48 protein-coding genes, 1 tRNA gene and 1 pseudogene (2 of these 50 running past the window's edge) are annotated in these 57,671 nt (G+C 45.1%); 17 read left to right on the top strand and 33 right to left on the bottom strand.

Annotated elements, in window-relative coordinates; all coding sequences use genetic code 11:
• Window positions 1-859, top strand: partial view of a citrate synthase gene (locus JK130_RS04695; RefSeq protein ID WP_218353058.1) — the 3' portion only. Its footprint begins 419 nt before the window's first position; 859 of the gene's 1,278 nt are visible here — the last part of the coding sequence; its start codon lies beyond the left edge, outside the window; the stop codon is at window positions 857-859.
• Window positions 860-989: 130 nt separating this feature from the next.
• Entirely contained in the window at window positions 990-1,412 is a 423-nt protein-coding gene (locus JK130_RS04690; RefSeq protein ID WP_218353057.1) for a DUF3429 domain-containing protein, read from the top strand.
• A gap of 69 nt (window positions 1,413-1,481) precedes the next feature.
• Here JK130_RS04690 and JK130_RS04685 read toward each other — a convergent pair whose 3' ends face one another.
• The 3 genes from JK130_RS04685 to JK130_RS04675 form a co-directional block, all read right to left on the bottom strand.
• On the bottom strand, window positions 1,482-2,942 hold the full coding sequence (locus JK130_RS04685) for a phosphohexomutase domain-containing protein (RefSeq protein WP_218353056.1): 1,461 nt from the start codon (window positions 2,940-2,942) through the stop codon (window positions 1,482-1,484).
• Between the two features lie 9 nt (window positions 2,943-2,951).
• Entirely contained in the window at window positions 2,952-4,358 is a 1,407-nt protein-coding gene (locus JK130_RS04680; RefSeq protein WP_218353055.1) for a mannose-1-phosphate guanylyltransferase/mannose-6-phosphate isomerase, read from the bottom strand.
• A gap of 550 nt (window positions 4,359-4,908) precedes the next feature.
• Entirely contained in the window at window positions 4,909-5,874 is a 966-nt protein-coding gene (locus JK130_RS04675; RefSeq protein WP_218353054.1) for a glutathione S-transferase family protein, read from the bottom strand.
• A gap of 219 nt (window positions 5,875-6,093) precedes the next feature.
• On the opposite strand from JK130_RS04675, the gene tcdA reads away from it, so the two are divergent.
• Both tcdA and JK130_RS04665 read left to right on the top strand, forming a co-directional pair.
• Complete coding sequence (gene tcdA, locus JK130_RS04670; protein ID WP_218353053.1) at window positions 6,094-6,867, top strand: tRNA cyclic N6-threonylcarbamoyladenosine(37) synthase TcdA; 774 nt, start codon at window positions 6,094-6,096, stop codon at window positions 6,865-6,867.
• Window positions 6,868-6,896: 29 nt separating this feature from the next.
• On the top strand, window positions 6,897-7,304 hold the full coding sequence (locus JK130_RS04665) for a hypothetical protein (protein WP_425514585.1): 408 nt from the start codon (window positions 6,897-6,899) through the stop codon (window positions 7,302-7,304).
• A gap of 16 nt (window positions 7,305-7,320) precedes the next feature.
• Here the strand turns inward: JK130_RS04665 and JK130_RS04660 are convergent, their stop codons facing one another.
• The 8 genes from JK130_RS04660 to JK130_RS04625 all read right to left on the bottom strand — a co-directional run bounded on the left by JK130_RS04660 (window position 7,321) and on the right by JK130_RS04625 (window position 15,874).
• Complete coding sequence (locus JK130_RS04660) at window positions 7,321-7,800, bottom strand: DUF2919 family protein (RefSeq protein WP_218353051.1); 480 nt, start codon at window positions 7,798-7,800, stop codon at window positions 7,321-7,323.
• Between the two features lie 177 nt (window positions 7,801-7,977).
• Window positions 7,978-8,976, bottom strand: coding sequence for a Kelch repeat-containing protein (locus JK130_RS04655; protein WP_218353050.1), 999 nt, complete (start codon window positions 8,974-8,976; stop codon window positions 7,978-7,980).
• Window positions 8,970-9,629 carry an SDR family oxidoreductase gene (locus tag JK130_RS04650; protein ID WP_218353049.1) on the bottom strand — a complete coding sequence of 220 codons (660 nt, stop codon included), beginning with the start codon at window positions 9,627-9,629 and terminating at the stop codon, window positions 8,970-8,972. The genes JK130_RS04655 and JK130_RS04650 overlap by 7 nt, the downstream gene beginning before the upstream one ends.
• A 24-nt stretch (window positions 9,630-9,653) precedes the next feature.
• Window positions 9,654-10,412, bottom strand: a complete 759-nt coding sequence (kdsB, locus tag JK130_RS04645; protein ID WP_218353048.1) for a 3-deoxy-manno-octulosonate cytidylyltransferase — start codon at window positions 10,410-10,412, stop codon at window positions 9,654-9,656.
• The gene (locus JK130_RS04640; RefSeq protein WP_218353047.1) at window positions 10,409-10,603 is read right to left on the bottom strand and encodes a Trm112 family protein; all 195 of its coding nucleotides are present in this window, start codon (window positions 10,601-10,603) and stop codon (window positions 10,409-10,411) included. Before JK130_RS04640 ends, kdsB begins: the two co-directional genes overlap by 4 nt.
• A gap of 4 nt (window positions 10,604-10,607) precedes the next feature.
• Complete coding sequence (gene lpxK, locus JK130_RS04635; RefSeq protein WP_218353046.1) at window positions 10,608-11,627, bottom strand: tetraacyldisaccharide 4'-kinase; 1,020 nt, start codon at window positions 11,625-11,627, stop codon at window positions 10,608-10,610.
• A 9-nt stretch (window positions 11,628-11,636) separates the two neighbouring features.
• Entirely contained in the window at window positions 11,637-13,385 is a 1,749-nt protein-coding gene (msbA, locus tag JK130_RS04630) for a lipid A export permease/ATP-binding protein MsbA (RefSeq protein ID WP_218353045.1), read from the bottom strand.
• Between the two features lie 113 nt (window positions 13,386-13,498).
• Window positions 13,499-15,874, bottom strand: a complete 2,376-nt coding sequence (locus tag JK130_RS04625) for a DNA internalization-related competence protein ComEC/Rec2 (RefSeq protein ID WP_218353044.1) — start codon at window positions 15,872-15,874, stop codon at window positions 13,499-13,501.
• Between the two features lie 40 nt (window positions 15,875-15,914).
• Between JK130_RS04625 and JK130_RS04620 the strand changes: the two genes are divergently transcribed.
• Window positions 15,915-16,445 carry a DUF2062 domain-containing protein gene (locus tag JK130_RS04620; protein WP_218353095.1) on the top strand — a complete coding sequence of 177 codons (531 nt, stop codon included), beginning with the start codon at window positions 15,915-15,917 and terminating at the stop codon, window positions 16,443-16,445.
• A gap of 14 nt (window positions 16,446-16,459) precedes the next feature.
• Here the strand turns inward: JK130_RS04620 and ligA are convergent, their stop codons facing one another.
• From ligA to smc, 3 genes are all read right to left on the bottom strand, one after another.
• Window positions 16,460-18,499, bottom strand: a complete 2,040-nt coding sequence (gene ligA / locus JK130_RS04615) for an NAD-dependent DNA ligase LigA (RefSeq protein WP_218353043.1) — start codon at window positions 18,497-18,499, stop codon at window positions 16,460-16,462.
• A 52-nt stretch (window positions 18,500-18,551) separates the two neighbouring features.
• Window positions 18,552-19,352: a cell division protein ZipA gene (gene zipA, locus JK130_RS04610; RefSeq protein ID WP_425514588.1), complete on the bottom strand. Its 801-nt coding sequence runs from the start codon at window positions 19,350-19,352 to the stop codon at window positions 18,552-18,554.
• Between the two features lie 398 nt (window positions 19,353-19,750).
• Window positions 19,751-23,215 (bottom strand): chromosome segregation protein SMC, encoded by a 3,465-nt coding sequence (gene smc / locus JK130_RS04605; protein ID WP_218353041.1) that lies wholly within the window; start codon window positions 23,213-23,215, stop codon window positions 19,751-19,753.
• A gap of 217 nt (window positions 23,216-23,432) precedes the next feature.
• Between smc and cysZ the strand changes: the two genes are divergently transcribed.
• Entirely contained in the window at window positions 23,433-24,182 is a 750-nt protein-coding gene (gene cysZ / locus JK130_RS04600; protein WP_218353094.1) for a sulfate transporter CysZ, read from the top strand.
• Here cysZ and JK130_RS04595 read toward each other — a convergent pair whose 3' ends face one another.
• Window positions 24,183-25,652, bottom strand: a complete 1,470-nt coding sequence (locus tag JK130_RS04595; protein ID WP_218353040.1) for a tetratricopeptide repeat protein — start codon at window positions 25,650-25,652, stop codon at window positions 24,183-24,185. It lies immediately after the preceding gene.
• A 9-nt stretch (window positions 25,653-25,661) separates the two neighbouring features.
• Window positions 25,662-26,549 carry a lipoprotein NlpI gene (gene nlpI, locus JK130_RS04590; protein ID WP_218353039.1) on the bottom strand — a complete coding sequence of 296 codons (888 nt, stop codon included), beginning with the start codon at window positions 26,547-26,549 and terminating at the stop codon, window positions 25,662-25,664.
• A gap of 129 nt (window positions 26,550-26,678) precedes the next feature.
• Here nlpI and JK130_RS04585 point away from each other — a divergent pair.
• Window positions 26,679-27,125 (top strand): annotated as a pseudogene (locus JK130_RS04585) (cytidine deaminase); the annotation flags it as partial.
• Between the two features lie 22 nt (window positions 27,126-27,147).
• Here the strand turns inward: JK130_RS04585 and JK130_RS04580 are convergent.
• Entirely contained in the window at window positions 27,148-27,441 is a 294-nt protein-coding gene (locus JK130_RS04580) for a DUF1244 domain-containing protein (protein WP_218353037.1), read from the bottom strand.
• An 81-nt stretch (window positions 27,442-27,522) separates the two neighbouring features.
• Window positions 27,523-29,643 (bottom strand): polyribonucleotide nucleotidyltransferase, encoded by a 2,121-nt coding sequence (gene pnp, locus JK130_RS04575; protein WP_218353036.1) that lies wholly within the window; start codon window positions 29,641-29,643, stop codon window positions 27,523-27,525.
• A 355-nt stretch (window positions 29,644-29,998) separates the two neighbouring features.
• On the opposite strand from pnp, the gene JK130_RS04570 reads away from it, so the two are divergent.
• On the top strand, window positions 29,999-30,544 hold the full coding sequence (locus tag JK130_RS04570; RefSeq protein WP_218353035.1) for an HNH endonuclease: 546 nt from the start codon (window positions 29,999-30,001) through the stop codon (window positions 30,542-30,544).
• Between the two features lie 5 nt (window positions 30,545-30,549).
• Here the strand turns inward: JK130_RS04570 and JK130_RS04565 are convergent, their stop codons facing one another.
• The 4 genes from JK130_RS04565 to JK130_RS04550 form a co-directional block, all read right to left on the bottom strand.
• Entirely contained in the window at window positions 30,550-31,398 is an 849-nt protein-coding gene (locus JK130_RS04565) for a mechanosensitive ion channel family protein (protein ID WP_218353093.1), read from the bottom strand.
• Between the two features lie 144 nt (window positions 31,399-31,542).
• Window positions 31,543-32,790, bottom strand: coding sequence for a glutamate-5-semialdehyde dehydrogenase (locus JK130_RS04560; RefSeq protein WP_218353034.1), 1,248 nt, complete (start codon window positions 32,788-32,790; stop codon window positions 31,543-31,545).
• Window positions 32,787-33,896 (bottom strand): glutamate 5-kinase, encoded by a 1,110-nt coding sequence (gene proB / locus JK130_RS04555; RefSeq protein WP_218353033.1) that lies wholly within the window; start codon window positions 33,894-33,896, stop codon window positions 32,787-32,789. Before proB ends, JK130_RS04560 begins: the two co-directional genes overlap by 4 nt.
• Window positions 33,897-34,885: 989 nt before the next feature.
• Entirely contained in the window at window positions 34,886-35,884 is a 999-nt protein-coding gene (locus tag JK130_RS04550) for a DNA topoisomerase IB (RefSeq protein ID WP_218353032.1), read from the bottom strand.
• Between the two features lie 460 nt (window positions 35,885-36,344).
• On the opposite strand from JK130_RS04550, the gene JK130_RS04545 reads away from it, so the two are divergent.
• Window positions 36,345-36,899: a hypothetical protein gene (locus tag JK130_RS04545; protein ID WP_218353031.1), complete on the top strand. Its 555-nt coding sequence runs from the start codon at window positions 36,345-36,347 to the stop codon at window positions 36,897-36,899.
• A 117-nt stretch (window positions 36,900-37,016) separates the two neighbouring features.
• Here the strand turns inward: JK130_RS04545 and JK130_RS04540 are convergent, their stop codons facing one another.
• The gene (locus JK130_RS04540; protein ID WP_218353030.1) at window positions 37,017-37,706 is read right to left on the bottom strand and encodes an SDR family NAD(P)-dependent oxidoreductase; all 690 of its coding nucleotides are present in this window, start codon (window positions 37,704-37,706) and stop codon (window positions 37,017-37,019) included.
• A 17-nt stretch (window positions 37,707-37,723) separates the two neighbouring features.
• Window positions 37,724-38,260: a DUF2878 domain-containing protein gene (locus JK130_RS04535; protein ID WP_218353029.1), complete on the bottom strand. Its 537-nt coding sequence runs from the start codon at window positions 38,258-38,260 to the stop codon at window positions 37,724-37,726.
• A gap of 134 nt (window positions 38,261-38,394) precedes the next feature.
• Here JK130_RS04535 and JK130_RS04530 point away from each other — a divergent pair, with 134 nt between their 5' ends.
• The 4 genes from JK130_RS04530 (at window position 38,395) to JK130_RS04515 (ending at window position 43,557) form a co-directional block, all read left to right on the top strand.
• Window positions 38,395-40,038 (top strand): diacylglycerol kinase family protein, encoded by a 1,644-nt coding sequence (locus JK130_RS04530; RefSeq protein ID WP_218353028.1) that lies wholly within the window; start codon window positions 38,395-38,397, stop codon window positions 40,036-40,038.
• A 60-nt stretch (window positions 40,039-40,098) separates the two neighbouring features.
• Window positions 40,099-41,430, top strand: coding sequence for an NADP-specific glutamate dehydrogenase (gene gdhA / locus JK130_RS04525; RefSeq protein ID WP_218353027.1), 1,332 nt, complete (start codon window positions 40,099-40,101; stop codon window positions 41,428-41,430).
• Window positions 41,431-41,596: 166 nt separating this feature from the next.
• Window positions 41,597-42,040 carry a hemerythrin domain-containing protein gene (locus JK130_RS04520; RefSeq protein WP_218353026.1) on the top strand — a complete coding sequence of 148 codons (444 nt, stop codon included), beginning with the start codon at window positions 41,597-41,599 and terminating at the stop codon, window positions 42,038-42,040.
• A 194-nt stretch (window positions 42,041-42,234) separates the two neighbouring features.
• Window positions 42,235-43,557, top strand: coding sequence for a DUF2254 domain-containing protein (locus tag JK130_RS04515; protein WP_218353025.1), 1,323 nt, complete (start codon window positions 42,235-42,237; stop codon window positions 43,555-43,557).
• Between the two features lie 105 nt (window positions 43,558-43,662).
• Here the strand turns inward: JK130_RS04515 and JK130_RS04510 are convergent, their stop codons facing one another.
• The 8 genes from JK130_RS04510 to rlmE all read right to left on the bottom strand — a co-directional run bounded on the left by JK130_RS04510 (window position 43,663) and on the right by rlmE (window position 50,838).
• A complete protein-coding gene (locus JK130_RS04510) occupies window positions 43,663-43,821 on the bottom strand; it encodes a YqaE/Pmp3 family membrane protein (protein WP_218353024.1) in 159 nt (52 codons plus the stop codon).
• Window positions 43,822-44,422: 601 nt separating this feature from the next.
• Window positions 44,423-44,508: transfer RNA gene (locus tag JK130_RS04505), tRNA-Leu, on the bottom strand.
• A gap of 6 nt (window positions 44,509-44,514) precedes the next feature.
• A complete protein-coding gene (secG, locus tag JK130_RS04500) occupies window positions 44,515-44,988 on the bottom strand; it encodes a preprotein translocase subunit SecG (protein ID WP_218353023.1) in 474 nt (157 codons plus the stop codon).
• A 10-nt stretch (window positions 44,989-44,998) separates the two neighbouring features.
• Window positions 44,999-45,739 (bottom strand): triose-phosphate isomerase, encoded by a 741-nt coding sequence (gene tpiA / locus JK130_RS04495; protein ID WP_218353022.1) that lies wholly within the window; start codon window positions 45,737-45,739, stop codon window positions 44,999-45,001.
• Between the two features lie 96 nt (window positions 45,740-45,835).
• On the bottom strand, window positions 45,836-47,182 hold the full coding sequence (gene glmM / locus JK130_RS04490) for a phosphoglucosamine mutase (RefSeq protein WP_218353021.1): 1,347 nt from the start codon (window positions 47,180-47,182) through the stop codon (window positions 45,836-45,838).
• Window positions 47,169-48,023: a dihydropteroate synthase gene (gene folP / locus JK130_RS04485; protein WP_218353020.1), complete on the bottom strand. Its 855-nt coding sequence runs from the start codon at window positions 48,021-48,023 to the stop codon at window positions 47,169-47,171. The genes glmM and folP overlap by 14 nt, the downstream gene beginning before the upstream one ends.
• 102 nt (window positions 48,024-48,125) lie before the next feature.
• Window positions 48,126-50,075 carry an ATP-dependent zinc metalloprotease FtsH gene (gene ftsH / locus JK130_RS04480; protein ID WP_218353019.1) on the bottom strand — a complete coding sequence of 650 codons (1,950 nt, stop codon included), beginning with the start codon at window positions 50,073-50,075 and terminating at the stop codon, window positions 48,126-48,128.
• A gap of 133 nt (window positions 50,076-50,208) precedes the next feature.
• Complete coding sequence (gene rlmE / locus JK130_RS04475) at window positions 50,209-50,838, bottom strand: 23S rRNA (uridine(2552)-2'-O)-methyltransferase RlmE (RefSeq protein WP_218353018.1); 630 nt, start codon at window positions 50,836-50,838, stop codon at window positions 50,209-50,211.
• 92 nt (window positions 50,839-50,930) lie between these two features.
• Between rlmE and yhbY the strand changes: the two genes are divergently transcribed.
• Both yhbY and JK130_RS04465 read left to right on the top strand, forming a co-directional pair.
• On the top strand, window positions 50,931-51,227 hold the full coding sequence (gene yhbY, locus JK130_RS04470; protein WP_218353092.1) for a ribosome assembly RNA-binding protein YhbY: 297 nt from the start codon (window positions 50,931-50,933) through the stop codon (window positions 51,225-51,227).
• 95 nt (window positions 51,228-51,322) lie between these two features.
• Window positions 51,323-52,099: an SDR family oxidoreductase gene (locus JK130_RS04465; protein WP_218353017.1), complete on the top strand. Its 777-nt coding sequence runs from the start codon at window positions 51,323-51,325 to the stop codon at window positions 52,097-52,099.
• 69 nt (window positions 52,100-52,168) lie between these two features.
• Here JK130_RS04465 and JK130_RS04460 read toward each other — a convergent pair whose 3' ends face one another.
• Complete coding sequence (locus JK130_RS04460) at window positions 52,169-54,562, bottom strand: Lon protease family protein (protein WP_218353016.1); 2,394 nt, start codon at window positions 54,560-54,562, stop codon at window positions 52,169-52,171.
• Window positions 54,563-54,886: 324 nt separating this feature from the next.
• Here JK130_RS04460 and leuS point away from each other — a divergent pair, with 324 nt between their 5' ends.
• Both leuS and JK130_RS04450 read left to right on the top strand, forming a co-directional pair.
• Window positions 54,887-57,490, top strand: coding sequence for a leucine--tRNA ligase (leuS, locus tag JK130_RS04455; RefSeq protein ID WP_218353015.1), 2,604 nt, complete (start codon window positions 54,887-54,889; stop codon window positions 57,488-57,490).
• Window positions 57,490-57,671, top strand: partial view of an LPS-assembly lipoprotein LptE gene (locus JK130_RS04450; protein WP_218353014.1) — the beginning only. 325 nt of this gene lie beyond the right edge of the window; 182 of the gene's 507 nt are visible here — the first part of the coding sequence; its start codon is at window positions 57,490-57,492; the stop codon falls past the right edge of the window. Before leuS ends, JK130_RS04450 begins: the two co-directional genes overlap by 1 nt.

Raw genomic sequence — 57,671 nt, 5'->3', positions numbered from 1 at the left:
AATGTCGTCGTTTTATCATAGCGATCTGGATGTTTCTAATTCAGATGAACGTATGCGCAGTGCGTATCGCCTGATTGCGAAGATGCCGACTTTGGTTGCTATGTGCTACAAGTACAATGTAGGCCAGCCGTTTGTTTATCCAAGAAACGACTTAAGCTATGCGGCAAACTTTTTGAACATGATGTTCTCTGTTCCAGCTGAAGATTACGAGATTAGCCCGGCCGTTGAACGCGCGATGGATCGTATATTTACGTTACATGCTGATCACGAGCAAAATGCATCTACTTCTACGGTTCGTCTTGCGGGTTCTTCAGGCGCTAACCCTTATGCGTGTATCGCAGCGGGCGTGGCTTCGTTATGGGGTCCGGCGCATGGTGGTGCCAATGAGGCCTGTCTGAACATGCTTCAGGAAATTGGTACGGTAGATCGCATTCCAGAGTTTATTGAGCGTGCTAAAGACAAAAATGACCCATTCCGCCTAATGGGCTTTGGCCATCGGGTTTACAAAAACCACGATCCTCGTGCCACGGTAATGCGTGAGAGCTGTCATGAAGTTCTTAAGGAACTGGATGTTCAGGACCCACTATTAGATGTTGCGATGGAATTAGAGCGTATTGCGTTAAGCGATGACTATTTTACCGAGAAAAAACTCTTCCCTAACGTTGATTTTTACTCAGGTATTGTGCTTAAAGCCATTGGTATTCCTACCAACATGTTCACGTGTATTTTTGCCTTGTCGCGCACAGTAGGCTGGATTTCACATTGGCATGAAATGATGAGCGAAGAAAAACAAAAGATTGGTCGTCCTCGTCAGTTGTATACCGGTTACAGCAAACGTAGCTTTACTCCAATTAAGTAATTTGCTGATTACGATGTAAAAATAGCGCCTTGAGGCGCTATTTTTGTTTTAAATTTATTGGTTCAGTGATTTCACTGGCTGCGTAAAAAATTGTTTCTTAACCTTTAACCCACGCACCTCAGGAGGCTGAATGCCTTACCCGGCCTTAATACTCGCGTTTGCAGGTTTGTTGCCTTTTATCGCCCTACCCGTGTTTGTTTTGACGGGAACGGTAGGCGAACTTGCTGCAATGCATTATTTTACTCAGTATTCAGCCGTACTGTTATCATTTTTTGGCGGAGTTCACTGGTTTGATGCCATATCTTCGCAAAAAAAAAATCATCAGCTGTATGTTGCAATGCTTCCTACAATAGTTGGTTGGGGCGCTTTGATTATGGGCGCTGATGTCAGAGTATTGGGCATGTTGTCTATCGCCTATCTGCTGGTTTTATTCTACGACAAATTTACCCTGGCGTTACCTAAAGCTCTAATCATGAGTTACATATCTATGCGAGTGATATTAACGACAGTCGTCGTGCTTGCCCACGCGGCGATGATTTTTTTAATGCGTTAATATTCACAGCGCCAATAAAAAAAGCCAGAGTTAAAGAAACTCTGGCTTTTTTTGTATTGATTGGCGGTTTTATTCAGCGCGAATAAGCTCCAGAAGCTCTTTTGTTTTTTGTTCCATTAATGCTATATCGCCTTTCGATTCTACATTTAACCGAATAACCGGTTCAGTATTAGACTTTCTTAAGTTAAAACGCCAGTTACCAAACTCCAGACCGATTCCGTCCGTTTCATCAATTGCTTCGGCCTGCGGGCGGTATTTATCAAGGACCCGCGCTAAAGCCGCATCTGCATCTTTAAGTTTGCTATTAATCTCACCCGATGAAGGGTAAGCCGCAATGCGCTGCTCAACCATAGAGGCAAGCGACTGGTTCTTTGTACACAACAGTTCTGCCACCAATAACCATGGGATCATACCGGTATCACAATATGCAAAATCGCGAAAATAATGATGTGCGCTCATCTCGCCACCATACACCGCATCTTCTTTACGCATACGCTCTTTAATAAACGCATGACCGGTTTTACTTTTAACAGGGATGCCACCAGCGGCGGTGACAATATCTTCGGTATTCCAATACAATCGAGGATCGTAGATAATTTTCGCGCCCGGATCTTTATCAAGGAATGCCTGAGCCAACAAACCTACAATGTAATAACCTTCTATGAATTCGCCGTTGGCATCAAACAAAAAACAGCGGTCGAAATCGCCATCCCAGGCTATACCAAAATCAGCATTATGCTCGCGTACTGCCTGCGCCGTATCTGCGCGATTTTCAGGTAACAGGGGGTTGGGGATACCGTTAGGAAAAGTTGGATCGGGGTCGTGATGAACTTTTACAAATTCTATAGGAATATTATGCTTCTCAAAGGCACTTTCTATGGCGTCGATCACTTTTCCGGCGGCGCCATTACCGGCGTTAGCCACCAGCTTCAAAGGACGAAGATTATTTTTATCGACATACGTAAGGATGTGCTCAACATACTCTTCCAGCGCGCTACCATGTTTGTACATATTGGTATCTTGCAATAAAGATTCGATGATATGCGCTTTGCCATGATAAAAAGCATCAGCGTCAATGGGCTGATTATTTGTATAATGAGCCATTCGCTGCTCTACATAATCGGTGTCTAATGCTTCAGCAGCCTGCTGAATAGCATTTAGCCCTGTATCTCCGCTAATAGGAATGGCTTCTGCTTTAACCAACTTCATTCCATTATAGTCAATTGGATTATGACTGGCTGTGACCTCAATCCCGCCGTCCATTTTTAACGCTTTGGTCGCAAAGTAAATTTCTTCAGTACCCGCCTGGCCAATATCGGTAACTTTCGACCCACCATCTATAAGGCCGGCTGCCAGGGCAAGTTTAAGCGGGGCCGAAGTTAAACGCATATCGCCCCCTACCACTACGTTACTGGTGGTCAGAACGGTAGCAAATGCATAGCCAATACGATAAGCCACTTCTTCGGTAAGTTGTTCGTTAAGCTCACCCCGAATATCATAGGCTTTAAAGCACGTGATTTGTTTTGTCATTACTATGCCTTATTTTGCGGTGCGTCCGTAGCGGTCAGAAAAGCGCACAATATCATCTTCACCTAAATAGGCGCCAGATTGTACTTCTATCAGCTCCAAAGGAATTTTACCCGGATTTTCAAGCGCATGAACCTCGCCTATGGGAATATAAGTAGATTCGTTTTCAGTCACCATCGTGGTTTTTTCACCAACAGTGACACTGGCCGTTCCGGATACGACAATCCAATGCTCAGCCCGATGATGATGCATTTGTACAGATAGTTTCTCTCCCGGTTTAACCGTGATGCGCTTAACCTGAAACCGTGCACCGCTATCAATAGAATCGTAGCTGCCCCAGGGTCTGAACACTTCACGATGAAACTGGTATTCAGGACGTTGTTCACGTTTGAGCTTGTTAACCACGTTTTTTATATCCTGGGCTTTGTCTTTGTGGGCAACCATAATGGCATCTTTGGTTTCAACAACCACCACATTATCTAAGCCAATAACTGAAATTAAACGACCTTCCGCGTTCACATAACTGTTTTTTACATTCTCGAGAATCGCGTCACCAATAACGGCGTTGCCATTTTCGTCTTTTTCAGCCGTTTCCCACAATGAGGACCAACTTCCTACATCTGACCAGCCGGCATCAAGAGGCACCATTGCGGCCTTTGACGTTTTTTCCATTACCGCATAATCAATAGAATCGTCGGGACAGGTGGCAAATATATCTGCGTCTATGCGTATAAAGTCTAAATCTTGTGATTCGCTTTCAATAGCTTTTTTGCAAATGGCCAGCATCTCGGGATTGTGTTTTTCAAGCTCTTCTAAAAAGCGAGAGGCCTTGAACATAAACATGCCGCTATTCCACAGATAATTTCCAGAATCGACGTACTTTTGAGCCGTCTCGGCATCTGGTTTTTCTACAAATTCAGCTACTATCATACCGGTCTCAAGTTCTTGTCCGGCTTTTATATAACCATAACCTGTGTTCGGTCCGTCAGGCACAATGCCAAACGTCACCAAATAGCCAGCATTGGCCAGTTTCTGAGCTTTTTCGATGGCAATGTGAAATGCCTGGCTATCTTTAATCAAATGGTCAGCGGCTAATACCAGCAAGGTTTCATCAGCATCACTTTGCAAAGCATGTAGGGCCGCCAATGCAATTGCCGGCGCTGTATTTCGGCCTACGGGTTCCAGTAAAATACCACCATGAGTGACATTTTGTTGCCGTAGTTGCTCTGCAACCAGAAAACGGTGCGCCTCGTTACAAATAACGATGGGATGAGAAGCATCGACACCATGCAAGCGACTCAGGGTTTCCTGCAACATGGTTTGTTCTGATGTTAGTGCAAGAAATTGTTTTGGAAGCGCTGCGCGTGATTTTGGCCACAGACGACTGCCTGTACCGCCTGCCAAGATAACTGGTTTCATTCTCTTTCCTATGATTTTTGGCTAAAGCCTGTATTGTCCTCAAGCTATGGTAATCAAGCTCTTAGGCTCAATCAATGAACTTGTTGTTTAAGTGTTATTGTTTACAGATTTAATTAAAAAAAAGTTGTCTGTAACTCACACTTTTTTACTAAACGGCGAATAATTAGCCTTTTCGGGTTTGCTAACTAAATCTGACCTTCATTCCCGAGTTTAATTTTGTGTGGCTTTTTATCTCGTTTTTATTTCAATTTTTATTTAAAGATAAGGTAGCAAAGTTCAGGCCATTTCATATTGGCCTGAAACTAAAAGTTGGCGGTGATTTTCATAACAGGTTATAAGCAGAAACTCCGCTACGCTGTAATAACTTAGAGAACAAAAACCATGTGTAAACCGGGAAGCGTAGCGCTTGTAGAATAAAAAAACTGTCTGTTTTCGGTGACTGAAAAATTAATTTAAAGAACCCAAAGTAAACCTGGTGTCTGAGCACTGTGGCGTTTAACGTTCATGGTACAGATACGCGTCACAGTGCTGCAGCCAAATTTTGTCGACTTTATTTAAAAAGTGAGTCGCGGCCATGGGGAGAGTTCAGGTCTAATTCTGGTCCGATTGGTACCACCTGACTAGGGTTTATCATGGTGTGGCTGAAATAATAATGATGCTTAATGTGATCAAAGTTAACGGTTTCAAGCACCCCATCATACTGATAAAGTTCACGCAAATAGCCGCTGATGGCCGGATAATCGCTTATGCGTCGCAGATTACATTTAAAATGCCCGTGATATACCGCGTCAAAACGAATCAGGGTAGTAAACAAACGCCAGTCGGCCTCGGTAAGAGTATCACCACATAAATAGCGCTTAATCGCCAGACGCTGTTCAATGGTATCTAGTGCTTTAAATAACGCACTTACCGCTTCTTCATAAGCATGTTGGGTGGTTGCAAAACCCGCCTTGTACACTCCATTATTAATGTTGTGATAAACCAGCGCGTTTACCTGTTCTATTTCTTGCTGTAAGCCTTGCGGATAATAATCATCATGGTTTTGGGTAAGACGATTAAACGCACTATTAAACATTCGCACAATATCGGCTGACTCATTGCTAACGATTGTTTCCTGTTTTTTATCCCAAAGCAGGGGCACCGTAACCCGCGTTGTAATGTGCGAGTCAGCCATGGTGTAAAGCTCGTGCAGGTATTGCTTGCGATAAAGTGTATCCCCGGTAGCGCCGGGATAACCGGCAAATGTCCAGCCCTGATCTAGCATTTCAGGAGACACTACTGACAGCCCGATATAGTCTTCAAGATTTTTAAGCTTTCGCATTATCAATGTGCGATGCGCCCAGGGGCACGCTAGCGAGACATACATATGATAGCGGTCTTTTTCGGCAGGAAAACGTGCTTCGGCATCGTCTTCTATCTGATAACGAAACGTTGCTTCCTGGCGCTCAAATTTTCCGCCCGTACTCTTTGTGTCATACCATTTGTCCTGCCATTTTCCGTCTACCAGTAAACCCATCAATGTCTCCTGTTATATTTTTGCGATTAAACTGCTTTTTTTGTTGAACGTCTCGGGCGGGGTTTCGGATTGATTACAAAATGTATTCGTCCGCTACCGGTGACATTATTTGTGCACACCCATGACGCAATGACTTAATAGCCTGGTAAAATTTCGATACAATAGACGTGCAACGTTTATCTTAAGCCCATTCATATTACAACGAGCAAATACATCCACATGACTGACACCCAAAGATTTGGCGGCACAGCTCGCTTATATGGTCAAACCGAACTGGCCTCGCTCAATACAAGTAATGTTTGTGTGGTCGGTATTGGCGGCGTAGGCTCATGGAGCGCCGAGGCCCTGGCACGCTCCGGGGTCGGTCACATTACCCTCATCGATTTGGACGATGTGTGTCTGACGAATACTAATCGCCAGATTCATGCGCTTACCGATACCGTAGGCCAGTCGAAAGTAGCGGTGATGGGCCACCGAATCAGACAGATTAACCCGGGATGTACCGTTACTGAGGTAGAAGATTTTGTTACTGCAGATAATGTCAGACAGTACATTACCGGCGAGTTTGATGCTGTTATCGAAGCAACAGACAGTATCAGGGCTAAGGCATCTATTATTTACTGCTGTAAGCGTAATAAAATTCCTGTGGTAACGGTAGGAGGCGCCGGTGGTCAGATAGATCCGGGTCAGATAACCCGGGGCGATTTGGCAAAAACCATTCAGGATCCGCTCGCGGCTAAGCTACGCAACGAATTACGCCGCAATTACGGATTTTCAAAGAACACCTCCCGGCGCTTTGGTGTAGAGTGTATCTATTCAACCGAACAATTACGTTATCCGCAGCCCGATGGCAGTGTATGCTTTAACAAATCAGCAATGGAAAACGGCACCCGTCTGGATTGCGCAGGGGGTTTTGGCGCTAGCGTAATGGTAACCGCAACCTTTGGCATGATGGCGGCTGCCAGTGTGGTGAATAAGCTTACAAAGTCATAAAACAATAACAATATTATCGGGAGATGCTTATGGAACAACAGAATCTGAATACCTTAATGAGCGAATCAGCCAATGACGCTGCCGTGGTTGCTAACGAAGAGTTTAATATTGAGCTTGATTATAGCCAGCAAAGCATCGGCGTAGTCGATGATTTATTGTTGTCTTTTGTAGAAAAATATCAGGATAAGGCATTAGAAGACTCGGCCGTGTTTACTCTGTGTAATATTTTTGGTGCATACGTTGGCGAAACTTATAAAAAATATGCTGGCGGAACATGGCGCTATGACGATACCGACCCTAAAGCTCCGTTTGTCGTACTTGATTGTAAAGACCGTTCTTATGCCTTCGCCGGAATATGCTACGAACGTTTAGTAAACAATAGTCAGGTTAGTGTTAAGTCTTATTTTGACAAAGCACTGAGCGCGAATACTCAGTAGAAACCATCGAGCGGATTTATGCTGGCGTATCTTTGCGCCAGTCCGTTAACATCCATTTTATATGGCGGCTTTTCAGGCCCATCCAGAAAAATAAAAACAAACTAATTAACTGTGTAGCCAGCATAAAGTGAAACTGCCAGTGGCTTAATGCTAATTGCTGAATAACCAAGGCGCTGCTTAAAAAAATACCTACCGCAACCAACGGTTTTAAAACCCATAACCAGCCATAGTACTGTTTTTTCCAGAGTCTTTGTCGATTGCCTATTAATAATAAAACTATAATAAAAGGTACACTGCCTATTAGTTTCAACCCCAACAAGTGTGATTGCGGATAAAACAGACTAAGTAGCAAAGTAGTGTGTTGCATACTAAGCAGTGAAAAAAGTAACACTATCCAGTCTACACTGTTGATAAGCAACATAACATACAGCCACAGTGGGGGCTTTATAACACCGGTGTCGTCGTAACACTTTAATGGTAAAAGTAATGAAGCCATGAATTCCAGAGATGTAGATGGCTGTCCTTGCGAACAAGTCGAACCGTATAGTGACATTTAGTGTTTTTTGGAGTATTGGTACCAAAAATCCGAGGCCTGGTTAACTCTGCTTCGTGCCTGAGCTCTCACACTTTCATCGGGGCTCTGCCTGTGCACCATGAGTCAGACCAGTTTAGGTTATTTCATACTGGTAAGCTGGCTAACGACGGTGCTGGTTTTGTTGGCCCCCGCTGCGCTTGCTCCACCAATAAGCCAGATTTTATTATGGTAGGTTACCGCGCCAAGACCATGCCTGGGTACAGGCATAACAGAGACCTGCTGCCAGTTTTTCTTTTGTAAATCGTATCGCCACACTTGCGCAAAAACGCCGCCTTCATCGATAAAATGTTCTCCGCCGAAAACAAAAATACTGTGCCGATAAACCACACACGCCAAACCCGCCTGAGCTTGTGGAAGAGGTTCTGCGCTTGACCACGAATCAGTTGCAACATCAAAAACGCTGTGGGTATCAAGATTATCCCCATTTACCTGACGTCCGCCGATAACATGGATGTTTTGTTTATAGGTAACGGCGCACGCGCTATTACGCGGTATCGGAAGCGAGGCCGCTGTCTTCCATATGTCAGACTCTGGGTTGTACACACCGTGCCAACCAACATCTTTGTGATCGTGCCACAGACCGTTTTGTTCGCCTGCCGGACTACGCCCGCCTATCACATGGATTTTATTATTCAGGCTAACCGCAGCGGTTTCAGATATCGGATTTGGCATCGGTGTTTTACTGATCCACTGACCTTTTTTCTGATCTAACATCATCACTGAATCGCTGTTGGTCCACTGGCCTCGCTTTGAGTTTACAAAGCCACCGAACAACCACAGTTTATTGTGCGCCGATGCTAATATGCCGTGATGCCGGGGTTCAGGTAATTTTGTAGTAGACTGCCAGACGTCGTCTTTTAAAACAAAAACATTATCCAACACTTTAATATTCTGGTCTGTCCGGGCTAAACCACCGGCCACAAATATTTCGTCATTTAACACCGCCGGATAAATTTCCTGGGCCGCTTCAGGCAGCGATGGACCCGCGGACCAATAATAATCCGGTTTGTTGTCAGCTGCCGCTTCGACACCCAACGCCAGGACAAACGCGCACAATGCTAATCGTGGTATTACCATGGTAAGGCTTCTCCGTTGGCATGAACAAAACACCCTGTTGTCTCAATCGTAAGTTCATCTAACCGCTGCACCAACCCCTTAGCACTTGTAGCCGTGTCAACATCTCCGGCGTTGTTGACCATTTCTGTCTGCACAAAGCCAGGATGCAATAACGCAACAGCAATACCTTCAGATTTAAGGTCGTTGGCCATCGAAACCCCCAATGCATTAAGCGCAGCTTTTGACATTCGGTATCCGTAAAAGCCGCCTGAGCCATTATCGGTCATAGAGCCCATACGGCTGGTGATAAAACCGATTTTGCTGCCGCGATGACAGTAGCGTAATAAACACTGGGTCACCAGCAAAGGACCGAGTGCGTTAATCCGATATTGATAGTCAATCGTGTTCGGGTCCCAGTCATGCAGCGACTCTTTGGCTAATACACCCGCATTATTGATCAACACATCAATGTTGCTGATATTGAGTCGTGTTAGAGATTCTTTAAGGAGTTCCGGGCTGGCCAAATCAATACCGCTATAAACCTGGGCACCTGTTTGTCTGAGCTCGTCGCTGCTATTGCGGCATAGTGCAATGACAGTATCGCCGCGCGCCAGATAGGCTTTGGTTAATGCCAGCCCAATACCACGATTTGCCCCTGTAATCACAATATTCATCTGCATTCTCCTTGCGTTTTACCACTACAGAACTTTAAGTAACCGTTCTAGATCTTCTGGTGTATCGATACCTGCTTCAGGTTTTTCTTGCGCGATATCAACATGAATTTTGTCGCCGTACCATAATGCCCGAAGTTGCTCTAACGACTCGTATTCTTCAAGTTTACTTGCTTCATAGCTAATGTATTGACCTATATACTGAGCTCTATAGGCATAGATTCCAATATGACGTAAATAATATTGCGCATTCACCTGTTCGGTATTTTCAAGCATAGCAGCACGATGAAACGGTATCGCCGAACGCGAGAAATACAATGCTTCGTTGCGGACATTGCGAACGACCTTAACCATATTCGGATTAAGTACTTCTTCTTTATGTATAAAAGGGGTGGCAAGCGTAGCCATTGCAATATCGGCCTGGTTAATCAGATTTTCGGCCACTTGCCTGATATTAAGGGCAGGCACAAACGGCTCATCACCCTGGACATTCACTACGGGGGTCGACCCTTCTATTTTTAACGTTTGTACTACTTCGGCTAAGCGCTCAGTCCCAGAATTATGTTGTGTGTTGGTCATACACACCTGGCAGTGTTGCTCGGCTATTGTTGCAATACGTTTATCATCAGTAGCAACAATAATTTGCGCAGCACCAGCTTCTTTTGCTCTGCTAATCACATGGGCAATCATTGGCTGCCCCTTGATATCGGCCAAAGGTTTGCCAAGAAACCGGGTCGAGCCATAACGGGCTGGAATAATAACCGTAAACGGAACCGATGAGCTCATCGGCTATTATCCTGAGATTCCTGAGAAAGTGTCTGAGCTTCGGCTTCAATTAATACCGGAATACCATCACGTACGGGATACGCCAGTCTGTCAAAGCGGCAGACCAGGGTGTGCTTATTATCGCCCATTGATAACTTACCTTTACACACAGGACACGCCAGAATATCCAGCAACTTTATATCGAAAACCATATTATCACCTCTTTGCATGTAGTCCGTAGCTGACTAACTTTGCATTTAATTGTTGATAGAATTTCGCGGGTAGCCGCGCTGACACTTTTAGATACCAGCACTCACTGTGCGCAAACGAGGCTACCTTCACCGCGTCTTTTTCAGTCATAATGACCGGCCCATCCGGAAGATCCTGCCTATCGAACTGATAATGATCAGAAAGCGCGGTTTGCCCGCTTAACTGAATACCTAAACTTTTTATCTGACCAAAAAATCGAGCTGGGTTACCTATACCCGCCAAAGCATGCAACGTATGCTCTTGGTCTATAAATTCCTGCACGGTATAACTTTGCTCAGCATTTTGAACATTGACAACGTATTGAGGGTGTAACTGCATAGGATACTGAGCAGTAGCGACGCCAAGTAACCGCGCTGGTTCAAACGCGTTTACATTGTGTAATATCATGTCAACTGAATCTAAACGCCACACCCCTTCGCGTAACGGCCCCATAGGTAACAAATGGCCATTACCAAAACGACGCTCATCCATCACCACCAGCTCCATATCACGCTTTAAAGCATAATGCTGTAACCCGTCATCGCAAATAATAACATTGCATTTATGTTCACTTTTAAGCCTTTGAGCCCCTCGGGTTCGCACCGGATCAATCACTACCGGTAAGTGGGTGCGCGCGGCCATAAGCCGGGGTTCGTCACCGACAAAACGGGCACTGTCTTGTGTGGAAACCGTGTGCGGAAACTGTTTAGCCTCTCCGCCATAGCCCCGACTTAAAATTCCGGGACGTAAGCCCTTACTGCGCAGGTATTCGGCTAGCTCAATCACCACGGGCGTTTTACCATTACCGCCAACGCTGATATTACCGACCACGATAACCATAGTATCAGCAGGCTTTTCACTGTGTTTAAAACCTGCTTTGTATAAATAACGGCGAGTTGCACTAAATACGGTAAACAATAGGGTCAACGGCCATAGTAGCCATAGCCACCATCGTTTTTTATACCAAGCCCGCTCAAGCGCATTCATAGCGGCACCCTAAGACTTTTCGCCAAACTGCAGCGCGTGCAGCTGATAATAAGGCCCTTTGTTTTCAAGTAGTTCATGATGGCGGCCACGCTCTATTATTTCGCCTTGTTCTACCACCATAATTTGGTCGGCAGACTCGATCGTGGATAGCCGGTGCGCCACCACCAGACTGGTGCATGATTTCTGGAGTTTTTCTAATGCATCCTGAATCAGTCGTTCTGACTCAGTATCCAGCGCTGACGTTGCCTCGTCTAATATCAAAATAGGCGCACGTGCCAAAATTGCCCGGGCTATTGCTATTCGCTGGCGTTGCCCCCCTGAAAGCATCAGGCCGTTTTCTCCAACTATCGTGTCCATACCTTCAGGCAGAGCATCAACAAACTCTGATACATGGGCCATACGGGCCGCTTCATTGATATCGCTTTGTGAAACTGACTCATTGGCACCGTAGGCAATATTGTTGGCAACGGTGTCATTAAATAGCACAACATGCTGAGAAACCAAGGCAAACTGGCGTCGCAACGATTTCAGCTCAATCTTTTCCAGGGGTATGCCATCAATCATTACACTGCCCTGCTGAGCGGTATAAAAGCGTGTCATCAGGGCCGATATGGTCGATTTTCCGCCGCCTGAACGCCCCACCAGTGCCACTGTCTCGCCGGGGCTTGCGCTAAACGAGACATTGGTCAGCGCCGGCGTAGATTTGCCCGGGTAGGTAAAGGTAACGTTTTTAAATTCAATCTTACCCTGCGCGCGCTCTAATGAGGTTGTACCCGAATTATCTTCATTGTGAGTATCGAGCAATTCAAAGATACTGCTGCACGCTGCCATTCCTTTTTGAAACTGATTATTAACGGTGGTTAGCTGTTTTAAGGGTTTGAGTAACATCACCATATAGAACACCACACTCACAAATGTACCGGCGGTGAGATCTTCCATCATCGACGGCATACTGGCCAGGTACAACACAAAGGCCAGTGCGATTGATGCAATAACCTGAATCGAGGAAACGCTCAGAATCTGCGTTACATTCAGTTTCATATTTTGCTGACGGTTATGGTTGTTCTTAGCTTCAAATCGGTCTTGTTCAATCTTTTGACCGCCGAACATCAAAATGACTTTATGCCCTTTTACCGCTTGTTCCACCGCCGCAGTCACGCTGCCCATCGACTGTTGAATACTACGACTGACTTTACGAAAACGCTTACTAACTATCGTAACAATGACCGCAACAACCGGCCCGATTAACAGAAAAATCAGTGACAACTGCCATGAGTAATAAAACATCACTCCTAACAGTCCTATGACTAAGGCGCCCTCTCGTACCAACGTAAGAAATGCTTTACCGGCAGCGGCGGCTACCTGTTCGGTATCGTAGGTCACTTTACTGATTAAACTACCAACCGATTGTGTATCATGGAAGGAAACTGGCAAATGCAGGTATTTTTCAAAGAGTTGCTGACGCATTCGCATCACCACCTTGGCACCAATCCAGTTAATGGTATAAGTACCCATAAAATTAAAAATACCGCGCAGGATAAACAGTGGCACAATGGCATAGGCTGCCATGCGCAAAAAGGCGCTGTCGTTATTCGACAAGGACTCATCAATAAGGGTCTTAAGGTGAGCGACAACATAGGTATCTAAGGCGGAATACCCCACCATCCCTACAATAGCAATGGCAAATTCGAGTTTATAATGGCTCAGATAGCCTAAAAAACGTTTGACCTGGCTTCTCGAATAATCTATTTGTTGCATGTAATTCATTCACCTCAGAAAATATCCGCAATAGTGTACCTGTTCAGGCTCAAATTCCATAATCTGTGACCTCATTTTTGAGATTTTATAGTCTGAAAAGTTTGGGGCACGCATTAAAACACTGGCCACACTCTTGCTGAAGCGCCTGCATGGTACCAGCGGGCAGACAATGTTTGGGCGTTCACAACGCGAACGGGCTTATTTGCTTCAAAAGTAAAGCGAATATAACCAGAGTCTGCGGTATTATGCATTGTGCTATTAGCTTGCTGATAACGCTTAACTACCGCCCGGTGAGGAAATTGCCACCGGTTATCGCGCGCCGTAGTAAACACGACATGATCCGGAGAAACCGCATCAACAAACGCCTGGCCTGACGAAGTCGCACTCCCATGGTGCGGGGCAATCAAAACATCAACATCAAATAACGTATTGGTATACAGCAAAGCATATTCTGCCGTGCGTTCAATATCACCCGCAATCAAAACGGAATGGCTGCCATCGGTAATATTTAATACGCACGAATGATTGTTGTTATCCAGCATATTGCCTTTCTTCGGCCACAATGCAGTTATAACAAGGCCCTGCCATTGTTTCAAATAACCTTGCTGACACCGATTTTGCGCGGTTATTATTTCAGAATTAAAGCGATATCGCTCACGGTGCATCTCAATATCACCAATACCACCAGCATGATCATTGTCTGAATGGCTGATAAATACCTCGTCAAGTTTTTGCAAGCCTAAGTAATTTAGCAATGGCTTTGTTTGGCGGGTAAACACACTGGCACCATAAGGACTTGCCGGCCCTGTATCAATCAGTATTGCGTGCTCGGCGCGGCTCAATAAAAGACTACTACCTTGCCCGACATCAACCACATGCAGATACCAGTTTTTGTTGTTAAAACTCAAACTGCTCAGTAATAGAGGTGTCATTAATACAACAAAGGCACGTTTTTTATAAAGAAAAGGCGGGCAGAGCAAAATAATCAATCCCAGTAGGGTGGCAATTACGACGCTAGGCGTTAAGCTGACATTAACTACTGCGGGGGCGTGTTCGATGCAAAACGTTAATAGGCTAACCAACCAGCCCAAAGCATGATCGAACCAAAAAACAGGACCTGTAAAATAACCTGCGGAAAACCACAAAATCAGTAGCGCCAGTAAGCCCATGGGCAATAGCAGTGCGATAACGGGCAATAACAATAAATTAAAAACGATGGCAAGCATGGGGATAACGTCAAAAAAGCCAATAGTTACCGGAACCAGGCCTACCGATAATGCCACCTGCAGTGTAGCGGCCCATAGTAACTTCTGCTTTATCGTGATTACCGGCGCAGCGATACGCCAGTGCAATAACCATAGCCATAGTACCGCGCCCAAACTAAGGTACAGGCTCATTCCGAAAATTGCATAAGGAAAAATAAGCACACAGCAAAATAACATTAATACCGCCAGGCGCGTATTGTGAAGATGTACTTTACACTGCAGGCTTAACACAAAAACGACAATAAGCAACAGGGCGCGGGTCACTGGCAATTGCCAGTTTGCCAGTGCGGTATAGGCCACACAACTTAACAGCATAAATACCGTAACCCATCGTTTTATATTTGGCTGAGAGCCAGCCCGGTTTGCCGCCCATATAATAGGTAAGCCCCCCACCCTGACAAACAGCGCCGCCCATACAGCAACTAGGCCCAGGTGCATACCCGAGATGCTGAATACATGTGCTGTTCCGGTTTTTTGCAAAATTTGCCAGTCTTGTGCACTCAGACCTTGACGGTATCCGGTAAGCAATGCCAGGGTCCATTTTTCATTAGGCAAAGACAGGTCAAGTAACATGCGTGAAACCCGGGTATGTAAGTTTACCGAGGTGGACGGGTTATAGCTGAGCACGGCCTTTATCTGGCCGGTATACACAATTCGCTGACTTAACAGCTGCCGGGCTTTATCGCTGCTGCCGGGGTTTCGCAGGAAAGTTACCGGCTTAAGACGTGCCTGGATGCGAAAAGTGTCTCCCTGCTGTGGACAGGGCTGATTAAGTTGCCAGTAAAGTCTGACCCGCGGCTTAAAAAATGAGAACAACTCGTTTTGACTGTGCAGTTGTGCCTTAACTTTGCAGCCAGGGTCTGCAGATGCCAATGGCGAGCTTTGTATCACTGTAATGGTTATCACCTTATCTTGTTTAAAATTAATAGACGGCTGTTGCCAACTGATATACCAATAACCTAAACTCGCCATCCATAAAGCACCCAATAACAAACCATTAAAACCGGTGGCAAGAATAACCAGAGAGCGGCTCGGCAAACTTTTTTGTTTATTTGTCGGTACAAAGAGAACGTGGCGGGTGTGATGTCGGTATATAAGCTGACCGCAGGCTGACAATAGCCAGCACCCAGTTAATAAAAACGGATGAGGTAAAACAGGCCAGATAACCGCTGAGAGCGAAGCGATGCAAAAACATGTCATCCAAAGCGTGATATGCTTAATCATCGAATAGCCCTAAGGCGCGAACGTGGTGTTTAATCCAGTTATGCCAAGAAAATTTATTAAACGATTTTTGCCGGATCACCAGTCAATCAAACACAATCGTGCGTTGAAGATTTTTGGTTCGGTGCTTCACGAACCAAATCTATGGCATCTGAACCGGCGTTCAGCCCGAGGCGCTTTTGGTATAGGTTTGTTTTTTGCATTCTGGCCTGTCCCTTTTCAAATGTGGCTGTCAGCAGCGACTGCGATTCCTTTTCGTGCAAACTTACCGTTGTCTGTCGCCACGGTCTGGATCACGAATCCTTTTACTATACCGCCTATATTCTACGCAGCTTATAAGGTTGGCACGACTGTACTTGGGACCGAACCGACCCATTTTGAATTTCAGTTCAGCTGGCAATGGGTGGTTGAAAGCTTAAGTACCGTGGGTCCGGCATTTTTGGTGGGGTGCGCAATATGCTCGATTGTGGCAGGGCTTATGGGCTTTTTTGGATTGAATATGATTTGGCGCTTTTCGGTACAAAAAGCGTGGGATGCACGCCGACAGGCCCGGGCCAGAAACAGCGCCCGGTAACCTTGTTTCAGTTACTATGAATAAACATTATGGTTTTGTAGAAAATCAATAAGTTGGGCTTCGCTCCAAATGTCTATATTCAAATCTTGTGCTTTAGTTAATTTGGATCCGGCTTTGTCGCCTGCGACTAAAAACTGGGTATTCGCCGAAACCGACCCCGCCACTTTTGCACCAAGTTGCTGCAACAGCGCTTTAGCATCGGTGCGACTCATTTGACTCAAGCTGCCCGTTAACACACAGGTTTGCCCCTCTAAAGGCAGCTCGCCACCCGCCTGCTCTATCTCTGGCCAGTTTATACCGGCTTTTAGCAAAGCTTTTACTATATCGTTATTGTGGGGCTCCTGGAAAAACAGATAGATATGCTGAGCCACAATATGACCAATGTCATTAACCTCTTGTAACGCATCGACTGTGGCTTGCATCACCGCATCCAGAGATTTAAAATGCATAGCCAGATTGTTCGCCGTAGCCTCGCCTACCTCTCGAATGCCTAAAGCATATAAAAACTTCGCCAATGTCGTTTGCTTTGATGCGTCCAGCGCACCAATAAGCTTACTGGCTGATTTTTCAGCCATGCGCTCCAGACTAATCAGTTGCGACACACTTAAATCAAAAAAGTCAGCCGGACTCTTTACCAATTCAGCGTCGACTAACTGATCAATTAGCTTGTCGCCCAGACCGTCTATATCCATCGCCTTGCGAGAGGCAAAATGTTTAAGTGCCTGTTTGCGTTGCGCTGCGCAAATTAACCCCCCGGTGCACCGCGCCACCGCTTCATCTTCGAGCTTTTCGACTTGCGATGAACATACCGGGCAGTGTACCGGAAACTCAATAGCATAAGCGCCATCCGGGCGTTCATTCAAAACAACGGAGACCACCTGAGGAATAACATCTCCGGCCCGGCGAATCACGACCGTGTCACCCACTTTCACGCCAAGCCGGTCTATTTCATCCTGATTGTGAAGGGTTGCATTAGAAACGGTAACCCCGCCGACAAACACCGGTTCAAGCCGGGCTACCGGCGTGATTGCCCCGGTCCGCCCCACCTGAAATTCAACCGCAGTTAATCGGGTCATTTCTTCCTGGGCCGGAAATTTTTGAGCAATGGCCCAGCGCGGCGCTTTAGCCACAAACCCCAGGGTATTTTGGAGCGCACTAGAATCCACTTTAAATACCACACCGTCAATGTCATAGGGCAGCTGATCGCGAGACTGCAATATATGTCGGTAATACTCTAAACACCCCTCGCCACCCTGGGCGGTTGAAATGTCAGGGCAAAGCGGCATGCCCCACTTTTCGACCAACCTCAAGCGCTGACTGTGTGTTTCAGGCAGCACAAATGACTCAGGGGTAACAACCCCCAGCGAGTAGGTGTAAAACATAAGAGGGCGTTTTGCAGTAATTCTTGAATCAAGTTGTCGCAAACTTCCTGCCGCAGCATTGCGCGGGTTCGCAAACACTTTTGCATCCTTTGCTTTTTGCCGCTTATTCAATTTTTCAAAACCCGCTTTTGGCATAAATACCTCTCCGCGTATTTCTACCCGTTCAGGAATCTGGTCACCTTTTAGCGTGTGTGGAATATTTTGAATGGTGCGTACATTTTGGGTGATATTTTCGCCTACCTGGCCGTCGCCACGGGTCGCTGCCCGCACCAACTCACCCTTTTCGTACAACAAACTGACCGCCAACCCATCTAATTTTGGTTCGCAGCTAAATGTAATGGTTTGCGTTGATTTCAGACGATCGCGCAGACGTTTTTCAAAAGCCAGTAAGGAAGCGTCGTCAAAAGCGTTGTCTAATGACAGCATCGGAACATCATGAACCACTTGTTCAAAAGCGCTAAGCGGGGCGCCGCCTACTTTTTGCGAGGGTGAATCTGATGCTAAAAATTCGGGGTGAGCCTGCTCCAATGCAATAAGCTCTTGCATGGCTCTATCGTATTGGGCGTCAGGAACACTAGGTGCGTCCAGTACATAATATTCATGATTATAGTGACGAAGTGTCTGGCGTAGGGCTTCAATTTGCTGCTCAATAGAATATGATTGTTTTGACATAGCTTACTTTTAAAATTAAAAAGCCACCCCAATGGATGGCTTTGAATTAAGATTATGCTCGTGAGAGCATGCTGCGCCGCTCAAAATCGCGAATCTTTTCAAAATACTGCTGTAAACCCTGCTTAGTCAGCACGCTTCTGCGACCATCCAGAATTTGCGCATCAAACTCATCGGCAATTTTTCGGGCGGCATTATGCATCATATTGAAAACCTGATGAGTATCACCGTCAACCGGTAAAATCATAAATAACGAAACGCCCACCGTGGTAAAAGTTTCCAGGTTATCGATGTCAAAAACCCCGGGTTTAAACATATTTGCTAAACTAAATAATACCGGTCCATTGCCATCGGCGCTTGTATGCCGGTGAAATATATCCTGATCCCCAAACTTAAAGCCCAGTGTCAGCAGCATAGGCAATAAAGCTGCGCCTGATATGGGATTGTCATCGGAGGCACGTACATTGATAACCAACACCTGCTGTGGCTCTGAGGTTGGTTTTTGTGCTTCTTTGGTATCGACGCTACCTTGCGACTGAGCGCCGGTATTGTCAGAAGATGACGATTCTAATTCAGGTTCTTGGCGGGCCTGGGCTCTGGCGCTACTGCTTTGTTCGTTACCAGGCCGGGAATCGTCGTGGTCAGCAGCTTGCGATGCGGCTTGTCCATTACTTTGCATATCGGCATTGGCAGTGCGGCTACCCGCGCTATTTGTAGACTGGGCATCTGCGTCGTTATTGGTATCTGCGCCGTTATTGGTATCTGCTTTGTCCTGCTTTTGCTTTAGTAAAAAGTCGGGGGGATCGGGTAAAGGCTCTGATTTGGTCTCAGGCTCTTCGTGATGGGCCCGTTGCATGTGCGGTTTAGGGTTTGTAACCACTGAGCCGTATAACTTTTGATTCGCCTGTTCAGTCGACTCATCAGTATGAGCCGTAAAGCTGACGTTTTCAGTCGCATCACCCGCTTGCTCATCGACAGGCTCGGCGCCCACGACCCGAACTTTACCTAAACCCAAATCATCAAAATCAGAGTTTTCATCATGCTCGTTACGCGCTTTTGTCGTATGCCAACTGTTATCCCGATACTCGGTTTCATCCCACTGACCGGGTTCTACCCGTTTACGTCTTGTCGACGGGGCGCTGTTTTTTCTAATTTTCCAAATACCGTGCGCCAGTACCGCGACAATAATAATCGTACCAACAATCAGTAGTGACAGACGTAATTCATCTTCCATCTTTATTAAATCGCCCTTTGTTATGCTTCTACAAACGCCATAGCGTCGTCGACATCTACTGCTACCATTCTTGAAACCCCTGGCTCCGCCATGGTCACGCCAGTAAGATGGGTCGCCATTTCCATCGCAATTTTATTGTGAGTAATATATATAAACTGCACCGAGTCTGACATCTGAGACACCAGATTACAAAACCGCACCACATTGGCATCATCCAATGGTGCATCTACTTCATCCAGCAAACAAAATGGCGCCGGATTCAGCCTGAAAATTGCAAATACCAATGATAAAGCGGTTAGCGCTTTTTCTCCACCGCTTAATAGATGAATTGTGCTATTTTTCTTACCCGGAGGCTGAGCCATAATCGTTACGCCCGCCTCCAGAACATCACTTTGGGTGAGCTCGAGATAAGCCGCCCCACCCCCGAACACTTTTGGAAACAGAGCCTGTAAATCGGCATTGACCTGGTTAAACGTTTCGGTAAACCGCTGTCGGGTTTCTTTGTCTATTTTTCGTATTGCACTGTTCAAAGTTTCCAGTGCTTCCGTCAAATCATAGTATTGTTCGTTTAAATGCGCCTGTCGTTGCGCCTGAGTTTCATACTCTTCTACCGCAGCCAGGTTCACCGCGCCTAATTCATCAAGTGCCATCGTATTTTTATCGACAGCGCGTTGCCAACTTTTTTCGTTGGCTTGCTCGGGCATAGAGCTGACAATGTCACGTAAATTATCGGCCGTGACGCCTGCATGCTCAACAATGGCTTGTGCATGAATTCGGGCAGATTCAATATCAATGGTTAGTGTCTCGACTTTGCCCTTTTGTTCCGCAACTTGTTTTTTTAATACTGCGTGGGCTTTGTCAGCATTGTGCAACAACTCCTGGGTAGTGCCGAGGGCTTCATTTATCGCGCGCATCCGAGCCTCAAACATAGTATCTTTTTCAAGCAGACTTTGCAGCGATGCACTTTGCGGTTGCGAAGTTCCCTCTAGCTGGTCCTTTTCCTGCTTCAGTTGTTTACGCCGCAGTGCATACTCATCTAACCGTTCTGTTAAACGCTGAATTTGCTTGTCATACTGTTGCTGATTTTGTTGCTCCTGCTGCAAGGTTAACTGCTGGGTATGCAACTGTTGCTGACATTGCTTCACGGCGTCACGTAAAGACCGGTACTGAAGCGTAATTTTCTCAAGTTCAGACACTTGTTGGTTTCGTTGCGTATCGTGGTAAGTCTGATTTGCCCGGGCTTCAAGTAACTGCTTCTGCGTTTCACAAATAGTGAACTGCTCACGTTTTAACAGCTCAGTTAGTGTAGTAAGTTCATCGTTCAGGTTTTCGGTCTGTACACGCTGCTGTCGCTGGTTTTGTTCTGCCAGGGTAAGTTCATGCTGGCACTGCTTTTTCTCTAAAGCCAGGTGCTGAACCTGATGTTGCGTCGACTCTGCGTTTTTGACGGCAAGGTGGGTCGTATTTTGTACTTTATTGTAATGAGCACGGGCCTGACTGGTTAGCGTTTTCTCATCATCAATCTGTTTTGAAATTTCACTTAACTGATGAGCAAGCTCCAAAGCCCCCTGGTTGTCATCTTCTCCGTATTGAAAAAACCAGCTTTGGGTTAACAATAGCCCGCTCTGGCTTACCACTACTGCTGATGCAGACAGAGTGTCAATTTTTGACAATGCCTGGGCGGTATCTTGTGCGACGATGACCTGATTAAAAAAGTGGGGTATTTTACTGCCCGGTATTAGCTTTTCAGCCAGCGTGCCTTTCTTCGCGCTATCGGCAAAATCATTATTAAAAATAATTCGGTGCTGGGTTTGAAAATGGTCATAATCCTGGGCAGCGGGCGCTTTATCGACTTTATGCCATAACGGATTATGCATATACATTAATACAGCCTGCGCAGCAATTTGCCACTGCGAAGCTATCTTAATGTGCTCCCATAAAGCGGTAACCTGAGCTTGACTGGTGGCTGGTCGCCGGGCCTTTGTCAGGGTTTCAAGTGCTGCGGATTTTGAGTGCAGTAACTGCAGCGAATTTTCATGCTTAGTTAACGTATCTGATGCAACCTGCGCCTGCTCTTTTGATGACGTCAATACGGTTTCGCTACATCGTAATTCACGTTCATATTCGGCATGTTGTGTACATAGCACTTCATATTGCGCTCTGAGTGCTTTGATACGCGCCAGGCCAGCATCATTATCTATCTTTTTTAAGTCATCCTGAATCTGCTGAATACGGGATTTAGTCCGTTGCTCGTTTTCCTGGGCATGGGTTAATTGTCTTTGTAATTGCTCATTACGATGGCGAGCTTCTAAAAAAGCTTGTTCAGTTTTATAGGTCAGCTTGTTGAAATCTTGCACGGCGTCTTCGCCGGCTTGTTCTTCTGCTTTGCTGTAGGCCAGGCGCTCTTCTGTTAGTGCTTGTTCGGGAAGCAGACGTTCAACATTGGCTTTTGCGCTGTCGCGTTGGTTAAGTAGCTGAGCATGCTCTGCAGATATCCGTTCGCTACGTTCCTCGTTTTCGCTGAACTCGCGCTCTACCTGCTGCAAACGCTGCTGGCGGTGCAGATCTGCTTGTTCAACACGGGTTATTTCGGTACGAACAGAAAATTGCTCGCGCTGCAATACGTCCAGCTGAGCCTTTAACTCATCGGTTTGTAATTTATACTGGGACTGTTCAGTTTCGCTGCGCTGAAGCTGCGACTGAAGCCCCTCAAGGTCAGCCTCACCCTGATGCTGATGTTGCCGTAGTTTGCTCGCGGTAGTATCAAATTGAGACCAGCGCAAAGCATTCAGCTCGCTTTTCAAACGGCGCTCAGTAGCCTTTAATTCTTTGAATTTTTGAGCGGTACGAGCTTGCTGATGAAGCTTTTCGAGCTGTGTACCAAGCTCAGTTCGCACATCATTTAGCCGCTCTAAATTGTCCTGAGTATGGCGTATACGGGTTTCAGTTTCACGCCGGCGTTCTTTGTAGCGAGACACCCCTGCGGCCTCTTCTAAAAAGATCCGTAACTCTTGGGGCTTAGACTCTATGAGTTTGGATATCGTGCCCTGTTCAATGATTGCGTAGCTTCTTGGACCTAGCCCGGTACCTAAAAACAAGTCGGTGACATCTTTACGCCGGCACCGCGAACTATTAATAAAGTAAGTCGACTGACCTTCGCGAGTGACCAGCCGTTTAACCGATAGCTCATTGTAGTTAGCGTACTCGCCACCTATGCGTGCACTTTGATTATCAAATATTAGTTCTACACTGCATTGGCCCACAGGCTTTCGCGCAGACGAACCATTGAAGATAACATCGGTCATAGCGTCGCCGCGCAGATTCTTAGCTGAGCTTTCTCCCAATACCCAGCGTACCGCATCAATTACATTTGATTTCCCACAACCATTGGGCCCAACGATAGCGGTCATCTGCCCGGGGAAGAGCAATGAGGTAGGTTCAACAAAAGATTTGAATCCCGCCAGGCGTATTTTTTTTAGTCGCAATTATTTAATTCCTGCGACAAGCTATAGCCGGGATGAAAAAATTGAATAACAGATGAGCAAAAATTGCGTAAAGTCACAGCGTTCAGGCAGTAAAGTCTTGGATTTATTGTTATCTTTCGACTTTAGCAGAAGTCATAAGCTGTAACAATTCACAATTGATACACTCTGCTACATCAACAGTATACTGTTTGTCATATGGGTAACAGGAGTAATTATGATGTCGCGTAGTGGCATTGGCTATTTTTCAAGCGGATTTGACTTAATTCGTACAAAAGGACTCAAACGGTTCGTCTTTGTGCCATTTGCGGTCAACCTGGTGTTGTTTAGTCTCGCTTTTTATTTTTTATACGGTGAGATAGCCTTAGCTATCACCTGGCTTATCGATATGATCCCCGAGTGGTTAGGTTGGCTTAAAACCGCGCTCACATATATTTTATGGCCGTTAGCCGTCTTAAGCGTATTATTAGTTTTCGGCCTGATTTTTGGCACGCTGGCAAATTGGATAGCAGCCCCTTTCAACGGTATTCTTGCCGAAAAAGTAGAACGCCACCTTACCGGTCAGGATTTAGGCGATGAAGGCGTGCTAAGTCTGATAAAAGATGTTCCGCGAACATTAGGCCGTGAAACCGCAAAATTTCTATGGTACTTGCCAAGGGCGTTAGGATTTTTTCTTATTTTTCTTTTTGTACCCGTTGTCGGGCAAATCATCTGGTTTATTTTTACAGCATGGATGCAAGCTATTGTGTATTGTGATTATCCCTACGATAACCACAAAATACCTTTCAAAACGATGCGCGACCACTTATCGGGACACAAAGGAAAAGCCTTGTCTTTTGGGATGATGGTAAATCTCTTTTCACTTATTCCGGTGCTTAATTTTATGGTTATGCCTATTGCTATTTGCGGGGCAACAAACATGTGGGTAAATGAATTACGCAACGAAATAACGCCACCGCGGACGCGCTGATCAGGGTTTGGATAGAGCGCTACTATCGGGTTGTGGTGAGTCGGGTGGCTGATTAAATTCCTGATATTTTTTCAGCCATTTACCCGCTTCTGGCGTATTGCCTGCATAGTGGAAACTTTGAAATAAGTTCATGTAAATAGGTCGCTGCGCTTTGGGCTGGTTGAGTTGTTGTCCCCAAAGCTGTAGATACAGTTCGGGTATCTCCCCACTATCATGATGCTCTAGAAAGGTGATTTGACTGGCGGGTTTGTAAGCCTGCTGCTGATGTGCATCACAGGTTTTGCTTTCGGCGATAACCAGATTGTCGTCGGCGTTTTGCCATCGCTGTAGGGTCGAAAGCGGGGCGTAGCTCAGGGCGCCGTCTACCACCATATTGGGTGCTTCACTTTTCGTACAATACCGTGTTGCCATCGTGGAGGATAAGGGGTATTCATCAATAAATCCGGAAAAATGAGCAAGTTCGTGTACCAGTACCGAGTAATTATCAGACAAATCTAAGAACATTACCCCGTTATTGACATTAGCCTTGCCTAAATCGGCCACTACAATGGCGTGCGTAGCGTCTTGTGTCTCCACAGCTGGCGCCAATGGCGTAATATCACATCCTAATCTATCAGACTGCTTCCAGTTGCTCTTACAGTTCAGTGTGTTTTTGGAAAGCCACACAGGTTTTTTTACACATAGAGGCAGTGTTTTTAGACGCTCATCAGCATTAAATTGCTGATAGAGTTGGTGAGCGCGCTCAATACTAGATAACGAAGTGGCGAACATTTGGATTCGCTGTTTGCACGCTTTGTCAGAGGGCCACACACTGCGTTTAACCTGATTGGCGTTTTGCTGCTGATACTCAGATAATACATTTTGAAGCCGCTGGGCTAAGTGATTATCTTGCCCCGCAGCTTGTTTGATAAGTTTTCGTCCCTGCTGTTTTTTGCCGTCATCCCAAAGTAAACGCCCCAGGTGGTAAGCGCTCGCCGGATAGCTTTGAGCGGTTTTTATTAGCCAGGGCCGGGCTTTATCAGGCTGTTGTTTTAACAGGTACCAGTCGGCTACGGCGGCCTGAGCAGGTTTGTAACCTTGCTGAGCGCTTTGTAAAAGCCAGTATTCACGCTCTTGTGCATTTTCGGTCGACATTGCCAGAGTTTGCTGAGCTTCTGGTACCCCGCCTTCAGCCGCTAGTTGTAGTAAAAAATGCTCACGCTTATCAGTGTCGTGGTATTGATATAAAGCCCATGCAGCAGACGGGTGTTTCACACCTACCAACTTTTCTAACCAAAATGGTTTGTCATGCGTTACCGCATATTCGGTGAGCAAGGTTCGGGCTTTTGAGTTACCGGTTCTGGCAGCCTGCCAGAGCACCGGAGCCGGGTTTGATGAATGGTTGGCATTTGCCAGCAACTGAGGTACATAATGCGCGGTATCGGCGCTGAGAAAAACCATAGCCAGTAAGGCAATTATCAATCCTCGCATGTCAGTCGGCTATTTTGCAGTTTCTGAATGACGTAATTGATTCAGTTCAAGGCGCGCATAGCGATGCTCAACATAATCATAGACATTCGTACTTAAGGCAAGTTTAAAGTAATTTGCTGCCCGGCCTTCATTGCCCAGGGTCATATGATACTTTCCAAGATAAAAGTAGGCTTCACACAAACGTTCAGTCAATTCGGTCTGGCTGGTGACACCTTTAAGCAAAACCCCCAGCAGTTCTTTTTCTGACGTTCGGCCCAGTAGCAATTCGACAATTTGGGTCGCCCAGTGTTGTGGCTCTAATGAATTAAGCGCAGACGTGAGATACTCGGGTGCGGCAGCGGGGTTTTGATGCTCCATTGCAAAATAAAGCCATATCGCGCGAAAGGGGTCGCTTGTATCCAGTTTATAGAAGGTCGTTAAGTCTTTAACTGCCAAATCGGAGCGCCCTCCATAGTACAACGCAATACCGCGATTTAAAAAAGCAAAGTCGTACTCAGGGTCAATATCTAACGTTGAATCAAACGCTTCATAAGCCTGTATAAATTCGCTTTGCTGGATGAAGTGAATACCCATTGAATTATATACGGGCGCCATATCGGGCTTGATGTTCAAAGCACGGCTAAAATCGTATTGGGCCAAACCTGGTAAACCTACACTGTCATAGAGCATGCCTCGCTGAAAATGCAACTCTGCCCTTTCATCCTGAGTCAGATGCTCTTCAGACAAAATTTGGTTGTACCGAACAATCGCCAGCTGAGCTCTGCCGCTTATAGGCTTGGGTTCAGCCAGTAACAGATTGTCCATTTGTGGCGCCGTATCAGACTGATGGGTTTGTGCGCAGCCGGTCATTATAATGGCGACCAGAGCAAAAAGGATGAGACTTATGGTTTTGTGCATGTTAAAAAAGGCATCACTTTAAATTAATGAAAACAAAGACGCTTTACCAGGCTGATTCGGTAGAAGTTTCTATCTGAAAAAAGACCCGCTTCATTACTCTGGGTCACGCGCCACCATCGCTTATTTGATGAAAAAAGTAAAGCTCATCTCCCCTGTAACAGGTACCGTATGGACAGTAAAAAAATAAAACAACTTGTCGATCTTGCCACTGCGGCTCAGGTCAACGCACATGCGCCGTATTCCGGATTTAACGTGGGCGCTGCTATTTTGAGCAAAACGACACACACCTATTCTGGCTGTAATGTCGAAAATGTTGCTTACCCGTTAGGTCAGTGTGCTGAAGCAACCGCAATAGGCAATATGGTATGTAATGGCGACAAGGCGATCGCGGCCATAGTGATCACCAGCCCAACCGAAGATTTGTGTTTCCCCTGTGGTGGATGTCGCCAAAAAATTGCAGAATTTTCTGACGAGTCAACCCAGGTCATTATGACGAGCAAAGACGGAAAAATGCAAACCCTGAGTATGGCCGAATTACTGCCTTACGCGTTTAGCAACAACACCCCCACCAGCTAATTAGCACAGCCCTTGTCGCCCGCTATTTTGTCTGGCGGGCCTGCATGGCGGCCAGTTGCTCATCGGTCGCCGGTAACTGGTACTTATCCTTCCACTGTGAATAAGGCATTTTATAGACTATTTCGCGAGCCTGTTCATAGTCAATTTCTTCGCCGCGCTCCTGGGCTTCTGCCATATACCACTTAGACAAACAATTACGGCAAAAATCCGCCAAAATCATTAAGTCAATGTTCTGCACATCTTTGTTTTTATCAAGATGCTCCAGTAGTCGACGAAAGGTGGCAGCTTCTACTGCCTGTTGCGTTTCATTGTTCATATTAGTTCTCCATTAAAAAAGGGGCTCAAGGGCCCCTTTTGGTATCGTTAATAATTCACTTTGTCATTTACGACAAATGTATTATTCACCTTGTTCGTTGTTATCAGATTTAGGCGCTGGCTTTTCCAACAACTCTTTGATGCTCAAGCGAACACGGTTTTGACGATCGATTTCCATTACCTTCACGTCTACCATTTGGCCTTCAGACAAATAGTCAGTTACTTTTGCTACTCGCTCATGAGCGATTTGCGAAATATGTACCAACCCTTCTTTACCTGGTAGCACTTCAACAAATGCGCCAAAATCTACAACGCGGGTAACTTTACCATGGTAAGTTTTACCTACTTCGATTTCTGCGGTCACTTGTTCAATACGACTAATTGCGATATCGGCTTTAGCACGCTCAGTAGCAAAAATCTTAATCGTACCGTCATCTTCAATCTCGATGTTGGTCTCTGACTCTTCGGTAATCTGACGGATCATTGCGCCGCCCTTACCAATTACGTCACGAATTTTGTCCTGATCAATTTTCATGGTATAGATGCGCGGCGCATATTCGCTAAGCTCATCGCGATGACCCGAAATCGCTTTGTCCATCACATTCAAAATGTGTAGACGTGCTTCTTTTGCTTGTTTAAGCGCAATCTGCATGATTTCTTTGGTAATACCTTCAATTTTGATATCCATCTGCAATGCAGTGATACCGTCGGTAGTCCCGGCCACTTTAAAGTCCATGTCACCCAGGTGATCTTCATCACCAAGGATGTCTGACAGAACGACAAAGTTGTCATCACTTTTAACCAGACCCATAGCAATACCGGCAACAGAAGCTTTAATCGGTACGCCTGCATCCATAAGTGCCAGAGAAGTACCACAAACCGAAGCCATTGAAGATGAACCGTTAGACTCTGTAATTTCAGAGACTACACGTACAACATACGGAAATTCTTCTTCACTAGGCATAACTGCCTGGATGCCGCGTTTTGCCAAACGACCATGACCAATTTCACGACGCTTAGGCGAACCAATCATACCGGTTTCGCCTACGCAGTATGGAGGAAAGTTATAATGCAGCATAAAACGGCTGTCACGACGGCCTTGCAACTCATCGATCATCTGAGCATCGCGCTCGGTACCCAATGTTGCTGCAACGATTGCCTGTGTTTCACCACGGGTGAACAAAGCAGAGCCATGAGTACGGGGTAAAATGCCTGTTGCCACGTCAAGTGCACGAATCATTGCCGGGTCACGGCCATCAATTCGTGGTTCGCCAGAAAGAATGCGCGAACGTACTACATCGCTTTCAAGCTCATGCAGTAAATCAAGCACTTCTTTTTTATCCTGGTCTTCGTCAGCCGTCGTAATTTCTGCCAAGGCTTTTTCGTTAACCGCGGTAATCGCGTCTTTGCGCTCTAGCTTGTCAGAAATTTGGTAAGCTTCTGTCATTCCAGATTGTGCAGCAGCCTTAACCTTTTCTTTCAAAGAGGTATTTTCTGCCGGCGCCTGCCAGTTCCACGACGGAGTTGCAACTTCAGCTGCAAATTCATTTACCGCAGTTACCACAGCCTGAAGTTGTTCATGACCGAACATAACCGCACCCAGCATCACGTCTTCTGAAAGCACGTTGGCTTCAGACTCAACCATTAATACTGCGCCTTCAGTACCCGCGACTACCAGATCAAGTTCGCTTTCTTCTTGTTCAGAAGCTCGGGTATTTAAAATGTATTCGCCGTCGGTATAACCTACGCGCGCCGCACCAATCGGTCCACTGAAAGGGATGCCTGAAATAGACAACGCCGCTGATGTACCAATCATAGATACGATGTCAGTAGGAATGTCAGGGTTAGCTGACATTACGGTAACCACAACCTGTACTTCGTTTTTAAATCCTTCAGGAAATAAAGGACGAATTGGGCGGTCAATAAGACGCGCGGTTAGGGTTTCACCTTCTGATGGACGGCCTTCACGCTTGAAGAAGCCGCCCGGAATTTTACCCGCTGCATACGTTTTTTCCTGGTAATTAACCGTTAATGGAAAAAAACTCTGGTCAGGTTTGGCTTCTTTTTTGCCAACGACGGTAACTAAAACCGACGTGTCATCCATGCTTGCCATTACAGCAGCAGTGGCCTGACGAGCAATTACACCGGTCTCTAGAGTGACAGTATGCTGACCATACTGAAATGATTTAGTAATAGGAGTCACTAGTTGTCCTTTAAATATCTGTCTTTATATTTCGCTTTTAAACGCGGCGCATAGTATAGCTTTGAAACCCCGCCAATACCATTGTAAATCTATCCGTAGCCCGCGTTGCTATGAATCTTCAGGTACTATGCAGGTATAAATATGGGTGCTTTTTATTCCAGGCACAATTAAATGCAGGTAAAACACGCCTGCTACCCTATCAGCCATTACCGGCAGTGCCAAATTTTCTCACCTTTTATTATATTTAAGAGGGTATTTTCATAAATAAACAATTATGGCCCTACCTCTTTTTACCTACATTAGGCGTTAGCACGTATACTTATTATTGAATACCGGCAAAATAAGTGGGTATGCCATGCTGATACTTCGACTAAATAAAGCAGGCCTGCCGCTGGGCTGGCTTAATCCAGAGCTTGCTGCGCGGCTTTATTGTCAGAATAAGGTATTATATGAATTAGGCCGGTACCAACGCATGCTGCATGGCGGTAGGAACGTCGCTGGTCTGCAAAGTACAGTAACCATTTCTACCATTATCGGATGTACTGGAAAAACTATTGATTCATCGGGTAAAGTTACGCTGACAAACCGCTATCTGTTTCGCCGGGATAACTGTTTGTGTCTGTATTGCGGCCGAAAATTTCCGTTATCTAAACTTACCAAAGATCATATTTTTCCGCGCTCCCGCGGCGGCAAAGACTTGTGGCAAAACGTAGCGACGGCCTGCCAGCGCTGCAATCGCATTAAAGGGGCCCGCACGCCTGAAGAGGCTAATATGCCGTTGTTGGCCGTACCCTTCAAACCCAATGTATATGAACAACTTTTTTTAATGAATAGACGCATTCTGGCAGACCAGATGGACTTTTCAAGTCATCATTTTTCCCACCATCGTCATTGGGCGTAGATAATTTAGCTTTCTACCACGCTAGGCTCACGACCTTCTTTTAATTCACCAAGCGCCCGGTGCCAAAGATTCATCCAATCGGCAGAGATTTTTTGTTGCAGGTCGTGGGCCTCGGCGGTGGGGCAAAACAACTCGACCGTGATAACAATATGCGCCATCTCGTTGGTTTCAACACCAATGGTGGGGTCAATATGAATAAATTCGACGTCAAGATGGCGTTCTATTAATCCTTTGTATCGCTCTGCGACATCCCGATAAAACTCACAATGGGCTTTTGCTCTGGCAATAAAGGCAGGCAACAGGCTGTAAGGATTGACCTGCGGCTCACAGGTAATACTAAACGTATGCAAATTATAGCGCCGCAAAAAGTTAAGGTTACGTACGCTTTGCGTAACCAGCTGACTGTTTGGAACATAGACGTGTTTTCCGGTGTACGAGTAGGTCTCGGGATCAACTTCAAGCAGCGCGGTTTTGGCCCAGTCCATTTCCACGACTTCACCCACTGCCTGATTCATTTGTACCCAATCGCCCACTCTGAACGGTTTTGCTCCCAGGTAGTAAATAAAACCTAGAAAACACTGGATGAACTCGCGCATAGCAATAACAATTGCCACCATAAAGGCAGCGATAGATATCGCAAGACTTTGAATTTCAGAGCCCCACACCATAATAAGCAAGATAAACAGAAAACCGTTACTTATTTGCTCCAACAGATTGAGCGTGTGGCGTCTGTCTTCGCCTTTACGTTTGCTACGATATCGTATCATCCACAACGTGATTCGTTGTAATGACAAAAAAAGTACAACAATGACAGCAGAAGTCAGTAACTTATATTCTGCGGCAAATTCAATCATATGCTGCCAAAGTTGATGATAATCGTGGGGCACGCCTGCTCTCCTGTGACCATTAGTATTTTGTTGAGCGCATAAAAAAACACCGGACTAAATAGCCCGGTGTGCATTATGACGAAAGCCGCTTCGGCTCACAATAAGGATCCGTTAATTTCTGATCTGACCTTCGCCATTTACCAGATACTTTTCAGCCGTTAACGACTCCAGGCCCATGGGACCATAAGCATGCAGCTTAGTTGTAGCAATACCGATTTCAGCTCCCAAACCTAACTGGCTCCCATCTGAAAAACGCGATGACGCATTTACCATGACCACAGCGGCATCTACCGCAAGTTGGAAATGCTCTGCTGTTTTTTCATCTTTGGTGCAAATAACTTCGGTATGATTACTGCCAAACTCGGCAATATGGTCTAATGCTCCTTCAAAGTCATCAACCACCCGAATAGCAATTTCAAGCCCCAGGTACTCTTCACCATATTGGTCTTCGCCTATCACATCGGCATTATCAAAGTACTCTTTGCCTTGTTCGTTAACATGTACTTTAACGCTATGTTTATTAAATGCCTCAGCTACCTTAGGCAAAAAGTCTGCAGCGACTGCCTTATGTACGACTAAACCTTCCAGTGCATTACATACGCCTGTACGCTGAGTTTTACCGTTAAGTAAAATTTGTAAGGCTTCGTCTAAATCAGCATGTTGATCTACATATAAATGACAGACACCTTTAAAATGCTGAATAACCGGAACCTTCGAATTCTCGGTAACATAGTTGATAAGACCTTCACCACCACGGGGGATGATCACATCAATATAGTCACGCTGCTCCATCAGCTCCTGCATTAATGCACGGTCTGGGTTAGGAACAACAGTAATTAATGCTTTCGGTAAATTGTGCTTAATCAATACGTCTTGCATTAACTCAGCAATCGCCAGACTTGAATCTAACGCTTCTTTACCACCACGCAAAATCACCCCGTTACCCGATTTAAAGCATAATGCCCCTGCATCTGCGGTTACATTGGGTCGCGCTTCATAAATCATGCAGACTACGCCAAGGGGAATCCGCATTTTACGAATTTTAATACCATTAGGCCGAGTACCAAACTCGCGTGTAGAGCCCACTGGATCGTCAAGCTCGATGATGGTCTCTATGCCCGCTGCCATATCTTCAATACGAGCATCGTCTAAAATCAAACGGTCAATTAAAGCGGCGTCCAGGTTATTTTCTTTAGCCCGGCCTACTTCTTTCTCATTGACGTCTTTAATTTTGTCTTTATTAGCACGAATCGCCTCTGCCATATCCCGCAATACTGCATTTTTTGATTCAGTATCCAGTACGGCTAATTTTTGAGCGGCTTTTTTCGCGTCTTTCGCTAATTGTGTAATTAAACTCATTCTTTCTCCAAATTTGCTAAATGCTGGTTCGAGATAATAGGACCGGTTTTTTCTTCAAACTCGGTTGCGAACTCTTCATTTTCTTGTTTAGCGATAAAATTCAGTAAACAACTGCTGTAGTTTGATCTGGCTTTAACAAGTTTTGTGCCATCAAGCTTACGCACTAAAATGGTGTCGCCCACCGAAAACTCGCCTTTTACGTCAATAATTTCACTGCTGGTCAGCTCATCAGCGTTATCTCCAAGCGAGGCATCAAACCGGCTTTCAACAATCACTTCGCCCTGAGCATTAGAGGTATGTCTCATCCAGTGCACATTTTCTTTCATAGGTACTTCATGGGCCTGAAAATGCGTTCCAGGATTTTTGCCATCCAGTAACATATTGAATGACAATTCTGTAAAACCATTAATGATAAAAGTATCGATGCCATGGGATACTGCTTTTTCAGCAGCTTCAATTTTGGTTCGCATCCCACCAGTGCCCACTCCACCTTTGGCGGCGCCACCGGCCATCGCATAGATACTTTCGTCAATATTATCAACCCAGGACAACAATTTTGCGTCATCATTTTCATGGGGGTTTTTGTCATACAGACCATCAATATCAGAACAGATAATCAATGCATCAGCATCAGCCGCAGTTGCTACCATTGCCGATAGATTATCATTGTCGCCCACTTTAAGTTTGTCAGTGGTGACCGTGTCATTTTCGTTCACAATCGGCAAAATATCGTTATCTAATAAACTAAACAGCGTGTCGCGAATACTTACGTAACGTTCACGGTCGCGCAAATCAGCATGGGTGAGCAAAATTTGTGCTGAATGAAAATCAAATAGCTTATCCCAAGTTGAAATCATCTCAGTCTGACCCGCTGCAGCCATTGCTTTTTTAATAGCAATGTCTGGCGAATCCTGCTCTTCAAACTGGTGTGAACCTGCTGCGACCGACCCTGATGAAACCAATACGACCTGAATACCTTCAGCACGGCATTTTACAATGAACTGCGCAATGCTCAGAAGATAATGGCTACTACACCCTTTTCTATTTGGTGCGATCAGAGCACTTCCCACTTTTATAACAATGCGTTTCCAATTGGCACGATTCATAGTATTAATCACCTTAAAGCTGTTATTTCGCAAATCTTCACCAGAAATATAAGACCTTTAAATTTTGCTTAAAGTTCCACAACCGCCTCTACTAATAAATTCTGCAGAAGGGCGATTGTGATCTTACATTCTGAAATTATCTGATACTTCGAACTGTCAGGTTTTTTCAACTGCAGCAGCCTGCATAATCAATCCAATAGACAAGTGACTTACATAATAAGAAGACGAATCACTTAAACACGGCAACAGTCGCTTTGTATACATGGCAACCTTGCAATTTGGATTAATATTACAACCTTTAAAAAAGGGTTGAACACCTGACCTGATAAAATTCAGTGTAGAGTGCATCGAAGCTGATTTTGAGCCACTTTGTTCAAACCCTGAACGCAATAATTTAGCCCACAAGATACGTGGTGCCGCTAAAAAATTTACTAAAAGTGTGACATCAGTCGACGCGAACGAGCCTGTTTCAGGCTTCGTTACTACTGCATTCTTCACTGGAAAAACGTTATTGCTGACGCAATAACAAGGTAGAGGATCCATCTTATGCTTCTCCATTAGCTGCCACTACACATAATTGAAGCTGGTCGTTTCTTAATGAGCACATTGTTGCCCGGAGGCTAAGAAAGGTCGCCAGCAGTAGTGAAACATGGTTTAGCATAACTGAGAAAATGTCTCCTCTATCGCTTAAAAGACTGACAGAAAATTGCTGCTGCCCGTTAATTTGAGTTCTAACTATATCAGTTAAATTACTTTCAATGCAAACTAAATATACTCTTGTCCCTAAGCAAATCCTGCATGAACATAAAGTTGAAAAATACTAGATAGATCCGAAAATGCCCGCATAAATTTATACAACCCATTGTTTATACGTTTCTTTTTGTGGAATTTATTTGCAGAGGCTTTATTTAAACATTTAATCACACTTGCATTGCTTATACGTCAAAATGCAAAAGTATTCATTTCAATTGAAGGGTATATTTATCAAGTTATAACCTGATAATGCTATTGAGTAACTTTTCTGTCGCTGAAACCGAGGCATCACTCATACCCTGTGACTGAATAATCTGACGTACTTCACTAAGCGTTTTATTTCTTGGTTTTGTATCTTCTACCAAATTTACCAGTTGAGGGTGCAAATAGTATTGGCGACACACTGCCGGAGTATTTCCCAGCATTGCTGCAACGTGCGAAGTAAGTGTAGCGGGCCATGATCGACGTTTGTTTTGCTGAACAATTTCTTCAACTTCAGGCAACGAATACAATCCAAAGCGACTTGCCCCCCAGGTGCGAAAATCTTTGCACGAAAAATCTTCCCCCATATGGCTATGGATAAAGCTATTCACATCATCTGAGTCGATGTCATGCCATTGGCCTGCAGACTCTTCGTAACGAAATAGCGCATACCCCCTGGCTTCTGCACTTTGGGCAACTAATTCTGATAAAACCGGGTTATCTATTTCAATCTCACGTGGTTTATTGTGTTTTCCAATAAATGACAGTTGCGTGCGGCCATCTTGTGCAGTGACATGCTTTCTTCGAAGTGTGGTCAGACCGTGGGTGTTGTTTTGTTGAGTATATTGGCGGTTGCCGGCTCTTAAACCGGTATGATCTAAAAGAAGACATATTAAAGCCAATGTTTTCTCTTCTACCCATTTGTCTTGCTCGACTTGTTCCCAGCAATAAGCTCTAAAGTCAGGTAAGGCTAATCCGAATTCAGACAACCTTGAAAACTTTGCCGCTTGTTGACGTTCATGCCATTTATCGTGATAGATATACTGCTTGCGTCCTTTGGTATCATAGCCCGTGGCCTGCAAATCGGCCGAAGGCTCTTTGGCAATGTGTACTTGTGTCCATACCGGGGGGATACCTATATTAGCAAACCGCTTTAGTACCCTGTCAGACGTTATCTGGTTGCCCGTGGGATAAAAATATCGAAAACCTTTACCGGTTTTTACCCGCCGTATTTCAAGCTCCGCTGTACTCATTAATTTTACTTCCTGGTCGTTATTTTTTGCGAAGATTTTTAATTTCAAACACACTGTGTTCGAATCTTTTATGACAACCCTTGGTTCGCCAACGATTAAACTGCTTATTACCTTTAATAATGAAATACTTCTAAAAATTTTATCCGTATCATTAATTTCTATTAAAGTATTGGTCTCTTTCTTATCAGGGCTTTCTTAACCGTAATGCGGCGCGGGCAGATAGGTTGCAAAATGGTAGAGAAAATTTGCTTAGAACCTGCAATATCTACGTAATTAATGTTGAAAATAATTATCGGAATTCGTTGTAAGATGCATAATATAAGCGATATATACTTTTAATATCATATAGTTAAAATTTTGGGTATAACTTTTGTATCGTTTTTGGTATTAGCAATTAATCTTTTAACGCAGCCCTACAGACATAAGGCTGGCGTTATCTACGATTACAGCGGTGAAGAATATGCACGAAAGATCTAAAATTGATGAAATGCGTGAAGCCGTCTTTGCTTCTCAACATACTCAAATTGCGGCTGTGTTCGAATCGGTAGAAGATGCTCATGAGTCTGTTACCGAGCTCACTAGTAAAGGGAGTCTCGACGCAAAGCAAATAACCCTCATAGATCCACAGGACAGTGATTTTAGCGAAAAAATCGAAATCGATAGCCAGAAGTTGGGCAAGCATATGTGGTATTCACATTTGTGGCTTGGAGGAATTGGCCTGGTACTGGGTCTTGGTATGGCTTGGCTGTTGGTAAGTTTTGGACCGGCACTGACGCAAAATAACCCGCTCTTTACTTATATTGCGATGATAAGCCCAGGTATTTTTATCGGCTTATTTGTGGCGGGACTGATTAGCCTTCGTCCAGACCGAAGCGAAATTATTGATACGGTTCGTCATGCTATCCGTCGTAAGCATTACGCTGTTGTTGTTAACTTGCGAAAAAATCAGTCGCCAGCAAAAATCAGCGAATTACTTGGGCATCGAAGCCACAAAGTGGTAGAAGCGGTATTGTAGCTGCTGCTTTAAGTTGTATTCATATTCCCTTTTAAAGCGATTCTATTTTCAGCATTTTTAATAAATAAACAAGCCAGAACGCTAGTCGTTCTGGCTATTCTTGCTTACCCGTTACGCTTACCAGTTAATTTCTTTTTTATCGCGGAAAAATTTTCCGTTCGGGCCATCTTTTTCCTGCAATCCAAGCCAGATAGCCGTTTCGGCACCTTCTTCCGGGCTGCGAGGCGCATCTCGCCCGCCCATACGGGTATGAACCCAGCCAGGACACATACTATTAATCTGGATGTTTTTTCCTTTCTCAACGCTATTGGCCATATTTAAGGTCAATGCATTAAGGGCTGCTTTACTTATTGCATAAGCTAAAGGACCTTCCATGCCCTCATCAAACGAACCCCACCCTGAGGACATATTTATAATACGTCCATAGTCGCGCTCAATCATTCCCGGAAGTAACTGTTTTATCAGTGTAAACGCGCCATTCACGTGAACCTGCATCGAATGCTTTATTTTGCTGACTTCCAGGTTTTGCCATTCGTCGTCATCCATTACGCCCGCATTGTTAACCAACACATCAATTCGACCATAGACTGCTTCAGCTCTCACAATCGTGTCCATAACCTGCTGGTCATTAGACAAGTCCATCTCTATTACCTGAACGTCAGCGCCGACAATATCTTCTATCGCTTTCTCTCCGTCGTTTTCATCACGACACCCAAGCAATACTTTACAGCCTTCTTTAGCAAAACCACGTACAATTTCTAATCCAATACCGCGATTTCCTCCGGTAACAAACACTATGGGGGTCATAATATCTCCTGTTGAAGTTAATTAACCAACGCAGTTTTTTCAGATAACCGCGCGTGGCAGTGTCGATATATAAACATACAAGTGGGGAAAAGAACGCCCCAGATGATCGCTAATATGAGTAATGTTGAAATAATAGAGTTGGGAAAGCCAACCGCACCAAAACGTGCGCCTGCCCAATAACTTACCGGGCCAAAAATCGCGCCCAATAGCGCACAGATTACCAAATGGCTCTGTAAATAATTCAAACTGTGGCCCAGTGTTAAAGCAAATCCCGCCCACAAAGCTACTAGCCACAGTGGAATTGGAACACCATAAACCGGCGATTCGAACACAAAGACTCCGCCAAGGGTCAAAGCACTATCGATAAGCGTACCCAAAATGACTATCAAAACCATGCCTAACGCGTCTGTATAGGGTTTTCTGGTAAAAAAGAAAAAACCAACCAGTAAACCTACCATTATCCACCAATAGTCATACTGAGTGAAAATAGCCAGCACCCATATACACTGAAACCAGATGAAATTTATCAACTTATTTTGAGTAGCTCGTTTCATTGGCAAATATTCTGCATAGTAGATTAGATGAACAAATAATGTAGTTATCACGTTTTAGTTAACATTGTTACGCAAATAGTTTGGCTCGGTTCAGAAAAAGCCGCACATGATAAATTGATGGAGGGTATAGCCCGGTGAAGATGGTTAAGTATTACCTGTTAGGAATGTGTCTGGCTTTAGCGCTGGTGTTTTTCATTCCCGTTGTGGTGATTCAATTGTTGCTTATTTGGATTGCATTTTCATTAGGCACCGTAAGTTTTGCGTATATCTTTAACTATCCATCGTTATTTCGTAAACGAGAGGATGGCTCCATTCCTATCTATATACGGTGGTTGTTTATTCCGTTTCTTTTAGGTACCGGGGCGTACAACCATTTTGCTCGCAAATATGACAAGGTGCCGGCAATACAGAAAATTGATGATGATTTGTTTCTGGCTTGTCGTTTAGGCGGTAAAGATATAGAACAAATGAAGCAAGATGGCGTCACCGCGATTTTGGATGTTACCGCCGAATTTGATGGTCTTGACTGGACGGCTTATAAACTCGACCTGGCCTATCTGAACATTCCGGTATTAGATCATACCAGCCCCACTGAAGACCAGTTACATACCGCTATCAACTGGATTGATCAACAGATTCGCGGCAACAGAAAAGTGGTGGTGCACTGCGCGTTGGGACGAGGCCGGTCAGTTCTGACTATGGCGGCTTACTTACTGGCTCGCGACGACACCTTATCGGTAATCGATGCGCTCAATAAGATTCAATCTATTCGTTCGACTGCCCGGTTAAACAAGCGACAGTTAAAATCGTTAAGAAAAGTAAAGCAAGGCGGCCGCCTTAACCTTCGTCAATCTTTGGCGCTGATTGCAAACCCCGTGGCCGGCGGCGGTAAGTGGAAACAGGAAAAAAATGAGATTTTAGCTCAGTTGAATCCTTATTTTCAGGTAACCGTGCTTGAAACCACCAAAGATGTCTCGGGTACGGTATTAGCAGAACAAGCGATTAATAAAGGAAGTGACATTCTGGTTGCTTGTGGTGGCGACGGGACCATTACCGAGGTGGCGCACGCATGTATTAATTCGGATGTAATTTTGGGCATTATTCCGTTGGGTACGGCGAACGCCCTTAGCCATGCGGTACATGGTTACTATTCCAAGATTGTTCCTATAGGTCATGCATGTGAAGTTATTGTCGACGGTCGCACGATGACCATGGATACAGCTCGATGCAATGACAATCTTATGCTGATGGTCGCGGCTATCGGATTTGAAGAACAAATGATTTCGTCTGCCGACCGTTCTCAGAAAAATGAAGGTGGTCAGTTTGCTTACTTACGTGGCCTATGGCAGGCAATGAGTAAGAACGATATTGTTGAGCTTACTGTTTCGTTTGATAACGAAGAAGAACAGGTTATAAAAACGCCATCTTTTGTGGTTGCTAATGCGGCCCCGATCACCACCGCCCTGGCCCAGGGTGGCGATGAGCCAGACATGACAGATGGTAAACTTGATATCACCTGGCTTGAGCCTAGTGACGAAGCCGACGAGCATTTCTTTTCAATGGCCGAATTAGTGTTTTCAGATAAGCAAAGTAAACAACAGTCTACGCGTATTCGTCATCGTCAGGTGAAGACAATTCGTATTGACCAACCTCAGGACAGCCATTACGCCCTGGACGGTGAAATTTATCAAAGTGATAAACTGAACATTGAAATACAACCCGCTACGCTGAAGGTATTCTCTTATGCTTCAGTAATAAACGAAAAAGAGGAAAGCTGATCACCACCGGCTCTAATTCGGTATTGATAGCTATCTTGTGTATTAAGGGGAAAATATATCGTGTCCGCATATGACAAACTTGAAGACTGGATAAGCAAACAGAATCCGGGACAGGATGAATATTTACAGGCTATTCGGGAGATAGCGCGTGATGTGATAGATGTCTACGAGGCTAACGAAAGCTACAAAAAGTACGACGTTCTGCGCCGACTGTGCATGCCAGAGCGCATTATTCATTTTACGGTGACATGGTTAAACGACAACCAGGAGGTTGAAATTAATCAGGGCTGGCGCGTTCAGCATAGCGGCCTTATAGGCCCTTATAAAGGTGGCTTACGCTTTCACCCTACCGTAAATGAATCAATATTGAAGTTTTTAGCGTTTGAACAGTGCTTTAAGAATGCCCTCACCGGCATGCCTATTGGTGGTGCCAAAGGAGGCGCAGATTTTGACCCGCGCGGCCGTTCAGAAGCTGAGGTTATGCGCTTTTGTCAGGCATTTATGATTGAGTTACAACATCACATAGGCCCAAATACAGACGTACCTGCTGGCGATATTAATGTTGGGGCCCGTGAGATAGGTTTTTTGTACGGCGAGTATCGTGGCATTCATAACTTATTTAGCGGCACGCTAACGGGTAAAGGCTTGAGTTTTGGTGGAAGTCACGTACGTACCGAAGCAACGGGCTTCGGTTTAATTTATATGTTGAGAGCGGTACTGGCCCATCAGGGTAAAAAGATTAATGGCCTGGTTCTGGGTGTATCTGGGGCAGGTAATGTGGCGATGCATGCTGCGCTAAAAGGCATTCAATTAGGTGCAAAAGTGATCAGTTTGTCAAACAGCCGAGGATGCCTAGAATATCCTGAAGGTTTTCGTGAACAAGATATTGAATGGGCAATCGATAACAAGCCTGATCATAAGAATGTTCTTACCGCATTGCAAGACAAGATAGGGGGAACCTGGCACGATAACAAAACCCCTTGGCATCTCAAAATGGATGTTGCCCTACCCTGTGCCACGCAAAACGAACTTGATGAAACCGACGCTAAAGCACTGATGCAAAACGGGGTGAACTATGTGTTAGAAGGTGCAAACATGCCGTGCACTGACGAAGCGCGTCAACGCTTTGAAGATAATCAGATTGTATATGTCCCAGGCAAAGCTGCAAATGCTGGTGGGGTGGCTATTTCAGGGTTAGAAATGTCACAAAATGCAGGGTTTCAGCGTGATTCATTCGATCAAATAGATGAGTCATTGCAACAGATAATGCAAACCATTCACGATCAGATGATTGAAGATGGAACTAAGGATGGCAAAGTAAACTACGCTCGCGGTGCAAATATTGCCGGATTCAGGCGGCTTGCCGACGCTATGGTTGCTCAGGGTATTTAGTAAAAAATTGCATATTACGCTGTAATTACTACTTTACTTGCATTGGTATGTGCATCCGTTGGAAACACTTTATATTCTAATAGGCTGAAGTATATTACTTTTTTATAATTCAGCCTACTGGAATGAATATCGCATTAGCTCGTTACTTTATGTTGAGGAGCAGCGGATGAAAATTTTTGAAGAACTGAAAGAAGACCACGAAAAGCAGCGGTCGCTACTGAAAATTTTGGCAGAGACCAGCGGTGATACGCCCGCCCGTGCCGGATATTTTTCTGAACTTAAAGAACAACTCGAAAGCCACGCGGTGGCTGAAGAACGACATTTCTATGCCCCTCTGATGAAATTTGACAAGGCCATTGACCTTTCCCGACATGGTATTGCTGAACATCATGAAATTGATGAACTAATTGAAACTCTTCAGCAAACTGAAATGAGTTCTCCGGGATGGCTAACCCACCTAAAATCGCTCCAGGAAAAAGTAGAACACCATCTCGCCGACGAAGAACAGGAGTTCTTTAGTGTTGCCGAAGAGGTTTTTGACAATGGTGACCTTAAGAAGCTGGCCAGCGAATACCGGGAAGAAATGCAGAAAGAAATGGCAAAAAGATAGTCCCTTATATTTTATATGTGACAAAATACGCTTGTTATTAAGCATTGCTTATTAATACGCCCGCTTTAGTCATTCTGTATTATTCCAACGGGTTTAAAACTCTTTACAGACTATCGCTTAGTTTTTATATTTTATCGGTGATGCGTGTATGTTGGTACATCATCGTACTTTTCAAATAAAGTGAGCGGTAGTCAATGAAAATACGGTCCTACCAAAGAATTCTGGGAACCCGTTTCGGTACATGGTGGGAAGGCGTAAGCACCAGTTACTGGTTTATTCCGGTGTGTATGATGCTTATGTCTTTTTGTTTTTACTGGATAAGCGTTGCCAGTATTTCTTTTACCGGTATAGAGCATACAGTAAATAATTTTTTACCCAGTGTATCTCGTGATGGCGCTCACCAAATTCTTACCACCATTGCCTCTGCAATTATTACCGCCACCAGTATTGCATTCTCGATGACGATAGTTGCACTAACCATGGCGTCTTCGCAGTTTGGCCCCCGGCTTTTAAGAACCTTTATGTACGACCGGGGTACACAATTTGTACTTGGACTGCTGGTGTCGACTTTCCTGTATTGTTTATTCGCGCTGTACAAGGTTAGCGGTGCGACCCCTCAGCCCAGTACGTTGAGTCTACTTAGTGGTTTAGCTGTCGTGCTTGCGACCATCAATACTTTCGCTATCATTTATTTTATTCACCATATTGCCCGTTTTATACAAGCTGATGAAATTATTTATCGCTGCTATCGCGACTGTATTAACGACATAGAAACTCACCTTCCGCAACAGCGAGACAATGAGGAAGTCGCTGCTATATCAGGCCAATTGATAAAGGACTCGGTGTATCAGATTAAGCTACATTTTATGGAGCCTGGCTATGTTCAAACCATTAATGCCACAGAGTTACTACAAGCTGATGTTGAAGGATTAGAAGGTATAGATGTACATGTTCGACCTGGTGATTATGTTCTGCCTGATACCACTGTTATTACTATACATAGTCGTTACAATCACCCTGCTGAGCAACTGCATACTCTACTGGCGTTTATTGTATTAGGTTCTAGACGCACGCCGGTACAAGATCCTGAGTTTACTATTGGCCAACTGGTTGAGCTCGCCGTGCGGGCTTTATCGCCTGGTATTAATGACCCGATATCCGCTATTTCGTGCCTGGATAAACTGACAGCATGTTGTTTAACCATGAGCAAGCGCGATTTCCCAGCCGATTGTATCGTGCATAAACAAAATGAAGTATGGTTAAAGCGCAGGACATTTAGTTTGCAAAGTGTGATTGAAATGGCCTTTAACCAAATCAGGCAGGCCGGTCGTACTCATGTAGCGGTGGGGTTGCATATATTAAACTGTTTAAAACAGCTTAATGCTCATCTTCCCGACCATGCAAAGCTGTTAGCGATACAGCAGGCGCATGCAACCTATGAACTGGTAATGAGTACTTCGCAGTGTCAGGCAGACAAAGATGATCTGGAAATAGCGTTTACGCCATTTAGAAATTAATATTTTAGTTTATAGTAACGACGTATGGGAAAGCAGAAAAACAAGAACAGAGAAACGGGAAAAAGCGCAAAGCATCGTTATCAATATGCTTTGCGCGTATAAGATCTAGCGAGTAGCAATAATATATACAGCGTGAATGATACCTGGGATATAGCCAAGTAAAGTCAACACGACATTAATCCAGAACTGCGCACCAATCCCTACCTGTAAAAAAACACCTAGTGGTGGCAACAAAATAGAAAGTATTATTCTGATAATATCCATGACGTTCTCCTAGTTAATGTTTAAGTCACCATAGATATAGCAAAGACTTTGCCAATTAATGAATAGCCAGAATAAAAAGTAAGAACACGCGCAATATCCCGTACGCTGCAATATTAAGATACAACGCTACGCGAACACTTACGGAACACCCGCTGCAGAAGCGTTTAAAAAGATGTAGTTTTTATTGATAAATATCAGTAAGTTATAATTTGAAGCTTAGTTAACTTAGACATTCCATTTTGTCTATACCACCATGAAGGTAAATCGGGATAACGAGTCAACACAGCTGAAATACTTATAACGGGGGGTAAAAATTATTATCAGAGTAGCCGAATCCCTTCCTTAAAATCATTACAGGTGTGTAATACTGAAGTAGCGCACCACCTTGTATGTAACAACTACAACCCGAATCCATGTTATATGCCCAATAATGAATATATCTACTAAACAGCTCTAAGCTGCCGTTTTTATCTGCGCTATTTAACAAAAATAGTAGTGATAGCGTAACTAAGTGGACTATAACTCAACGGTTCAGGTCACCAGAAATACATCAACAAAGCATTAAATAGCAAAAAGCCGGCATTTAGCCGGCTCTTTAATATGGTGCGGAAAGCGGGACTTGAACCCGCACGAGCTATGCTCACCACCCCCTCAAGATGGCGTGTCTACCAATTCCACCACTTCCGCAAATTTTTAATCAGGCGTATTATCTTTATCTTCGGTGCTATCATTTACCGGAACATCGTTGTTGGCAGGAACATCATTGTTGGTAGAAGCATCGCTGTTGGCAGGTACATCACTATTTGAAGGTATGTCACTGCTTGATGGCATATCGTTTTCGACCGGCGCTGATTGTTCACTCATCGACGAATCAGCGGGTGTTCCAATTTCAGGGCCTGAACTCAAATCGCTCCATCCGTCTGTTGCTTTTTCACGATTTGCAGTCAGATTACCCAGAATAAGACTAATAAGAAAAAACAGTGTCGCTAATACGCCGGTAGTACGAGTCATGAAGTTACCAGAACCTGATGAGCCAAACATGGTATTTGAACCGCCCGAGCCAAAAGATGCGCCCATATCGGCACCCTTGCCCTGCTGAATAAGAACAAATCCAACCAGAACCAACGCAACTATCAGATACGCCACTAAAAGTACTTCGTAAACCATAACTTCCTCGTCAAATTGCCGCTTGGCAAATTGCAATAAAATCTTCTGTTTTGAGGCTTGCGCCCCCGATCAACCCGCCATCAATGTCGGGTTGGGCAAAAAGTTGAGACGCATTATCCGGTTTTACGCTACCGCCGTAAAGTACTCTGGTCTTTTCAGCCAAAGATTTATCGTTATCGGCTAATGTCTGGCGAATAAAGGCATGTACTTCCTGAGCCTGTTCCGGACTTGCTGTTTTTCCTGTGCCAATTGCCCAGATAGGCTCATAAGCAATAATACAACGACTTAGTTGTTCACTACTAAGCGTGTCGAAAACCGCGGCAAGTTGCTTACCAACAAACTCGTTTACCTTATTATCTTCGCGAACTTTCAGAGATTCGCCCACGCAAATAATTGGAATCAGGTTATTATCTAGCGCCTTAAGCGCTTTTTTAGCAACTAACTCATTGCTTTCGCCATGATTCTCACGGCGTTCAGAGTGGCCTACAATAACGTAAGAAGCACCTAACTCAGTCAGAATTTCGCCAGAAATATCACCCGTATGTGCGCCATTATCCTGATCACTGATATCCTGACCACCCACACTAAAACATTCAGCGACGAAAAATGACAGATACCCTACCGGGGGGCATACCACCACATCCAACCCATTAAACGGGCGGTCGTTAAGCGTGTTTACGAAACTTTCTACTAATGAACGTGAGCCGTTCATTTTCCAGTTTCCTGCAACCATTGGTGTTCTTTTTATCATCTGCTCAGACCTTACCCTGTCTTAAAAGCGGGCGAGATATTACCGAGTCCCGCCCTATTATACAAGTCAAAATATTGATTACCGGCCTAATTTCAATTAATTGGCCACTTTACGAACAACCTCAGCGATTTTTTCTGCCCAGTCTTTCGAATTTGCTTCATCTTCAGCTTCAACCATAACCCGTAATAAGGGTTCAGTGCCACTTTTACGTAGCAACACCCGGCCTGTTTTACCCAAAGCCTGTTCTGCCATTTGTGTAATATCATCAACGCGGGTGTCTTCAAGGGGGTTGGTGGCTCCAGCATCGTAACGAACATTAATCAATGTTTGCGGATACTTTACAAAACCACTGCTGATATCATGTAAGTTCATATTGGCCCGTAACATAGCGGTTATAACCTGTAGCCCTGCTACCATACCGTCACCTGTTGAAGCCAGGTTAAGATTAAGAATATGACCCGAACTTTCACCGCCAATCGCCCAGCCTTTTTGCTGAAGAAGCTCCATTACATAACGGTCGCCTACTTTGCTTCTTTCAAACGGAATACCTAATTCGGCCAAGGCATTTTCAAGGGCCAGATTAGTCATTAGTGTACCTACCACCCCGCCCCCATTCAGGCGACCGCTTTTCAGGGCATCGCGAGCGACAATGAACAAAATCTGGTCGCCATCAATCACATTGCCTAAATGGTCTACCATCATAATGCGATCGCCATCACCATCGAGAGCAAAACCTAAATCTGCTTTTTCTTCCAACACTTTATCGACAGTTGCCTTCATGCTGGTGGCGCCAACTTTGTCATTAATATTGAGACCATCTGGTTTAGTGCCAATCTCAATGACTTCAGCGCCAAGCTCACTTAATACGTTTGGAGCAATATGATAAGTAGCACCGTGCGCGCAATCGACGACGATTTTCAGACCCTTCAGGGATAATTCTGAAGGAAAAGCACCCTTACAAAATTCAATATAACGCCCTGCAGCATCGTTGATACGGGTGGCTTTACCCAGCTTATCAGATGCCACACATTCCATGGGCTGGTCCATCATTGCTTCAATGGCAAGCTCAATATCATCATCTAGCTTAAAACCATCTGCTGAGAAAAATTTGATGCCATTGTCGTAATAGGGATTGTGTGATGCACTGATTACAATACCTGCTTCAGAACGAAATGTTTTGGTCAGGTAAGCAATAGCAGGCGTTGGCATCGGCCCAAGTAAGCCAATATTGATGCCTGCGGCAGACAAGCCGGCTTCTAAGGCCGATTCAAGCATGTATCCGGAAATACGCGTATCTTTGCCAATTAATACTTTATTGGTTCCACGGCCGGCCAGTACTTTACCTGCCGCCCACCCTAATTTGGTCACAAATTGTGGATTAATTGTTTTAAGACCTACTTTGCCGCGAATACCATCAGTTCCAAAATACTTACGCTCTGTCACTATCAACTCCTGAATTATTTTTTACTGCTAAAAACTGATTAACGATGCGTACAATATCAACAGTTTCAGCTACATCATGAACCCGGATAATATCGGCATTAGCTTGCGCAGCAAGGGTCGCAAGGGCTAAGCTGCCCGCGAGACGTTCATCTATTTTATTGTTAAGCACATTGCCAACCATCGATTTACGGGACATCCCAACCAATACTGGAAAACCCAACGCCTGGATCGAAGACAATTCTGCCAGAAGCCTATAATTATGCGCCAGTGTCTTACCGAAACCAAAGCCTGGGTCGACAATAATGTTAGTTTTTTTAATACCTGCGTCTAAACAGGCATTTATTCGTGCCTGTAAAAAACCTCGCACCTCAGCCACTACGTCATTATAACCTGGCTTTATTTGCATCGTATCCGGACTTCCCTGCATATGCATTAAACACACCGGGACATCTGCTTCAGCAGCAGCCGTTAATGCGTGAGGCTGCTGTAATGCTCGTACATCATTTATCAGCGCTGCACCTGCAGCGGTGGCCGCTGTCATCACCGCCGCCTTACTGGTATCTACCGAAACGACCACATCAAACTTTTGTTTAATCGCTTCTATGACAGGAATGACCCGGGCCAGTTCTTCGCCTTCAGAAACTTCCGGAGCACCGGGTCGGGTTGACTCACCGCCTACATCAATAAAATCAGCCCCTTGTGAAATCATGATGCGGGCCTGGTCTACAGCTCGCGCCACGGTTGAATAGCGGCCCCCATCAGAAAACGAGTCAGGGGTGACATTTAAAATACCCATTACTTTGGAACAGGTGAAGTTTATTTCGGAAGTGTTAAATAGCATGGGGATATCTTTCTATCTAATGTTAAAGGCGAGATTAACCTACCAATACGAGCACATAGAAAAACGCCAGCACAAGGCTGGCGTTTTTTATTGCTTCAATGATTATCCTGGCAAATCGCCCGGCTTACCTACTGACGGTTTATCTATTCCGTCAGACGTAATCTCACCTTCACGAGCAGGCTTGCCGCCGCTGGGCTTATCACCCCCTGAAGGCGTCCGGTCGTCCCAGTCTGAGGGAGGGCGAACATCGCGACGATTCATAAGATCATCAATCTGCTTCGCATCAATGGTTTCGTACTTCATCAGTGCATCTTTCATCGAATGAAGTATATCGACATGCTCTTTAATAAGCTTCGCCGCACGATCATAGTTACTGTCGATGATGGCTTTAATTTCCGCATCAATAGCTCGGGCTGTGTCATCTGACATGCTCGACGCTTTAGACATAGATTTTCCTAAGAAAACTTCACCTTCATCTTCAGCGTAAAGCATAGGACCCATTTTGGTCGACAAACCCCACTGGGTAACCATTTTACGTGCTATCTCAGTTGCTCGCTCAATATCATTCGAGGCGCCTGTCGTGACTTTATCGTCACCATAAATAACCTGCTCAGCAATACGCCCACCGAATAAGCTTGAAATCATACTTTCTAAATGCTGCTTAGAATGACTGACCCGATCTTGTTCTGGAAGGTACATAGTAACACCTAACGCTCGTCCACGAGGTATGATAGATACTTTGTAAACTGGATCGTGCTCAGGAACTAATCGACCCACAATAGCATGACCCGCTTCATGATACGCCGTCATTGCCTTTTCGTCTTCCGACATAACCATCGATTTGCGCTCAGCGCCCATCATAATTTTGTCTTTGGCCTGATCAAATTCTTCCATGTTAACCAAACGCTTGTTTGAACGTGCCGCAAATAGTGCCGCTTCGTTAACCAGGTTGGCTAAATCAGCACCCGAGAATCCAGGGGTACCACGTGCAATCAGAGCTGGCTCAACATTATCGCCTAAAGGCACTTTGCGCATGTGCACTTTAAGAATCTGTTCACGACCACGTACATCTGGCAAGCCTACTATTACCTGACGGTCAAAGCGGCCAGGACGTAATAACGCAGGGTCAAGTACATCAGGACGGTTGGTCGCGGCAATAACAATAATGCCTTCGTGACCATCAAAACCATCCATTTCAACCAACATTTGGTTAAGGGTTTGCTCACGTTCATCATGACCACCACCTAAACCAGCTCCACGCTGACGGCCTACTGCATCAATTTCGTCGATGAAAATAATGCAAGGTGCAGACTTTTTAGCCTGTTCAAACATATCACGTACCCGTGATGCACCCACACCGACAAACATTTCAACAAAGTCAGAACCTGATATAGTGAAAAACGGTACTTTTGCTTCACCCGCTATCGCTTTGGCTAATAGTGTCTTACCTGTTCCCGGGGGGCCTACCATTAGTACGCCTTTAGGAATTTTACCGCCTAATTTTTGGAATTTTGACGGGTCGCGAAGAAAGTCTACAAGTTCAGACACATCTTCTTTGGCTTCATCACAACCGGCCACATCAGCAAAGGTGGTTTTGATCTGATCTTCACCCATCAATTTGGCTTTACTTTTACCAAAAGACATAGCACCGCGACCACCGCCGCCCTGCATCTGACGCATAAAGAAAATCCAGACGCCTATAAGCAGCAACATTGGGAACCACGAAATAAAGATCGACGTTAACAATGACGACTCTTCAGGAGGCTCGCCATATATTCTGACGTCTTTCGCGGCAAGGTCTGATATTAACTTGTCGTCAAAATAAGGAATATAGGTGACAAAGGTTTCGCCAGATCGTTTTGTTCCGCGAATTTCCCGTGACTCGCTATCAATGCGAACCTCACGGACATTGCCTTGATTAGCTTCTTTCAAAAAGGTGGTGTAATCGGTCTGTGCTCGTGTTGACTCACCAGGCGAAAAGCTCTGGAAAACCGACATCAGAACCACAGCGATAACCAACCATAAAATTAAATTCTTTGCCATATCGCTCAATGCTACTAACCTCTAAAAAAAACCGGGTAACACGCTGGGACCAACAACATTAGCACATATATACCGTGTTCACTGCTGCCAGTACCGGTTAAACCGGACGAAATCGTTCCTTTGTTTACTGTTATCTAGCGTACTACACTTTGTAGCCAGTCGCCACCAGATAGACTTCCCGCGAACGCGCCCGGGATGAATCGGGTTTTCGGGTTTTAACCGTCTTGAACGCGTCTTTCACTGATTTGAAAAAAACATCAAAACCTTCACCCTGGAATACTTTTATTATAAAACTGCCATTGGGCTTTAACACTTGATGACACATATCCAGAGCTAACTCACACAAGTACATTGACTGCGCTTGATCAGCAACGTTGTTGCCAGACATATTGGGCGCCATGTCAGACAATATAATATCTACGTGGTTATCGGCAATTCTGTTCAACAGTGCATTTAAAACTGCCTCTTCACGAAAATCGCCTTGTAAGAAGTCAACGCCCGCAATCGAATCCATCTCGAGTATGTCGCAAGCAATAACCTGTCCTTTCTCGCCCACAAGTTCACTAACACGCTGAGACCAGCTTCCTGGCGCTGCGCCTAAATCAACAACGGTCATGCCAGACTTTATAAGATCTTCTTTTTGCTGAATTTCATCCAGCTTAAATGCTGCTCGGGAACGCAGTCCCTGTTTTTGAGCTTTTTGCACATAATGATCATTAAAATGCTCAGTTAGCCACCGTTTACTACTGGCTGAGTGTTTCTTTTTTGTCATTAGATCACTTTGTCATTGGGATTGAGTCCAAGATGGCGTTAGAATACGTGTTTTCAAGATGCATATACTAATTAATTAAAGAAATTTAAGTGATGAAACTTTCGAATAAACAGAAACAATTTTTAAAAGGTCTGGCCCATTCTTTAAAACCCGTAGTGCAGCTTGGCGGCAACGGTTTAACAGAAGGCGTGGTTGCCGAGATTGACAACGCATTAAATCACCATGAACTTGTTAAAGTTAAGGTTCCTACCGATGACAGAGAAGAAAAAACGCTGATTATTGACGCAATCGTCCGCGAAACCGAAGCGGTGAAAGTTCAGGTAATCGGGCATGTGGTTATACTTTACCGCCCCACCGAAGAACGTAAAATTCAGTTGCCAAAACAATAACCCTTTCTAAGTTATAATTTTGTTGCCCCATGGTTATCTAATTATTAAATGCGTATTATCGTTTATTTAATTAAGCAGAAATAAATAGGATAACTATGGATGTAACATCTATCACCGCTATTGTTACCGGCGGTTGTTCAGGCTTGGGGCTGGCGACAGCTACCGCACTTCGTGAGGCGGGTGCCAGGGTTGCGCTGTTTGATTTAAATGAAGAAGCCGGTACCACGCGAGTGAATGACCTGGGTAGCGATGATACCCTTTTTTGTAAAGTAGATGTACGTGACGAAACTCAGGTAAAACAAGCGATCGATGAGGTAGTACAAAAGTTTGGTGATGTAAGGCTGTGTATCAACTGCGCAGGTATTGCACCGGCTTCTCGTATTTTAAACCGCGATGGCAAAGCCACACCGCTTGATGGCTTTCAAAGTGCTATCGATATTAATTTAGTGGGTACCTTTAACGTCGCGCGCCTTGTGGCCCAGACGATGGCAGCGCAACAGCCATTAGAGCAAACGGGTGAACGCGGACTGATCATCAATACTGCATCTATTGCCGGCTATGAAGGACAAATTGGTCAGTGTGCCTACGCGGCAAGTAAGGGTGGAATTATCTCTATGACCTTACCTATGGCACGTGACTTGTCAGCTTTGGGCATTCGGGTTAATACTATTGCGCCGGGAGTAATGGGCACCCCCATGCTATTAGGTATGCCAGAACACGTTCAGGATGCATTATCTGCCAATGTGCCGTTTCCTAAACGTTTGGGGCTTCCTGAAGAATTTGCGGCATTGGCCGTACACATGGCAACCAACAGTTACATGAATGGTGAAACTGTTCGTTTAGACGGTGCATTGCGTATGGCGCCGAAATAACTAAGTTTTTGAGCAGTAAGCAGCGCGTGTGCTGCTTACTTGTCTTCATAACTTACTCTTCTTCATTACTTACTCTTCTCCACCACTAACAATCAAAGCGATATTATATAATCGATTTACGGCATGATAATTAATGGTTTTCTTCGGATACCGGCCTTTGCTGTTCAACACGCCCGCTTCTTCACCCATCAATAGTTCAAGCGCGTCATCAACAGTTTTAACGGTATAAATATGAAACTGCCCACGCTTTACCGCATCTATTACACCACTGTTTAACACTAAATTTATGGTATTTGAATGTGGAATGACCACTCCCTGGTGTCCGGTTAATCCCCGATGCTGACACAGGTCAAAAAATCCCTCGATTTTCTCATTTACTCCACCTACGGCCTGTACTTCACCATACTGATTAATTGAACCTGTAATTGCCAGTCCCTGCTCTGCAGGCAGCTCGGTTAATGCTGAAATCAGTGCCACTAATTCGCCCAGTGATGCGCTGTCGCCATCAATATGACCATAGGATTGCTCTAATGCGATGTTTGCCGACAACGTTAATGGAAAATGCTGTGCATATTTATTGCCCAGATAACCGGTCAGCAACATTACACCTTTAGAATGAATGGGCTGGCCGAGTTCGACTTCCCGCTCAATATCGACCACGCCGTTAGCGCCTGCGTATACGGTCGACGTTATTCGCGCAGGAGTACCAAACGCGGTATCCCCTACCTCCAATACCGTTAGCCCGTTCACCTGCCCCACCGCTTTGCCGTGGGTTTCAATAAGAACATGCCCTTCTTTAATATCTTCCAGCAAGGTTTGACTGACCCGACCCGTACGTCGCTTTTTCGCCTGTAGCGCAGTCTCTATGTGCGTATTTTCAAGCTCTTTACTGTTTGCTTTAAAACAAAAATAAGCAGACTCGCTAACCAGTTCTAAAATTTCGGCGATGTGCGCTGATAGTTTTTCACGGTGTTCGGCCATACGTAGCGAATATTGAACCAGACGTACCATAGCTCCACTGCTAACGCGCTCTAAACCGCTGGCGTAAGCGTGCTGCCTTACCTTTCCTACAAAATCAAACAGGGTCTGACGAACCATACGAATTTCAGGGTCAAAATCGACCAATACGCGAAACAACTGGTCAAATTCATCGTCGTAATCTTGCAGTGTATAATACAAATCGCGTGAACCTAACAAAACCACTTTTACGTTCAGGCTCATAGGCTGCGGGTTCAATGTGATTGCGTTCACCATACCCACATCTTGTTGGGGTAAATCCATTTTCAGGGTGCCCGATCGAATGGCTAACTTAAGTGTTTCCCACACATACGGCTGCTCAACCAGCTGGTCTGCGTCCAAGAGCAAATAACCCCCATTGGCCCGGTGTAGGGCCCCGGGACGAATCATCCGGTAATTGGTAAATACACTGCCATGAATATTAGTGTATTCGATACGGCCAAATAGGTTCTGATAGGTTGGGTTAGGCTCGTAAATGATCGGTGCTTTCGAGTCAATATTGTGATTTACCAGAATATTAGGCAAATACATCTCTTCTAAATACTCACGCCGGTCAAGCTCATCGGGCTTGTCTTGTTTTGTTTCTTCTAACAGTAGCTCAACAATGGTGTCGATAAGGTGCGTGCGTAACTGGCGCAGGTATTTTAAAATAGCCAGATTGTCAGCGTAGCTGTGCTCCAGATTTTTAAGCAGCGGTCGGATACCGTTTTCGGCGGTCTCACGGTTAAGCTTACGAATTTTGTCAGAATTTTCACGCTGCCAGACCGGCAGTTTAATCAAACTCTCAGCCAGACGATTTTCAAGCTCATCAATAAGAGCGTAATAAAATGTTCGCTGTTTTTCGTCTAATGTCGCAAATTCCTGGTCTGTAATCGCCTGCCCGTTTTGCATCGGCGCAAATGAAATCGCTCCGTGTTTTTCATACATAGCCACATCATTGGCGTTGGCATAGCGCTCTACCGAATCAATAGCCTGGTCGTATCGAAGATCGTACTCGCGGGCTATGGCCGATTTTTGTCGCTGGTATCCCGGATTATCAAACGCAGCAGGAAAGGTAGCCAGCAAGTCATTCACCAGTGCTTGCATATCATGCTGGAATTTTTTAGCCCGCCCCGCGCCCAAACGCAACAATAACGGCTCACGTTCTTCTTCAAGATTCGCGATATAACACCAGTCATCAGGCGTTGCAGAGCTGACTGCTTCGCGCTTGAGATAATCATGTACTAAGGTAAAACGACCTGTCGCAGGCTCGCCCATTACATACAGATTATAACCCGTCGCCTGAATCGCCAAACCAAACGTTAATGCTTCCCGGGCACGTTCCTGCCCTATGAAAGTGGCATTAAGACAGGCATCGTCTTTGAGAGCCTGAGTAATTAGTCGTCGGTTCAGCTTTGGGGCCAGCTGCTCGGGTTCAAGCTTAAAAGACTGTACTGCGCGTTTCATAGTAATGTGTGTTGTTCCGCTTTTTAAGTAAGTGAAACGTGAAACGGGCACCGTGTCAATTGAGCATAGCGTCGTATTGTCTTAAAAAGACTAATATACAGATTCGGGGGGCTTCGCCTGAGCAAAAATGCAGCAATTTATTGTTATTGGTTTTGTAATATCGCTAATCCAGCGCCAAACATTCGTTTAAGCAAGCCTGGCTGGCTAAAAAATCTTCTACCATGGATAAAATAGCGTTCAGGTATTGTGACTACGTTAGCCGCTGGGGTATTCTATGGCGCTTATTATCTCTATTTTTCATTTAAACGCGGAAGCCTTATTTTCATGGCCGAACAACAGTATAACCCTAAAGAAATAGAACAACAGGTTCAGCAATACTGGGCTGAAAACCAGTCTTTCAAAGCAACAGAAAATCCTGATCAGGAAAAATTTTACTGCTTGTCGATGTTCCCCTATCCCAGTGGTCGCTTACATATGGGACATGTACGTAATTACACCATTGGCGATGTGGTGAGTCGCTTTCAGCGTATGCAGGGGAAAAATGTATTACAGCCAATGGGCTGGGACGCGTTTGGTTTACCGGCCGAAAATGCTGCCATTAACAATAATACGGCTCCGGCAAAATGGACCTACGCCAATATTGAATACATGAAAAACCAGCTAAATTCACTGGGCTTTGGCTACGACTGGGATCGTGAGGTTGCCACGTGCAAGTCTGACTATTACCGGTGGGAACAATGGTTTTTCACCCGTCTTTATGAAAAAGGCTTGGTTTATAAGAAAAACTCGACGGTAAACTGGGACCCGGTGGACCAGACCGTATTAGCAAACGAGCAGGTTATTGACGGTCGCGGCTGGCGTTCTGGCGCACTGGTTGAGCAAAAAGAAATTCCTCAGTGGTTTATTAAAATCACCGAATATGCCGACGAACTGCTGGCAGATCTTGAAAAACTGGAAGAATGGCCTGAGCAGGTTCGCGCCATGCAGGCCAACTGGATTGGCCGTTCTGAAGGGGTCGATATCAAGTTTGATTTGCAGCAGACAGTGGCTGACATTGACCAGTTGTCAGTCTACACGACCCGGCCTGATACCTTTTATGGCGTTACCTATGTGGGTGTTGCTGCGCAACATCCGTTAGCCCTACATGCTGCAAAAAATAATCCTGAGCTGGCTGCTTTTATTGAAGAATGCAAAAACACCAAGGTGGCCGAAGCTGAACTGGCTACCATGGAGAAAAAAGGCTGTGACACCGGCTTATTTGCTATTCATCCGCTAACAGGTGAAAAACTTCCTATATGGGGCGCAAACTTTGTATTGATGGATTATGGTTCTGGCGCGGTTATGGCGGTACCGGGTCATGACCAGCGCGACTGGGAGTTTGCGACCAAATATGCCTTGCCAATAAAACAGGTTATCCAGCCCCTGACCAATAACGCAACCGAATGCGATTTGAGTACAAGCGCATACACCGAAAAAGGCACTTTGATTAACTCGCAAGAATTTGACGGTCTGCAGTTTGAAGACGCTTTTGCGCAAATTGCCCAGAAGCTCGAGACAGCAGGTTATGGCGCCAAAAAAGTAAATTACCGGTTACGTGACTGGGGCGTCAGCCGTCAACGCTATTGGGGTACCCCCATTCCAATGCTGAATCTGGAAAACGGCGAATCTGTACCGGTACCGGCAGAACAACTGCCCGTTGTCTTACCTGAAGATGTACAAATGAACGGCACAACCTCGCCGATTAAAGACAATCCAGACTGGTCGCAAACCTCGTATCAGGGACAGCCCGCCCAGCGCGAAACTGATACCTTTGACACTTTTATGGAGTCGTCGTGGTATTACGCTCGCTATAGCAGTGCCCAAAATAGCGAGGCAATGTTAGACCCCAAGCAAGCTAACTACTGGTTGCCGGTAGATCAGTATATCGGCGGTATCGAACACGCTATTTTACACCTGCTTTATTCGCGCTTTTTCCATAAGTTGCTTCGTGATGAAGGTTTGGTCGAGTCAGATGAGCCCTTCAAACGTTTGCTGTGTCAGGGGATGGTGTTGGCCGACAGTTATTACACCGAAGACGCAAAAGGTAAGAAAACCTGGCACGCTCCGGCCGATGTTTCGGTTGAAAAAGACGATAAAGGGCGCATAGTTAACGCGTGGCTAACTACCAGCGAAGAGCCGGTTATATATGGTGGCATGACCAAAATGTCAAAGTCGAAGAACAATGGCATCGATCCGCAGAAGGTTATTGATCAATACGGCGCCGATACCGTTCGGTTATTTACCATGTTTGCAGCGCCACCGGAGCAAACGCTTGAATGGGTAGACTCAGGCGTTGAAGGGGCTAATCGCTTTTTGCGCAGAGTCTGGAAACTGGTACACGACCATTTGCAAAACCCGGTTGCAGAACAGCCAGATATGCGCAACTTATCGAAAGAACAAAAAGCCTTGCGCCGTGTACTTCACCGTACCATCGAAAAGGTTTCTGATGATTTAGGTCGCAGACAAACCTTTAACACCGCCATCGCCGCTATAATGGAATTGCTGAATCATTTGCAAAAAGCACCCCAGCAAGACAATACCGATCGCGGTATTATGCGCGAAGCCGTAGAAGCGATATTGTTGCTGTTAAACCCTATCACCCCCCATATTTGTCATGAACTGTGGCATGTACTGGGTCATCAAGGTGACATTGAAACCGCGCCATGGCCGGTGGTTGATAAAGATGCTTTGATAGAAGATGAAAAACTGATTGTAGTGCAGGTTAATGGTAAAGTAAGGGCAAAAATCACCGTAAGTGCAACCGCACAAAAGGCTGAGCTAGAAGATTTGGCTACCCGCCATACAAATGTTCAGCAATTTATTGAGGACAAAACCATACGTAAGGTTATTGTTGTACCTGGCAAGCTGGTCAACATAGTGGCTAACTAATGAAGCGTACTTTTACGTTATTGATAGCGCTTGCCTGTCTGACCCTGGCCGGATGTGGCTTTTCGTTACGTGGCTCGCAGGCATTGCCTGCTGAGCTGCAACAGGTAGCGTTAAGTGCAGTTAAACCCCATGCGTTGCTAAAGCGTGAGCTTAAAGCACGGCTAAAGGTTTACCAGATTCC

The organism is Alteromonas lipotrueiana, assembly GCF_019249245.1.
Classification (GTDB): domain Bacteria; phylum Pseudomonadota; class Gammaproteobacteria; order Enterobacterales; family Alteromonadaceae; genus Alteromonas; species Alteromonas lipotrueiana.
Note: the sequence above shows the minus strand (reverse complement) of the source record. Positions and strands in the feature narration are given on the sequence as shown.

Coding starts and splice junctions, on each gene's coding strand:
- JK130_RS04690 (WP_218353057.1), top strand. CDS start 990: ATGCCTTACCCGGCCTTAATACTCGCGTTTGCAGGTTTGTTGCCTTTT.
- JK130_RS04685 (WP_218353056.1), bottom strand. CDS start 2,942: ATGACAAAACAAATCACGTGCTTTAAAGCCTATGATATTCGGGGTGAG.
- JK130_RS04680 (WP_218353055.1), bottom strand. CDS start 4,358: ATGAAACCAGTTATCTTGGCAGGCGGTACAGGCAGTCGTCTGTGGCCA.
- JK130_RS04675 (WP_218353054.1), bottom strand. CDS start 5,874: ATGGGTTTACTGGTAGACGGAAAATGGCAGGACAAATGGTATGACACA.
- tcdA (WP_218353053.1), top strand. CDS start 6,094: ATGACTGACACCCAAAGATTTGGCGGCACAGCTCGCTTATATGGTCAA.
- JK130_RS04665 (WP_425514585.1), top strand. CDS start 6,897: ATGGAACAACAGAATCTGAATACCTTAATGAGCGAATCAGCCAATGAC.
- JK130_RS04660 (WP_218353051.1), bottom strand. CDS start 7,800: ATGGCTTCATTACTTTTACCATTAAAGTGTTACGACGACACCGGTGTT.
- JK130_RS04655 (WP_218353050.1), bottom strand. CDS start 8,976: ATGGTAATACCACGATTAGCATTGTGCGCGTTTGTCCTGGCGTTGGGT.
- JK130_RS04650 (WP_218353049.1), bottom strand. CDS start 9,629: ATGAATATTGTGATTACAGGGGCAAATCGTGGTATTGGGCTGGCATTA.
- kdsB (WP_218353048.1), bottom strand. CDS start 10,412: ATGAGCTCATCGGTTCCGTTTACGGTTATTATTCCAGCCCGTTATGGC.
- JK130_RS04640 (WP_218353047.1), bottom strand. CDS start 10,603: ATGGTTTTCGATATAAAGTTGCTGGATATTCTGGCGTGTCCTGTGTGT.
- lpxK (WP_218353046.1), bottom strand. CDS start 11,627: ATGAATGCGCTTGAGCGGGCTTGGTATAAAAAACGATGGTGGCTATGG.
- msbA (WP_218353045.1), bottom strand. CDS start 13,385: ATGCAACAAATAGATTATTCGAGAAGCCAGGTCAAACGTTTTTTAGGC.
- JK130_RS04625 (WP_218353044.1), bottom strand. CDS start 15,874: ATGATTAAGCATATCACGCTTTGGATGACATGTTTTTGCATCGCTTCG.
- JK130_RS04620 (WP_218353095.1), top strand. CDS start 15,915: ATGCCAAGAAAATTTATTAAACGATTTTTGCCGGATCACCAGTCAATC.
- ligA (WP_218353043.1), bottom strand. CDS start 18,499: ATGTCAAAACAATCATATTCTATTGAGCAGCAAATTGAAGCCCTACGC.
- zipA (WP_425514588.1), bottom strand. CDS start 19,352: ATGCAACGGGCCCATCACGAAGAGCCTGAGACCAAATCAGAGCCTTTA.
- cysZ (WP_218353094.1), top strand. CDS start 23,433: ATGTCGCGTAGTGGCATTGGCTATTTTTCAAGCGGATTTGACTTAATT.
- JK130_RS04595 (WP_218353040.1), bottom strand. CDS start 25,652: ATGCGAGGATTGATAATTGCCTTACTGGCTATGGTTTTTCTCAGCGCC.
- nlpI (WP_218353039.1), bottom strand. CDS start 26,549: ATGCACAAAACCATAAGTCTCATCCTTTTTGCTCTGGTCGCCATTATA.
- JK130_RS04580 (WP_218353037.1), bottom strand. CDS start 27,441: ATGAACAATGAAACGCAACAGGCAGTAGAAGCTGCCACCTTTCGTCGA.
- JK130_RS04570 (WP_218353035.1), top strand. CDS start 29,999: ATGCTGATACTTCGACTAAATAAAGCAGGCCTGCCGCTGGGCTGGCTT.
- JK130_RS04565 (WP_218353093.1), bottom strand. CDS start 31,398: ATGATTGAATTTGCCGCAGAATATAAGTTACTGACTTCTGCTGTCATT.
- JK130_RS04560 (WP_218353034.1), bottom strand. CDS start 32,790: ATGAGTTTAATTACACAATTAGCGAAAGACGCGAAAAAAGCCGCTCAA.
- proB (WP_218353033.1), bottom strand. CDS start 33,896: ATGAATCGTGCCAATTGGAAACGCATTGTTATAAAAGTGGGAAGTGCT.
- JK130_RS04550 (WP_218353032.1), bottom strand. CDS start 35,884: ATGAGTACAGCGGAGCTTGAAATACGGCGGGTAAAAACCGGTAAAGGT.
- JK130_RS04545 (WP_218353031.1), top strand. CDS start 36,345: ATGCACGAAAGATCTAAAATTGATGAAATGCGTGAAGCCGTCTTTGCT.
- JK130_RS04540 (WP_218353030.1), bottom strand. CDS start 37,706: ATGACCCCCATAGTGTTTGTTACCGGAGGAAATCGCGGTATTGGATTA.
- JK130_RS04535 (WP_218353029.1), bottom strand. CDS start 38,260: ATGAAACGAGCTACTCAAAATAAGTTGATAAATTTCATCTGGTTTCAG.
- JK130_RS04520 (WP_218353026.1), top strand. CDS start 41,597: ATGAAAATTTTTGAAGAACTGAAAGAAGACCACGAAAAGCAGCGGTCG.
- JK130_RS04515 (WP_218353025.1), top strand. CDS start 42,235: ATGAAAATACGGTCCTACCAAAGAATTCTGGGAACCCGTTTCGGTACA.
- JK130_RS04510 (WP_218353024.1), bottom strand. CDS start 43,821: ATGGATATTATCAGAATAATACTTTCTATTTTGTTGCCACCACTAGGT.
- secG (WP_218353023.1), bottom strand. CDS start 44,988: ATGGTTTACGAAGTACTTTTAGTGGCGTATCTGATAGTTGCGTTGGTT.
- tpiA (WP_218353022.1), bottom strand. CDS start 45,739: ATGATAAAAAGAACACCAATGGTTGCAGGAAACTGGAAAATGAACGGC.
- folP (WP_218353020.1), bottom strand. CDS start 48,023: ATGCTATTTAACACTTCCGAAATAAACTTCACCTGTTCCAAAGTAATG.
- rlmE (WP_218353018.1), bottom strand. CDS start 50,838: ATGACAAAAAAGAAACACTCAGCCAGTAGTAAACGGTGGCTAACTGAG.
- yhbY (WP_218353092.1), top strand. CDS start 50,931: ATGAAACTTTCGAATAAACAGAAACAATTTTTAAAAGGTCTGGCCCAT.
- JK130_RS04465 (WP_218353017.1), top strand. CDS start 51,323: ATGGATGTAACATCTATCACCGCTATTGTTACCGGCGGTTGTTCAGGC.
- JK130_RS04460 (WP_218353016.1), bottom strand. CDS start 54,562: ATGAAACGCGCAGTACAGTCTTTTAAGCTTGAACCCGAGCAGCTGGCC.
- leuS (WP_218353015.1), top strand. CDS start 54,887: ATGGCCGAACAACAGTATAACCCTAAAGAAATAGAACAACAGGTTCAG.